57 protein-coding genes and 1 pseudogene are annotated in these 54301 nt (G+C 57.4%); 26 read left to right on the top strand and 32 right to left on the bottom strand.

Annotated features, from left to right (window positions below; genetic code table 11):
• Positions 1-38: 38 nt before the first annotated feature.
• The gene (locus tag ACIY1O_RS02530) at positions 39-254 is read right to left on the bottom strand and encodes a ribbon-helix-helix protein, CopG family (protein ID WP_325440147.1); all 216 of its coding nucleotides are present in this window, start codon (positions 252-254) and stop codon (positions 39-41) included.
• Entirely contained in the window at positions 254-670 is a 417-nt protein-coding gene (locus ACIY1O_RS02525; RefSeq protein WP_397473500.1) for a putative toxin-antitoxin system toxin component, PIN family, read from the bottom strand. The genes ACIY1O_RS02530 and ACIY1O_RS02525 overlap by 1 nt, the downstream gene beginning before the upstream one ends.
• Before the next feature lie 586 nt (positions 671-1256).
• On the opposite strand from ACIY1O_RS02525, the gene ACIY1O_RS02520 reads away from it, so the two are divergent.
• From ACIY1O_RS02520 to ACIY1O_RS02510, 3 genes are all read left to right on the top strand, one after another.
• On the top strand, positions 1257-1679 hold the full coding sequence (locus tag ACIY1O_RS02520; protein ID WP_397473499.1) for an acyl-CoA thioesterase: 423 nt from the start codon (positions 1257-1259) through the stop codon (positions 1677-1679).
• Positions 1680-1847: 168 nt separating this feature from the next.
• The gene (locus ACIY1O_RS02515; protein ID WP_397473498.1) at positions 1848-2249 is read left to right on the top strand and encodes a nuclear transport factor 2 family protein; all 402 of its coding nucleotides are present in this window, start codon (positions 1848-1850) and stop codon (positions 2247-2249) included.
• 150 nt (positions 2250-2399) lie between these two features.
• On the top strand, positions 2400-2684 hold the full coding sequence (locus ACIY1O_RS02510) for a hypothetical protein (RefSeq protein ID WP_397473497.1): 285 nt from the start codon (positions 2400-2402) through the stop codon (positions 2682-2684).
• Between the two features lie 168 nt (positions 2685-2852).
• On the opposite strand, the gene ACIY1O_RS02505 is transcribed toward ACIY1O_RS02510, so the two are convergent.
• From ACIY1O_RS02505 to ACIY1O_RS02495, 3 genes are all read right to left on the bottom strand, one after another.
• Positions 2853-3524 (bottom strand): Vgb family protein, encoded by a 672-nt coding sequence (locus ACIY1O_RS02505; RefSeq protein WP_397473496.1) that lies wholly within the window; start codon positions 3522-3524, stop codon positions 2853-2855.
• Between the two features lie 46 nt (positions 3525-3570).
• Positions 3571-4791, bottom strand: coding sequence for a helix-turn-helix domain-containing protein (locus ACIY1O_RS02500; protein WP_397473634.1), 1221 nt, complete (start codon positions 4789-4791; stop codon positions 3571-3573).
• Positions 4792-5043: 252 nt separating this feature from the next.
• Positions 5044-6369 (bottom strand): tetratricopeptide repeat protein, encoded by a 1326-nt coding sequence (locus ACIY1O_RS02495; RefSeq protein WP_397473495.1) that lies wholly within the window; start codon positions 6367-6369, stop codon positions 5044-5046.
• Positions 6370-6521: 152 nt separating this feature from the next.
• On the opposite strand from ACIY1O_RS02495, the pseudogene ACIY1O_RS02490 reads away from it, so the two are divergent.
• The 7 genes and pseudogenes from ACIY1O_RS02490 to ACIY1O_RS02460 all read left to right on the top strand — a co-directional run.
• Positions 6522-6674, top strand: a pseudogene (locus tag ACIY1O_RS02490) (bifunctional transcriptional activator/DNA repair enzyme protein Ada); the annotation flags it as partial.
• A 307-nt stretch (positions 6675-6981) separates the two neighbouring features.
• Positions 6982-7437, top strand: coding sequence for a MarR family winged helix-turn-helix transcriptional regulator (locus ACIY1O_RS02485; RefSeq protein ID WP_397473494.1), 456 nt, complete (start codon positions 6982-6984; stop codon positions 7435-7437).
• A complete protein-coding gene (locus ACIY1O_RS02480; RefSeq protein ID WP_397473493.1) occupies positions 7430-8428 on the top strand; it encodes an ABC transporter substrate-binding protein in 999 nt (332 codons plus the stop codon). The genes ACIY1O_RS02485 and ACIY1O_RS02480 overlap by 8 nt, the downstream gene beginning before the upstream one ends.
• A gap of 70 nt (positions 8429-8498) precedes the next feature.
• Positions 8499-9530 (top strand): cupin domain-containing protein, encoded by a 1032-nt coding sequence (locus tag ACIY1O_RS02475; protein ID WP_397473492.1) that lies wholly within the window; start codon positions 8499-8501, stop codon positions 9528-9530.
• 11 nt (positions 9531-9541) lie between these two features.
• Positions 9542-11005, top strand: coding sequence for an aldehyde dehydrogenase family protein (locus ACIY1O_RS02470; RefSeq protein ID WP_397473491.1), 1464 nt, complete (start codon positions 9542-9544; stop codon positions 11003-11005).
• A 32-nt stretch (positions 11006-11037) separates the two neighbouring features.
• A complete protein-coding gene (locus tag ACIY1O_RS02465; protein ID WP_397473490.1) occupies positions 11038-11505 on the top strand; it encodes an aromatic-ring-hydroxylating dioxygenase subunit beta in 468 nt (155 codons plus the stop codon).
• A gap of 31 nt (positions 11506-11536) precedes the next feature.
• Complete coding sequence (locus ACIY1O_RS02460; RefSeq protein WP_397473489.1) at positions 11537-12805, top strand: aromatic ring-hydroxylating oxygenase subunit alpha; 1269 nt, start codon at positions 11537-11539, stop codon at positions 12803-12805.
• A 120-nt stretch (positions 12806-12925) separates the two neighbouring features.
• Here ACIY1O_RS02460 and ACIY1O_RS02455 read toward each other — a convergent pair whose 3' ends face one another.
• The 6 genes from ACIY1O_RS02455 to ACIY1O_RS02430 are packed head-to-tail and all read right to left on the bottom strand — an operon-like array spanning position 12926 to position 18509.
• Entirely contained in the window at positions 12926-13894 is a 969-nt protein-coding gene (locus ACIY1O_RS02455; protein WP_397473488.1) for a dihydrodipicolinate synthase family protein, read from the bottom strand.
• Between the two features lie 38 nt (positions 13895-13932).
• A complete protein-coding gene (locus tag ACIY1O_RS02450; protein ID WP_397473487.1) occupies positions 13933-14655 on the bottom strand; it encodes an ABC transporter ATP-binding protein in 723 nt (240 codons plus the stop codon).
• Positions 14652-15407: an ABC transporter ATP-binding protein gene (locus ACIY1O_RS02445; protein ID WP_397473486.1), complete on the bottom strand. Its 756-nt coding sequence runs from the start codon at positions 15405-15407 to the stop codon at positions 14652-14654. Before ACIY1O_RS02445 ends, ACIY1O_RS02450 begins: the two co-directional genes overlap by 4 nt.
• On the bottom strand, positions 15404-16387 hold the full coding sequence (locus tag ACIY1O_RS02440; protein ID WP_397473485.1) for a branched-chain amino acid ABC transporter permease: 984 nt from the start codon (positions 16385-16387) through the stop codon (positions 15404-15406). The genes ACIY1O_RS02445 and ACIY1O_RS02440 overlap by 4 nt, the downstream gene beginning before the upstream one ends.
• A gap of 1 nt (position 16388) precedes the next feature.
• A complete protein-coding gene (locus tag ACIY1O_RS02435; RefSeq protein WP_397473484.1) occupies positions 16389-17309 on the bottom strand; it encodes a branched-chain amino acid ABC transporter permease in 921 nt (306 codons plus the stop codon).
• Between the two features lie 15 nt (positions 17310-17324).
• Positions 17325-18509, bottom strand: a complete 1185-nt coding sequence (locus ACIY1O_RS02430) for an ABC transporter substrate-binding protein (protein ID WP_397473483.1) — start codon at positions 18507-18509, stop codon at positions 17325-17327.
• 288 nt (positions 18510-18797) lie between these two features.
• Here ACIY1O_RS02430 and ACIY1O_RS02425 point away from each other — a divergent pair, with 288 nt between their 5' ends.
• Positions 18798-19382: a MarR family winged helix-turn-helix transcriptional regulator gene (locus tag ACIY1O_RS02425; RefSeq protein WP_397473482.1), complete on the top strand. Its 585-nt coding sequence runs from the start codon at positions 18798-18800 to the stop codon at positions 19380-19382.
• Positions 19383-19400: 18 nt separating this feature from the next.
• Here ACIY1O_RS02425 and ACIY1O_RS02420 read toward each other — a convergent pair whose 3' ends face one another.
• Both ACIY1O_RS02420 and ACIY1O_RS02415 read right to left on the bottom strand, forming a co-directional pair.
• Positions 19401-20186: a phytanoyl-CoA dioxygenase family protein gene (locus tag ACIY1O_RS02420; protein WP_397473481.1), complete on the bottom strand. Its 786-nt coding sequence runs from the start codon at positions 20184-20186 to the stop codon at positions 19401-19403.
• A 15-nt stretch (positions 20187-20201) separates the two neighbouring features.
• Entirely contained in the window at positions 20202-21377 is a 1176-nt protein-coding gene (locus tag ACIY1O_RS02415; protein ID WP_397473480.1) for an ABC transporter substrate-binding protein, read from the bottom strand.
• A gap of 583 nt (positions 21378-21960) precedes the next feature.
• Here ACIY1O_RS02415 and ada point away from each other — a divergent pair.
• Positions 21961-23052 carry a bifunctional DNA-binding transcriptional regulator/O6-methylguanine-DNA methyltransferase Ada gene (ada, locus tag ACIY1O_RS02410; protein ID WP_397473479.1) on the top strand — a complete coding sequence of 364 codons (1092 nt, stop codon included), beginning with the start codon at positions 21961-21963 and terminating at the stop codon, positions 23050-23052.
• A gap of 24 nt (positions 23053-23076) precedes the next feature.
• Here ada and ACIY1O_RS02405 read toward each other — a convergent pair whose 3' ends face one another.
• Positions 23077-23274, bottom strand: coding sequence for a hypothetical protein (locus tag ACIY1O_RS02405; RefSeq protein ID WP_397473478.1), 198 nt, complete (start codon positions 23272-23274; stop codon positions 23077-23079).
• A 111-nt stretch (positions 23275-23385) separates the two neighbouring features.
• Between ACIY1O_RS02405 and ACIY1O_RS02400 the strand changes: the two genes are divergently transcribed.
• Both ACIY1O_RS02400 and ACIY1O_RS02395 read left to right on the top strand, forming a co-directional pair.
• Positions 23386-24456, top strand: coding sequence for a PA0069 family radical SAM protein (locus tag ACIY1O_RS02400; RefSeq protein ID WP_397473477.1), 1071 nt, complete (start codon positions 23386-23388; stop codon positions 24454-24456).
• A gap of 285 nt (positions 24457-24741) precedes the next feature.
• Entirely contained in the window at positions 24742-25557 is an 816-nt protein-coding gene (locus ACIY1O_RS02395; protein WP_397473476.1) for a hypothetical protein, read from the top strand.
• On the opposite strand, the gene ACIY1O_RS02390 is transcribed toward ACIY1O_RS02395, so the two are convergent.
• Positions 25558-26517, bottom strand: coding sequence for an AraC family transcriptional regulator (locus ACIY1O_RS02390; RefSeq protein ID WP_397473475.1), 960 nt, complete (start codon positions 26515-26517; stop codon positions 25558-25560). It lies immediately after the preceding gene.
• Between the two features lie 202 nt (positions 26518-26719).
• On the opposite strand from ACIY1O_RS02390, the gene ACIY1O_RS02385 reads away from it, so the two are divergent.
• Positions 26720-28174 (top strand): aldehyde dehydrogenase family protein, encoded by a 1455-nt coding sequence (locus ACIY1O_RS02385; protein WP_397473474.1) that lies wholly within the window; start codon positions 26720-26722, stop codon positions 28172-28174.
• A gap of 238 nt (positions 28175-28412) precedes the next feature.
• Here ACIY1O_RS02385 and sugE read toward each other — a convergent pair whose 3' ends face one another.
• Together sugE and ACIY1O_RS02375 are read right to left on the bottom strand one after the other, a co-directional pair.
• On the bottom strand, positions 28413-28727 hold the full coding sequence (gene sugE / locus ACIY1O_RS02380; RefSeq protein ID WP_397473473.1) for a quaternary ammonium compound efflux SMR transporter SugE: 315 nt from the start codon (positions 28725-28727) through the stop codon (positions 28413-28415).
• Between the two features lie 130 nt (positions 28728-28857).
• Positions 28858-29757 carry a LysR family transcriptional regulator gene (locus ACIY1O_RS02375; RefSeq protein ID WP_397473472.1) on the bottom strand — a complete coding sequence of 300 codons (900 nt, stop codon included), beginning with the start codon at positions 29755-29757 and terminating at the stop codon, positions 28858-28860.
• A gap of 106 nt (positions 29758-29863) precedes the next feature.
• On the opposite strand from ACIY1O_RS02375, the gene ACIY1O_RS02370 reads away from it, so the two are divergent.
• Positions 29864-30568, top strand: a complete 705-nt coding sequence (locus ACIY1O_RS02370; protein WP_397473471.1) for a pirin family protein — start codon at positions 29864-29866, stop codon at positions 30566-30568.
• Here ACIY1O_RS02370 and ACIY1O_RS02365 read toward each other — a convergent pair.
• The gene (locus ACIY1O_RS02365) at positions 30565-31026 is read right to left on the bottom strand and encodes a hemerythrin domain-containing protein (protein WP_397473470.1); all 462 of its coding nucleotides are present in this window, start codon (positions 31024-31026) and stop codon (positions 30565-30567) included. The genes ACIY1O_RS02370 and ACIY1O_RS02365 overlap by 4 nt on opposite strands.
• A gap of 159 nt (positions 31027-31185) precedes the next feature.
• Here ACIY1O_RS02365 and serA point away from each other — a divergent pair, with 159 nt between their 5' ends.
• Complete coding sequence (gene serA / locus ACIY1O_RS02360; protein WP_397473633.1) at positions 31186-32430, top strand: phosphoglycerate dehydrogenase; 1245 nt, start codon at positions 31186-31188, stop codon at positions 32428-32430.
• A gap of 24 nt (positions 32431-32454) precedes the next feature.
• Here the strand turns inward: serA and ACIY1O_RS02355 are convergent, their stop codons facing one another.
• Genes ACIY1O_RS02355 through ACIY1O_RS02345 form a run of 3 tightly spaced genes read right to left on the bottom strand, consistent with a single transcriptional unit; the run spans position 32455 to position 34506 of the window.
• On the bottom strand, positions 32455-32901 hold the full coding sequence (locus tag ACIY1O_RS02355; protein ID WP_397473469.1) for an RrF2 family transcriptional regulator: 447 nt from the start codon (positions 32899-32901) through the stop codon (positions 32455-32457).
• Positions 32898-34106, bottom strand: coding sequence for an NnrS family protein (locus ACIY1O_RS02350; RefSeq protein ID WP_397473468.1), 1209 nt, complete (start codon positions 34104-34106; stop codon positions 32898-32900). Before ACIY1O_RS02350 ends, ACIY1O_RS02355 begins: the two co-directional genes overlap by 4 nt.
• Positions 34099-34506: a group III truncated hemoglobin gene (locus tag ACIY1O_RS02345; protein ID WP_397473467.1), complete on the bottom strand. Its 408-nt coding sequence runs from the start codon at positions 34504-34506 to the stop codon at positions 34099-34101. Before ACIY1O_RS02345 ends, ACIY1O_RS02350 begins: the two co-directional genes overlap by 8 nt.
• A 319-nt stretch (positions 34507-34825) precedes the next feature.
• Between ACIY1O_RS02345 and ACIY1O_RS02340 the strand changes: the two genes are divergently transcribed.
• Together ACIY1O_RS02340 and ACIY1O_RS02335 are read left to right on the top strand one after the other, a co-directional pair.
• A complete protein-coding gene (locus tag ACIY1O_RS02340; protein WP_397473466.1) occupies positions 34826-35863 on the top strand; it encodes a glycosyltransferase family 2 protein in 1038 nt (345 codons plus the stop codon).
• Positions 35864-35999: 136 nt separating this feature from the next.
• Positions 36000-37547 (top strand): ArnT family glycosyltransferase, encoded by a 1548-nt coding sequence (locus ACIY1O_RS02335; RefSeq protein ID WP_397473465.1) that lies wholly within the window; start codon positions 36000-36002, stop codon positions 37545-37547.
• Positions 37548-37607: 60 nt separating this feature from the next.
• Here the strand turns inward: ACIY1O_RS02335 and ACIY1O_RS02330 are convergent, their stop codons facing one another.
• A complete protein-coding gene (locus ACIY1O_RS02330) occupies positions 37608-37997 on the bottom strand; it encodes a GtrA family protein (protein ID WP_397473464.1) in 390 nt (129 codons plus the stop codon).
• A gap of 26 nt (positions 37998-38023) precedes the next feature.
• Here ACIY1O_RS02330 and ACIY1O_RS02325 point away from each other — a divergent pair, with 26 nt between their 5' ends.
• From ACIY1O_RS02325 to ACIY1O_RS02315, 3 genes are all read left to right on the top strand, one after another.
• Complete coding sequence (locus tag ACIY1O_RS02325; RefSeq protein ID WP_397473463.1) at positions 38024-38875, top strand: ChbG/HpnK family deacetylase; 852 nt, start codon at positions 38024-38026, stop codon at positions 38873-38875.
• A 15-nt stretch (positions 38876-38890) separates the two neighbouring features.
• Positions 38891-39232 carry a protein tyrosine phosphatase family protein gene (locus tag ACIY1O_RS02320; protein ID WP_397473462.1) on the top strand — a complete coding sequence of 114 codons (342 nt, stop codon included), beginning with the start codon at positions 38891-38893 and terminating at the stop codon, positions 39230-39232.
• A gap of 142 nt (positions 39233-39374) precedes the next feature.
• Positions 39375-39839 (top strand): universal stress protein, encoded by a 465-nt coding sequence (locus tag ACIY1O_RS02315; RefSeq protein WP_397473461.1) that lies wholly within the window; start codon positions 39375-39377, stop codon positions 39837-39839.
• 80 nt (positions 39840-39919) lie between these two features.
• On the opposite strand, the gene ACIY1O_RS02310 is transcribed toward ACIY1O_RS02315, so the two are convergent.
• Genes ACIY1O_RS02310 through ACIY1O_RS02290 form a run of 5 tightly spaced genes read right to left on the bottom strand, consistent with a single transcriptional unit; the run spans position 39920 to position 46050 of the window.
• Complete coding sequence (locus ACIY1O_RS02310) at positions 39920-40174, bottom strand: formate dehydrogenase subunit delta (protein ID WP_397473460.1); 255 nt, start codon at positions 40172-40174, stop codon at positions 39920-39922.
• An 8-nt stretch (positions 40175-40182) separates the two neighbouring features.
• Complete coding sequence (gene fdhD, locus ACIY1O_RS02305) at positions 40183-41040, bottom strand: formate dehydrogenase accessory sulfurtransferase FdhD (protein WP_397473459.1); 858 nt, start codon at positions 41038-41040, stop codon at positions 40183-40185.
• A 10-nt stretch (positions 41041-41050) separates the two neighbouring features.
• Positions 41051-43969 carry a formate dehydrogenase subunit alpha gene (gene fdhF / locus ACIY1O_RS02300; protein ID WP_397473458.1) on the bottom strand — a complete coding sequence of 973 codons (2919 nt, stop codon included), beginning with the start codon at positions 43967-43969 and terminating at the stop codon, positions 41051-41053.
• A 15-nt stretch (positions 43970-43984) separates the two neighbouring features.
• The gene (locus ACIY1O_RS02295; protein ID WP_397473457.1) at positions 43985-45556 is read right to left on the bottom strand and encodes a formate dehydrogenase beta subunit; all 1572 of its coding nucleotides are present in this window, start codon (positions 45554-45556) and stop codon (positions 43985-43987) included.
• A complete protein-coding gene (locus ACIY1O_RS02290) occupies positions 45553-46050 on the bottom strand; it encodes a formate dehydrogenase subunit gamma (RefSeq protein WP_397473456.1) in 498 nt (165 codons plus the stop codon). Before ACIY1O_RS02290 ends, ACIY1O_RS02295 begins: the two co-directional genes overlap by 4 nt.
• A 167-nt stretch (positions 46051-46217) precedes the next feature.
• On the opposite strand from ACIY1O_RS02290, the gene ACIY1O_RS02285 reads away from it, so the two are divergent.
• From ACIY1O_RS02285 to mobA, 3 genes are read left to right on the top strand one after another with little or no spacing between them, the layout of a single operon-like run.
• Positions 46218-47327: a substrate-binding domain-containing protein gene (locus ACIY1O_RS02285; RefSeq protein WP_397473455.1), complete on the top strand. Its 1110-nt coding sequence runs from the start codon at positions 46218-46220 to the stop codon at positions 47325-47327.
• A gap of 24 nt (positions 47328-47351) precedes the next feature.
• Positions 47352-48461, top strand: a complete 1110-nt coding sequence (gene moaA / locus ACIY1O_RS02280) for a GTP 3',8-cyclase MoaA (protein ID WP_397473632.1) — start codon at positions 47352-47354, stop codon at positions 48459-48461.
• 31 nt (positions 48462-48492) lie between these two features.
• Entirely contained in the window at positions 48493-49116 is a 624-nt protein-coding gene (gene mobA, locus ACIY1O_RS02275; RefSeq protein WP_397473454.1) for a molybdenum cofactor guanylyltransferase MobA, read from the top strand.
• Here mobA and ACIY1O_RS02270 read toward each other — a convergent pair.
• The 5 genes from ACIY1O_RS02270 to moaC are packed head-to-tail and all read right to left on the bottom strand — an operon-like array spanning position 49113 to position 52064.
• Positions 49113-50318, bottom strand: a complete 1206-nt coding sequence (locus tag ACIY1O_RS02270) for a molybdopterin molybdotransferase MoeA (protein ID WP_397473631.1) — start codon at positions 50316-50318, stop codon at positions 49113-49115. The two genes, mobA and ACIY1O_RS02270, sit on opposite strands and share 4 nt — an antisense overlap.
• A gap of 5 nt (positions 50319-50323) precedes the next feature.
• Positions 50324-50863 carry a molybdenum cofactor biosynthesis protein B gene (gene moaB / locus ACIY1O_RS02265; protein ID WP_397473453.1) on the bottom strand — a complete coding sequence of 180 codons (540 nt, stop codon included), beginning with the start codon at positions 50861-50863 and terminating at the stop codon, positions 50324-50326.
• Positions 50864-50873: 10 nt separating this feature from the next.
• Positions 50874-51332: a molybdenum cofactor biosynthesis protein MoaE gene (locus ACIY1O_RS02260; protein WP_397473452.1), complete on the bottom strand. Its 459-nt coding sequence runs from the start codon at positions 51330-51332 to the stop codon at positions 50874-50876.
• A gap of 2 nt (positions 51333-51334) precedes the next feature.
• The gene (locus tag ACIY1O_RS02255) at positions 51335-51586 is read right to left on the bottom strand and encodes a MoaD/ThiS family protein (protein ID WP_397473451.1); all 252 of its coding nucleotides are present in this window, start codon (positions 51584-51586) and stop codon (positions 51335-51337) included.
• Positions 51567-52064 carry a cyclic pyranopterin monophosphate synthase MoaC gene (gene moaC / locus ACIY1O_RS02250; RefSeq protein WP_397473450.1) on the bottom strand — a complete coding sequence of 166 codons (498 nt, stop codon included), beginning with the start codon at positions 52062-52064 and terminating at the stop codon, positions 51567-51569. Before moaC ends, ACIY1O_RS02255 begins: the two co-directional genes overlap by 20 nt.
• A gap of 351 nt (positions 52065-52415) precedes the next feature.
• Here moaC and ACIY1O_RS02245 point away from each other — a divergent pair, with 351 nt between their 5' ends.
• Positions 52416-54176: an arylsulfatase gene (locus ACIY1O_RS02245; RefSeq protein ID WP_397473449.1), complete on the top strand. Its 1761-nt coding sequence runs from the start codon at positions 52416-52418 to the stop codon at positions 54174-54176.
• Positions 54177-54301: the final 125 nt, after the last annotated feature.

Genomic DNA, 54301 nt, shown 5'->3' with positions numbered 1-54301 from the left:
TTCCGCTTAATTGCTTGGGTTTTTGGCTAGCTTATGCCTTACTTTGTGCCGTCCAGCCGATCAAGAATCGTAAGGGCTTTCTCGCGATCAGCACCGGCTGCTAGCGTCTTGAAACGCATTTCCACGTCGAATGCCGCGATGGCCTGGGCGCTCATTTCTTCGACCAGCTTGTTGACGCTAAGGCCGCGCGATTGCGCCAAGGTCTTCAGGCGCTGAGCGGTATCGTCCGGCAAACGTATGGTTAGTGTGCTCATCACAGATTCTCCAAACACTGTGCGGGTGTCAGTACCCGCAGCTCTTTCCAGGTCAGCTCTCCGCGTGCCACATCGCGGACATTGTGCGTAATAATGGCCTGTGCTCCACCGGCAATGGCCAGTTCAATAAGGTGATTATCGCCTTCGTCGGGTAGGTTTGGCCGCCAGCCGTAATAGACCGGTACCCAGCGCCCGGCTTGGGCCAGCGCGGCCAGAATCTCTCGACGCTCCTGGGCGGTGGTTATGTCCGTCCAGACGGGGCGACTAAGCAGGTCTTCGTACTCCAGCCATAAGGCATTGCCAAATAGCGGCAAATACTTGCCACGCAGAATACGACGCAGTACTTCACGTGCGGCGCCACCTTCCGATCGAAGGGCGGAGACAAATACGTTGGTATCCAGGACAATCACTGTCATGTTTGATAGCATATATGACAGCATCCTGCTTCGCAAGTTCCATATCCGCTATGCGAGTTCGGCAGCTTGAGGAGCGTACGTTCCGCTGTCTTGTGGTGCTCGACGCGTCGGATCAAACGCCACCCTAATCCAAATCGCCGAAATCGCTCTGAAGCGCGAGTGTCTGTTGACTGGCATTTCGGTTAGATGGTGCTTTGAGTTGCGCAACGGCTCCCCTCGAGCGGATGATGCACGCAAAAAAAGGCGGTATTTTCGGCGTATATTTTTTGGCCACTTTATGCTTGATTTTGTGGTGTTAGGCCAAGATATGCTTTATCGATGTTTGGCATCGGGCTCAATGAACCCAGAAAAAGCAGGTTTCTGACGGGATTTTGGTCAAGTTATGCTTTATTTCTGGTCACTTTATTGTTTACGGCACACGAGTTTTCAAGCATAAAGTGGCCTTTCGGCCAATAATTGCTTGTTTTCCCCTTTTGGCCACATTATGGTTGTCGGCATTTCGTATGTCCGGCTCAAAGTCTGCTAACTTTCGCAGCCGGGCTTGTCCACCAAAGTTGCCGCTATTCATTAGCGTAAGGAAGCCAGCATGTCCCGTCTTCACACCATGCCAATACCAGTGCTGTTCAGACACTGCGACCCAGCCGCCATCGTGTTCTACCCACGCTATGTGGAACTGGTGCACGATGTCGTCGAGCACTGGTTCAACTATGGCTTGGAACTTAGCTACTACACGTTGCACAGTGAACGCGGCTTGGGCATTCCGACGGTCAATCTGCAGGTAGATTTCAAGCAGCCTAGTCGCCTGGGCGATCAACTGACGGGCAAGCTCAAAGTCGTGAAATTGGGAGGTAGCTCTGTTGGACTGAACATCCAGCTGTGCGGCCCTGACGATGTGGTGCGGGTAGTGGCCACCGTCACCATAGTGTTCGTTTCCGTTGAGAAAATCAGTCCCATCGAGATTCCCACCGATTTCCGCGAGCGAATCACCTTGTATCTGGCCAAGGAGTAATCCTCTTAGGGTCCGATTCAAAATATATTTAATTGCATAAATAGTAATTTTATGCATAAAATGGACAGGCTTTAATCTTCTTCTGCTGAGCGTGTCGACCTGGTTGGTTACCAGCACAGGTCACCGGCGGGGATGCAGATTCACCCATACTCTTTGTCAAGGACTTCCATGACTGATCAATCGACTTCCGGCATCGAATCGTTGCTGCTAAAACTCGAAGCCGAACGGTGCGACGCGATGATGCGCGCCGACTTTGAACGCCTTCGCGAGATCCTCCATCCGGGTCTTACCCATGTTCACGCTAAAGGTCAGGTCGATGACTACGAGAGTTATCTCACGACCGGCGGTACCCGGGTGGATTATCACCAAGTCGAACGTTCCGGCTTGAAAGTTCACGTTATGGGTGATGCCGCCTTGATGACCGGTCGCCAACTCCTCGTCGCAGTCCGTAAGGACGGCAGTGGCACGGTAAGAATCGACTCCCAGGTTATGCAGGTTTGGGCCCGTAACGGTGATCGTTGGCAGCAACTCGCGTTTCAGACTACGCCGCTCGAGATGAGCATTACTTAACGTGACCAATGCTGCTGCTAGCCATTGAGTATTCCGGCCTAACGTGACCGGAATCAGCGGTCATCGTCACCGGAATATGCAGTTCTGTTGATCTAATCAAGAACCTTCTCTTGGGATAGGCAGCTTCTGATGCGGTAGTATTCTAGAATCATGACAGATGCAAAAAAATGCCAAGTCGGCCCTCCAGACTGGACCAGCGCGCCCAACGACTGGAACTGGCTCGCGCAGGATGAGGACGGCAAATGGTTTTGGTATGCTGTGCCCCCCCAACCGGGCGTAGCAGGGGGCGTGTGGCGCTCGCCACGCCTGGCGCAAAAGTTTGCCGGGCAAGGCGAGCCCAACGCCAAATGGTATGAAAGCTGCCGCAAACGCGAAGCTTTCGTCGGGCATGATCGCGCTGATGTTGGCTTCGCCCCTGTGCAACGCGATAAATAGCAGCTCTTTTTCACGTGGCTCGGTCGGTGCCGTACCTCGACCCGCTTGGCAATAGCATCCAGTCGCTTGCCTAGCGTCCAAAGCTCAGCGCCTTGGGTGAGCAAGGTCGAGGCAGGCAGTAGCATATCAGCCAGGCCGCATCTCAAGCTTATTTGATTGTCATCACCCTTACGGTTGTTTCAAACGTCGCACAGCGCGGACCTTGCCGCTTGTTCCGCCACCGCAGTAAAAGATGTCGGCGCCGTTGGATTCGAGTCCGCTGACGCTGGTGCCGGGCGCCATTTCCAGCTGTTCAAGCACGGCCCCGCTCTCGGGGTCGATTCGGCGAATAGTGCTCTCGTCTCCTTCCCACGTTCCGTGCCAAAGTTCGCCGTCAATCCAAGTCACCCCGGTGACATAACGGTTGGACTCGATGCTGCGGATGACGGCACCGGTCTCCGGATCAATCTGGTGAATTTTACGGTCACGGTATTGGCCCACCCATAGGCTGCCTTCAGCCCACGTTAGTCCCGAGTCGCTGCCGTGTCCGGGCGCGGGGATGGACGCCACCACCTTGTTGTTGGATGGATCTATTTTGTGGATGCGTTCCTCGGCAATTTGGTAAAGATAAACGCCATCGAAAGCGGTGCCCGCATCGCAGGCTCGGTCGAGCGTGTGGCTGAGCTTGCCACTTCCTGGGTCGAAGGCGATCAGCTTGGCCCCGGTGGCGGCCCACACGCGCCGGCCATCGAAGGTCACGCCGTGTACCTGGTCGGCACCGTCGAAAGGACCATATTCGCGTACGATCTCCGCTGCGTGGTCCATAGTCTGGGGTTGCATTTGATTTGTCTGTTGAGTCATCGCTAGCTCCTTGTTGTGCGCCTCGGATCGGCGCGGCAGTACCACTTTATGCCAACGGCAACAGAGTAGGGAGTAACAATATCGTCGTGAATCTTGTTAGCGGCGCGGACAACCAGCGGCATGTCCGTGCACGCCCAATCGAGCGCACCCGCCCGGTTGCTTCAAGCTCGATAAGCGCGCGCTGGACAGTTCGTTGACTGGTCCCCAGGGCCATCGCCAGCGCAGACGAAGACCAGGCTGCGCCGTCGGAAAGCAGGGCGACCAATGATGCCTGATCGCCATCAATGGGCGGTACCAGCACAGCAACGGCGCGGTTATCAAGCGGCTTGAGCACAAAGCCTTGCGCGCTTGCTTCGATATGCGCCAGTGGTTTGACAAGCGCGCGTAGACGGCCCATTTCAACCCGTAGGCGAGCCTTGTGCGATTCGTCGGGATGGCGGCTGCGGAAGGCTCGGGCGATCAGGGTTTCCCTGTCGACGTCGCCGGGCCAGGCCTCTGCGAGCGCACGCGCCAATGTGAACAATACCGGGCGGCGTGCCAGCGACTGCCACTCGGCGCCAGAGCCAAGACCGCGACGGCAGGCGTCTATGATCAGCGTATCGGAAGCCCAGAGCGCTGCAACGTCGTCGAGGCGTAGTTCTTGCTCGCCGTCGGGAAAGACGCGCCGGGCGGCAGGGCGGCTGAGCACGGTTCGCGCTTCTGCGACCTCGGCCAACAGCGCTGGTACGCCTGCGTTTTCGGCCGCCTCCTGAGCACGGGCAAGCGCCAGACGTGCTGAATTCATGCGAAGTGAGCGCAGTGCGATTTCCGCTGAGCTTAGGTCGGCGATTGTGGCGAGTGATGGCGGAAGGCCACGCGTATCGAGTCGGGCCAGCGCCGTTTCGGCTTCCTCCAGGCGGCCGATCAGCAAGAATCGGCGTATGGCGATAAGACGCGCCTGCAGCGCGTTGGCGTAATCATTGTGCGACTCGAGCGTGGCCAAGGCCGCCGCCAGCGACCGGGGTGAGCCACCGAAGTCGCGCATGGCTAATGCCACCTCGGCCTCGGCGACGATGCAACGGGCTCGCGCCAGCGCTTCGTGGGCGCCGAAGCCCCGGCCGGAACGCTGAAGAAGCTCGCGAGCACGCGCATATTCGCCGAGCTGGGCCATTGCAATACCGCGCAAAGCCAGTGCCGGCGGATCGTCGCGCAGGGCCACCCGCTTTAGGGCGCCAAGCGCGTCGCCGGCGGCGAGCGCGCGCGCAGAGGCAGCAATCAGGGAGTCCATGGGGATAGGATACTGCGACACGCCCGAGCCGTATCCAAAATCGTGAACGCGTTGTCTATGCCAGCTGCAATACCGCTACAGCTTTACTATCCGAGTCTGGTTCAAAATCCGCAACAAGTGATCGCATACGTCATAGCGTTGTTGGGGCCGGCTTACTGGGTAGCATATTTTCTCCATCAGCAGCGCCAGTCGCCGGCCGTCGAACAAAGCGCTCTGGTAGAGGGTTAGGCTTCTACCCAAGAACAATAATCATCAATGAAAGTTTTGCCCTGAGGAAAACTGCAGCAAGCGGTGGTTCATTAAATCGCCGGGCTTGAGTGCGAGCCGCTCATTGGCGAATGCCGCGATGAAGCGTGGCTGCTCGCTTCGCAGGGCGGCTTCGATCAAGGTGAGGTCAATGATGTCGCGTTGAGCGTGGCTGCCGCCAAAGCGGTTGGCGATGTAACGAACGGGGTGCAGTTTCTGAATGGCGGTTGGGTAGTCCTCGTGCCAGAACGCTACGAAGCCCTGTGCAAGTGGCCGTGCTATGTCGTGCGTCCATTCATCGACTTCGGTCATGCGCGCGCGGTCGCGCTGGAATTCATCAATGAGCCGTGTGGCGTCGTCTTCCCGCCCCGCTCCTAGGTAGGCCATCACAGCATGCCAGTCGTTGAAGGTATATGAACGGCCATCGGCATGCTCGTCCCAGCACTGCGCAACTTCATTCCATCGGCCTTTCAGATCGACCCCCGCCAGATGCAGTCGCCAGAGCATGGCCGAAGCGTCGACTAGCTCTAAGGCGATGGTGCTTTGTTCCTTGCGGATATGGGCGTCGTAAATACCCAGGGCCTCATCCAGTGTTCCTAGTTCCATTAGGTATAAAGCGTGGTGCCACCAGTTGTGTACCTTGAAAAAGCTCTGGTCACCCGCCCAATATTGTTTACGCGTCATCATCCAGTCGACGCCTTCCTGGGGACGGTCTTGCATTTCGAACACATGGGCGACGGCATGGTGTGCCCAGGTGTCAAGCGGTTGAAGCTCTACAGCGAGCCGGCCGTGTTCCTCGGCTTTGGCATATTCGCCCATTTCCTCAAGCCCGAAGGCGTACATGCCAAGCAAGATGGAGTATCCCGGCATTTCTGCAGGCCATTGAGGCAATACGCGTGCAATACGGTCGCGCAGATTCCGTGAACAACCGCGATAGAAATCCATAAGGTGGCCGCACTGTAATGCCAATATGTCGTGGGGGTAGCGCATATTGTGCATATCCAGATGCACCGCCGCGTCGGACCACCGGCTGGAAAGCTGCAACTCAAGAGCCTGGACGTGTGAGCTTTCGCGATTATTCAGATGCATGGTTTTCAGCTTTTGGACGATCTCTGAGGCTGCGGCCGACAGGGCGGGCTCTGTGGCTGCGGCGAACAAATGAGCTTTGGCGATATGCGCCATGGCAAAATCGGGCGATTCGCCCAGGGCATTGTCGAGGGCGGATATGGGGTCGCCTTGATAGACATTGAACGCGGCGATGGCCTCATTGAAATATTCGACGGCTCGAGGCGTTGCGCCAGCCACCGTGTTGCCTTGCAGATCGGTAACCATTGATTACCCTCCCAGGGAAATCTTTACCGCAGTAGAACGGAGGGGAAGGCCAATTCGCACCCTACCGTGGGAGGACCTGCCCAGGGTGTAGCTCTAAAATTTTACGCGCTTCTCTTCTCTGTGAGGTGCATTTTTTTGTGCTCGCAAACCAGTACCATGAGTGTCGAAGACTGTGTGGAAGGACGGGACTGACACCCAAGGCCTACGCTGCCGCGAGGCGCGCTCGCAAGCTGGAAGCAGAGTTGAACTCGGCCGGCGGTACCGTGACTGAAGCTATCTACGAGGCGGGCTTCAACTCAAGCAGCTGCAAATTAGGCGCGCTTGCCACCGACGGCAAGGCCTCGATGCGAGGCTGAAACCAATGGTTCGCTTCTTTATTGCCACCCCTTACGCGTTCATCACTCCGGGATCGCCGGCCGGCACTCAATTCGCTCATTTCATCCAAAATTAATTAGGATTCTATTCTTATGGGCGGTGAAAACACTTGGGTAGGTTTGCGCTACCAGGTAGATATTTCATAGAGTAAAAGGGATTTAAAGGGATTGACACTATGCTGACGACCTTATATATTATTAATTAGGTACCTTACTATTAGTCGAGGAGTTGTCCCCCATGTTTGACCCCCTATCGAAAGCAGGTTCGCTGATTCGGCGTCTTCAGCAGATATCTCTTCGGATCTTTAACGAGGGTATCCAGCCCTATGTCTTGACCACAGTTCAATTTGGGACTTTGCAGGTGATTGCCGATCGGCCTGGCATTGATCAGATCTCCTTGGCTCAAGCATCGGATATCGATCGCACAACGGTAATGCGTGTCTTGCATCGTCTGGAAGAGTTCCAACTGGTTTGCCGTAAGCCTTGCCCGCGAGACAAGCGCATCAACCGCGTGTACATCACCGAGCAAGGCCGGGAACTCATCGTCGCCGTTGAGCCTCTGGCGGAAGCCACCCAACATCGTCTCTTGGAACCGCTAGACCCTGAAGACAGAAAGGCATTCATGCAGATGCTGTCCAGATTGGTCCTGACTCACTCTATTCCATCCACCACAACCACTCAAAGCCATGAATGAACTCGAATTAACCGTAGCGTGTTGGGACTATGACCGCGTCCGTCCATTGATAGATGGCAGGGTCAAGCCTGACGGCATCAAACTCAACTTCCTAAGCTTGCCTCCCGAAGATGTTTTTTTTCGCGCTTTTAGACACTTAGAGTTCGATGTCAGCGAGCTGTCGTTATCGACAACGCTCATGACATTCTCGCGGGGCGTGTGTCCTTACACTCCTATTCCCGTATTTCCATCCAGAAGCTTCCGACACTCGTGCATATACGTACGTCGCGGAAGCGGCATCGAAAAACCGTCTGATCTGATCGGGCGCCGTGTGGCGATTTCCGAGTATCAGGTTACTGCCGCCATGGTCGCACGCGGGATTCTCGCCGATGAGTATGGTGTGCATGCGCGCGATGTGCAGTGGGTGCAAGCCGGTCTTGAGCAACCCGGCCGTATCGAGAAGGTGGCCTGGAAGGCTCCGGAAGACGTAAACATCACGAAGATCGCTGATCGTTCCATCATGGAATTATGGGATGCCGGGGAAGTGGACGCCCTCATTACGCCCCGAGCGCCTCGTCGCTTCGACGACGACATTGATGGGACCGGGTCGATTCAACGCCTATTCCCGGATCACGCAACACAAGAGGCGCAGTGGTATCAGAAGACGGGCATCTTCCCCGTGATGCACATGTTGGGTCTGCGCAATGACATCATGGAGCGCCATCCATGGGCGGCGGTCAGTTTGTTGCGCGCTTTTACAAAAGCCAAGGACATTGCACTGGCCGATCTTGGCCAGACGGCTGCGCTCAAGATCTCTTTGCCTTTCTTGCCAGCGTACTTCAAACAAACCCAAAGCCTATTTGGTGAAGACTTCTGGTCGTATGGCGTTCACGCGAACAGAACCACCCTTGAGACGCAGCTGCGCTGGTCCCACGAGCAAGGTCTGTCTCATCGGCACGTAAAGATTGAAGAGCTCTTCCCGGCCTCGTGTCTGGAGGACTTCAAGGTTTAAGCTTTCTAACCCCAAATAAACCCAAGCACACAATGAAAAGACGGGGCGAACCGCTCCGGAAGGAAGACAAATGACAGACACAACATCAGTGCCGGCGCAAGATATTGTTCCGCCAGACTTACGCGCCGCCTGGCAATCCAACCGAATGGTCCCCTTGTGGGAAAGCCCCACCGCGCATAAGTTGGACGTCGCCCGAGAGCAACCGCATGCTTGGCCGTGGTCGGTCACGCAACCCATACTCCGGCGTACCGCTGAAATCCAGTCACCGAAAGCCGTTGAGCGTCGAGTGCTTTCTCTTGTCAGCCCGTTTTCAAAACACCCCGAAGACGAGTTCACCTGCGGCACTGTGTGCGCCACCCTGCAAACCTTGCTTCCCGGCGAGCGGGCCCGACCGCATCGTCATTCAATGAACGCTCTTCGATTCGTGATGGAAGGTTTGGGGGCCGCGACAATCGTAGACGGCAAGGATTGCCCGATGGAGCCCGGCGACCTGGTGCTGACTCCGGGCTGGTGTTGGCACGAACATTACCACGCGGGCGAAGGGCCCACCATCTGGATGGACGTGCTTGATGTCTACCTGCATTTATTTCTTGGCACAGATGACTTTCATCCTGGGCCGGTCCGCGATCAAACACCTCAATACGACGACGTAGCGTTCTCTACCGCCAATATCCTGCCTGGCATTGATGGCCACCAACGGAACTACTCACCGGTATTCAGATACCCTCGGGCCGACGCTTGGAAAGCATTGAAAAATGCGCCCATAGGCGCCGATGGCGGGAAAAAGGTGCGCTATATCAACCCGGTCGATGGCGGCAGTGTCATGAGTACGCTCGACTGCTATTTGATGGCGCCTGTTGTCGGCGCTGCCACGCATCCATACCAGTCTAGCGCCAACACTGTGTGCTGCGTGGTCGGGGGCTCCGGGTACAGCGTTATCGGCGGTAAAAGAATTGACTGGAAAGCCCACGACATCTTCACTGTGCCCCAGAACCTCTGGGCAAGCCATTACACCGACGATCCTGAAACATCGGTCTTCATGGTGACCGACCGCGAGATCTATCGGAAGCTGGGGCTGCTTCAAGAACAATACCAAAACTAAAGAGAGTTTTTATGGGTGCATCAACACAGTTTTCACTGCCTCGTCAGCGTGATCTTTTCTACGGTGGCCGCTGGCACACGCCGTCGGGCGGCTACGCGACGACGCGCAACCCGGCCACTCAAGAAGAATTGGGGATGGCGGCTCAGGCCAATACGCAAGACGTCGACCAAGCGGTTCTGGCGGCGAACCAAGCGTTCAAGTCATGGCGTCGTACGCTTCCAGCCGAACGAGCAACAAGCCTGCGAAAGCTGGCTTCGCGCCTACGCGAAAACGCCGACGAATTGGCTTGGCTCGATTCCGTGAACTGCGGCAATCCAATCCGGGAGATGAAGCGAGACGTACTCAGCGCGGCCGCTCAAATAGACTATTACGCTGGCCTGGTTCATGAGCTGAAGGGCGAAACTTTGCCCATGGGCGAGGACGTCGTCAATTACAGCGTGCGAGAACCTTTCGGGGTGGTGGTGCGAATCGTCGCCTACAACCATCCCCTCATGTTTCTGGCCAGTAAACTTGCCCCCGTCATTGCTGCCGGTAATACAGTCATCATGAAGCCGCCGGTTCAGGCACCGCTGTCCGCGTACCGTCTGGCCGAACTAGCCGAAGATGTCTTCCCGCCAGGGGTGCTAAACATTCTGAGCGGCGATCGTGAATGTGGCGAGGCATTGGTGAAACATCCGCTAGTCAGGCGGGCGACCCTTATCGGCTCGACAGAGACCGGCGTGGCGGTACTGAAGGCGAGCGCCGAGAAGATTATTCCTGTCACTTTGGAATTGGGCGGAAAGAATCCTCTCATTATCTGTCCGGATGCAGATATCGAGAAAGCCACAAAGGGCGCCATCAGCGGGATGAATTTCACATGGGCAGGGCAGTCCTGCGGGTCCACGTCGCGATGCTTCGTGCATCGTAGCGTGTACGACACCTTTCTCAAGGCTCTTCCTTCGCTCATTGCTCAGGCTCACCAATGCGGCATTCCCACAGACCCCGACACGACCATGGGCTGCCTGATCTCTGAAGCTCAGTTCGATAAAGTCCGGAGCTTGATCGAGTCGGCGCGCGAGGAGGGCGCACGGCTGGTGTGTGGAGGCAGCAGGCCTGCGGACCCGGCCCTGAAAAACGGCTGGTTTATCGAACCCACGGTCTTTGCCGACGTCACCCCGGATATGCGCCTGTTCCGCGAGGAAGCTTTTGGCCCTGTGCTGGCTGTAATCCCCTGGGATGACGAAGACGCTTTATTGGAGCAAGTAAACGCGCTGGACTATGGCCTTACTGCTTCTATCTGGTCCACCAACCTTGTACGCGCGCATCGGCTCGCGGCCCGGGTGGAATCAGGCTTCGTCTGGGTCAATAAGGTCGGCGCCCACTTTATCGGCGCCGAATTCGGCGGCTATAAAAAGTCCGGCATTGGCCGCGAAGAAGGCTTATCTGAATTGCTGTCCTACACACAAAATAAAAACGTACACGTCAGCCTGGCCTAGAGTCTGACACTTTTTCTTCATCAGGAGAACGCATGAGCGAGTACATCGTCAAGGCTGAACGTCTTTACGCTACCCACACCCAGACAATCTGCGATAACGAACTGGAAAAATGGCCAGAGCTATATACCGAAGAGTGCCGTTACCGATTGATTTCACGTGTTAACTACGAGCGCGATCTACCTATGTGCGTCATTCTGGCCGAGAGCCGCGGCGCGCTCATGGATCGAGTTACAGCGGTACGCAACACGCTGGTCTACGCGCCTCGTTATGTCACACACTTGGTCACCAACGTGTCTATCGTCAAAGAGGAAGAAAAGCAGCTGCATACGCGCAGCCAATTCGCCGTGTACTTCACGCAAACCGATGGAAACCCTCGACTGCAGCTCGTAGGCCGCAGCTTCGACCGAATCGACATCAGTAATCCCCAATGGCTCTTCGCCGCGCGCGACGTAGTGTTTGACAACGAACTCATTCCAGGCTCGATTGTCCACCCGATCTGATTGCTTGAGAATAAACATACAGGAGAGAGATATGGCGTCCGTCGCTATTGAATTCGAAAAGAGAACGCTTGAATGGCCCACCGAAGATTGCACACGCATTCCCAATTGGGTCTATTCTGATCCCGACAATTACCAACGTGAACTAGAAAAGATATTTTACGGGCCTTTCTGGTCGTTCGTCGGGCTGGACTGCGAAGTGCCCAACCCCGGCGACTACAAACGCGCGATGGTGGGCGAACGTCCTGTGATCATCGTGCGTGACAAAGACAACCAGGTCAACGTCCTATTGAACAGTTGCGCGCATCGTGCCGCCGAAATTTGCCTCGATAAGTTTGGTTCAAATCGCGTTCTGACGTGTCCTTACCACCAGTGGACCTATGACCTGAAAGGCAAGCTGATGGGAGTTCCTTTTCGCAAGGGCGCCAAGGGTATTGGCGGCTACCCCGCAGACTTCGACATGAACGCCAATTCACTTAAGGCGTTGCGTGTCGAAGTCGTGAATGGCGCGGTGTTTGCCACCTTTGATCACAATGCATTGCCCATGAGGGAATATCTTACAGACCGAATCTATGAGAAATTCACTCGTGTCTTCGACGGTAGAAAACTGAAAGTATTGGGATATCAACGACAGCGCCTTCGGGGGAACTGGAAGCTCTATCCCGAAAACCTGAAAGACTCCTATCACGCGACACTGCTTCACGTATTTCTCATCAGTTTTGGTCTTTATCGCATGGATCAGAAGGGCAATCTCTTCAACGATGATAAGACTCGAGCTCATAACGTCGTGGAATCAATCGCGACACCCCGCGACCAGCTCAAGTCTCACGACGAAATGAAGTCATACAAGTCTAACTACGAGTTGAACGACATGCGTCCTGTCACGCCGGTCAAAGAGTTCGGGGATGACATCACGATTCAGAACCTGACGATGTTCCCTTGTTTGACCGTACAGCAACAACAAAATTTGCTGCAATGTCGTAACGTCATTCCCATGGGTCCCAACGAGTTTGAGCTTTCCTGGACGTTTTTCGGCTACGAAGACGATGACGAAGAAATGATCCAAAGACGCACGCGTCTCGCGAACCTGACTGGTGCGGCGGGCTACATCTCGGTTGATGACAACGAAGTCTTTGAGCTTTCCGCCTCAGGCATGCTTGCCAATCCGGACGCCAACTGCGTAGTTGAACTGGGCGGCAGTTCGTCAGATTCACCGCAGGCCGGAGAGATGGTTTCCGAGTCAGCCATTAGAGGGTTCTACGAGCTGTACCGAGAGGTCATGTACGCTCATCCACGCCCGTAATCCGATACACAGCAATCAGCAATACCATCAACCCAGGGGTCAAACGGCTTCTGGGTTTTTCTCATGACGAAAAAAAGTCCGAGCCTGGCTCGGACTTTGCGTGCGCTTTAGAGAGAAAATTTATGCGGAAACGCTATACTCGCGTTCTAAAGACGCCCAGCGGCTTCCACACTCTTCGGCGCCCTGTTTATACGCGTCGGGCAACTCAGTGTACGGAGGACGGGGCGGCCCCGGGTTTATCAGGCCTGCAGCTTCAAATCGCACATGGCCAATTTGAATGCTGTAGTCCATGAAACGAGTGAGCTCACCGCCGGGAAACATGGGCGCCTCGGCCCAGATGAGTTGCTCGGTAATTTTGCGGGCCTTCTCCCAGTTGCCCGCCAGAATTGCGCGCGATGCGGCCACTATTGGTGAAGGAGCGCAAGCAATGCCGCCGGACCAGCACGCTTTGGCCAAATCCGGATACCGCTCTGCAACCGGGCACCACTCTGTTGCCAAGGGCAGAATCCGCATGCGGTCGCCGACCGCTGCCAGGTCTTGCGGAAGCGTCGGACCTCCGACATGCTTGGCTGCAATCACTTGGGGTATGTTCGCAAGGGCCTCATAGGCTTCAGGCGAGATCTTTCCTTTGAACGCCAGCGGGTTGTCGTACACAATCAGGGGGGTATCCGGTAAGGCCTCGGCTAGATCCTGGTAAAACCGCACCAATCCGGCATCGTCCAAAGCCAACCACATTGGTCTGCCAACAAAAAGCCCGTCGGCGCCGACACTTAATAGATCGCGTGCCCGCCGGAGAGTATCTCGAGTGTTAAGGGTGGTGATTCCTGCGAACACCGGCCTGGATCGGGCGTTTGTTTCGACGACACAACGCACGAAGTCCAGGTGCTCGTCCTCCAGCAGCGTGGCGCCTTCTCCAAACGTACCGTTTGTCATCAGAACGTCGACCCCCGCTGCAGTCACGAGTTTGATCATTTTTTCGGTTTCGGAAAGATTGATCGTCTTGGTCGAATTCCAATGGCTTGCATCGGTCGTCGCGGGGGTCGGCACAATGCCCACCACACCAACTATATCTTCATATGTCACTTTCATTCGCTACCCCTTCCTAATCAATTAGCGGCGTTCGGCAACTACACTCCGATGTACTGTTGCACTTGAGACGCCTGTTCTCGTAAAGCGGTTGAGTCGCCCTCCCAGACCACACGTCCTTTTTCCATAACGTAATGTCGATCTGCCAGGCGAGACAGAGGGCCAAGATTCTTATCGATGACCAGCATGACTTGCCCTTGCTCTCGCAGCATTTCGAGACATCGCCAGATTTCTCGCCTGACTAGAGGCGCCAGGCCTTCAGTCGCTTCGTCGAGGACCAGCAGCAGCGGGTTCGTCATAAGCGCCCGGCCGATGGCAAGCATCTGCTGTTCTCCGCCTGACAGGTTCGCGCCGCTGTTGCGTTCACGCTCCTTCAGGCGGGGGAACATGGAATAAACTCGCTCCAGATCCCACGGATCTCGGATTCCATGTCGATTCGAGTAGGCACAAATAAGGTTCTCTTTGACGCTGAGGTTTGGGAAAATGCCGCGGCCTTCCGGTACGAGTCCGATGCCGCATTGGGCAATCCGAAAGTCAGGTAGATCAGAAATGGTCAAACCTTGGAAAACAATGCTTCCCGCACGCAGCGGCAGTTGACCCATGATCGAGCGAATGGTCGTGGTCTTGCCCATGCCATTACGCCCGATCAACGTGATTACTTCGCCAGGATGGATAGTGAACGTCACGTTCCACAGCGCCTGACTACGCCCATACCCGGCGGCGATGCCGTCTACCTTCAACAATGGTTCTGAATCGTTGATCACGATAGCTCCTCCGGCTCTCCTAGATAGGCGTCTCTGACGAGCTGGCTATTCCTTATTTCGTCTGGCAAACCCGTTGCAAGCGGCCGGCCTGTCACCAAAACGGTGACTCTGTCCGCCAGCGCAAACACAGCCTGCATATCGTGCTCGATAAGAAGTATCGTGACTTCGTTCTTGAGCCGAGCCAGTAGACGTGTCATGGACTCCGACTCGGATTGGCTCATACCTGCCAAAGGTTCATCAAGCAGCATGAGTTTCGGCTGTAAGGCTATAGCCATGGCGAGTTCGAGCTGTCTGCGTCCGCCGTGTGCCATTTCGCCAGCCGAGACATTTACTTGGTCTTCAAGATTCACGAGGGCCAGGGCGTCCAGCGCGGGCTGGGCGAGGCTTGAGTCACGCATCGTGTCCTTCCAGGAGCCAAAATGGTTCTTGCTTCGGGCCTGAACCGCCATCATGACGTTCTCAAGAGCTGTCATTTCGTTGAACACAGAGGTGATCTGATAAGACCGCACAAGCCCAGCTTGCGCCCTTCGGGGGGCGCTCCAGCGAGTGATGTCTATACCATCGAACACAATGGAACCTGAGTCTGGAGATATTTCGCCCGAAATCTGATTTACCAGCGTGCTCTTACCCGCGCCATTTGGACCAATAAGCGCATGTAGCTCACCTTCCTGGACGGTAAGTGTCGCGTGATCTGTCGCCACTATTCCGCGGAAGCTCTTGAATAAGCCGGTGATCTCCAACAGTGCACTCATACTCGGTTTCTCCGCTCCGGCAATGAACCGTACAGGCCTTTTTCGACAAGCATGGTTCCAAGAACCACTACGATGCCCAACACCGCCATCCAGTGATCGTTGATGAACGTGGCCATCGGCGTGGGCAATCCAAAGCTTGAGTTCGCGAACACGGCTTCAATCAGCAGAACGACTACAGCACCCACGACCGGCCCCATGACGGTTCCCATCCCGCCTAGAATGACCATCACCATCAGCTCGCCGGAAACGATCCACATCAAATAGGAGGGCGAAGCGAATCTGACCAGGTTGGCAAGCAGGAAGCCGGCAATCACGCATATCAGCGCAGAGATCACGTATGCAGCCAGGCGATAGCGCATCGTGTCGTAACCCAATGACAGCATGCGCGGATGATTCGAATGGCAGCCTCGAATCACTCGTCCAAACCGAGCCTTGACCATACGCGCGGTAAACAGCAGGGTGGCTGCCAGGACTGCAAAGGAAAGGTAATAAAAGACGGTGCTGTTCTCGATATTTAGATTGCCAAATATGCTACGAGCAGCAATCGGCAATCCGTCGTCGCCGCCGTAGTCGTCAAGGGTGACGACCAAGAAGTAAAACATTTGCGCGAAGGCCAAGGTGATCATGATGAATGCCATTCCCTTGGTTCGAAGACAGATGAGGCCCAGCACGCATGCCAGCGCACCGCCAACGGCCAGAGCAATCAGTAACTGGACCCACCCGCTGGCAATACCGTGATGGGCGCAAATTCCCACCGCGTAGGCCCCAAGACCAAGATACAGAGCATGACCGAGGCTGATCATGCCTCCATACCCAAGTGCGATATTGAGTCCCGCAGCGGCCAGTGCCATTATCAGAATGCGGGTGGCGTAAGTGATGAAGTAGCTTTCGCCAATCAAGTGGGCGATGATCGGCAGAACTGCGAACGCAAGCATGAGCGCCCCGCCTACCCACACGCGAAGGTTGATGTGGTTTTTCATATTATCTGTGCTTCACCGGGAACAAGCCTTCGGGCTTGAATGCCAGGACGGCGGCCATGACCAGGTAGATCAATACCGAGGCGATCGCAGCGCTTAATGTCTGGGCCCGCAGAGGCTCCATGAATCCTCTGAGCAGCACGGGCAAGAAGACACGTCCAATGGTGTCTACCAGCCCAACAATAATCGCGCCGTAGAATGCACCACGTACCGATCCGATTCCTCCTGTGACAATGACAACCAATGTCATGATCAGAATGGGCTCGCCCATGCCGGCCTGTACAGACGTGAACGGAGCTGCCATCAGGCCGGCTAATCCGGCCAGGGCAGCGCCCAATCCCACGACTCCCGCATTGAGCCGCCGGATATTGATGCCCAGAGAAGCAATCATGGTTGCGTTTGACGCGCCGGCCCGAATGAGAATGCCTATTCGCGTTCGGTGGATCAGGATGTAAAGCAGCGCACCTACACATAGGCCGGCCACGATGATCGCGAAGCGGTAGACCGGGTAGCGCAAGCCGAAGATTTGCACGGTACCTTGGAGAAACTCTGGAATCGCGGTGGACATGGCACCCGAACCCCAGACCATTCGCACCGCCTCGTTGAAGAACAGAATAAGACCGACGGTGGCCAACACTTGGTACAGGTGATCACGCTTGTATAACCTGCGGAAGATGATCCGCTCCAGGATCAGACCCACCAGTAAAGTGCCGGCCACGCCAATTACGGCAGCCCACAAGAAAGAGCCGGTACTACTTAAGGTGGCGGCTGAGAAATAGGCCCCCAACATGAATAGAGAGCCGTGCATGAGATTTACAAAGCTCATGATGCCCAGCACCAGCGTCAGGCCCGCCGACATCAAAAAAAGCAAAATACCCAACTGCAGTCCGTTCAATAACTGCAATGCAACCAAAGCAAATGACATGGAATCTCCGGTGCATCAAGACATATTGCACTGCGACGCAAACGGATCCACCACCTCCACCAGCGGTGTAGCGATCACCGACTGATTAACCCGGCCTTTGTCGTCTCGTTTGATGCCGATTACGTGGAAGTCTTGAATGGGAAACTGGTTGTTGCCGAATCGGAATTTGCCTCGTACCGACTCGAAATCAGCTTCTTTGAGAGCAGCACGGAAGGCTTCTTTGTCATCAAGCTTGCCATTGACCTTCGCAATAGCCGAGTCGATTAGCAATGCTGCGTCGTAACCTTGGGCGGCCATCATGGTGGGAATGCGACCGTACTTTTTCTCGAAGTTCTCGACGAATGCGCGATTGCTGGCATTGTTCATGTCTGGCGCCCAGATACTGCCCGTGATGAATCCCAAGGCGGCATCGCCCAAGGCCGGAAGGTTTGTGCCATCGAGGGCGCCGTGCGCCATGAGAGGTATGTTGTCGCCGAGCCCCGCCTGGCGATATTGCCGAACAAAATTGATGCCGAGACCACCAGGGTAGAACACGAACACAGCATCTGGTTTCGAGGCGGAAAGCTGCAGCAGTTCGGCTGAGAAATCTTGCTGAGACATCGCCGTGTAGAGCTCGTCAACAATAGTTCCCGAGAAGTTCTCCTTGAAGATGGAAAGGAAGTTTTTGCCAGTGGCATAGTTCGGTCCCATCATGCTGATCCGCTTATAACCTTGCTCTTCGGCGTACTTGGCCAATACCGCGACATGCGGCACCGGTTGCCACGACACGACAAACACATAGGGCGAACACTCGGCGCCGGCCATGGCGTTGCTTGAGCCGTTGGAAGCAACAACAAACACTTCGTTAGCAATGGCGACCTTGCTAGAGGCTACGGCCGTGGGCGTGAAGGTTAGACCAGTGATCAGATCCACGTTCTCGCGCTCGATGAGTTTCTGGGTTACCTGGACAGCTACTTCGGGCTTCAACTGGCTGTCTTCGCGCAAAATCTCCACAGGGTAGCCACCCAGCTTTCCGCCATTTTGTTCGACTAAAAGCATGAGCGCGTCGTATTGGTCTTGTCCTAGAGCTGCCTGGGGGCCCGAAAGCTCGCCTACAAACCCGATTTTGATGGGTTCTTGTGCAGCCGCGCCGGCTGCCGGGCTTAAGGAACAGGTCGCTACCGCCAGGGCGGCTGCGAACTTTTGCAATCTGGAAATCATGTCTCTCTCCACTTTAATTCCTACGCTCAAGGCGATTATTTCATTAGGTTCCTACTATTATTCTTAAGATAAATATTTATGTCAATCTATTTTTGTTTGGAGCTCCTTTATTGAGCCCTGCATCTGCGATGTGGCATAAAATGCCTGAAGCCTCTACAATTGGTGATGCTCACTAGGGGCAACACACCACTTGTAGCGTCGTAGCGCGGTTGATGCACGCCTTGCAATAATGACGCCCTCGGCTTCGTAACTTTAGTTGTTTTTAGTTAGGTACCAATCAAAAAATCTATGGCCGAACAAACAGAATCTTCCACTTTCGATTCCGAGCTCGACGACAGCATGGGTTTTCTCATCGCGGATACCGGACGAGCCGTCAAGCGAGCGCTATACCTTCGCATCGCTCAGCACGACATTAGAGGTGGTCACTGGTACTGCCTAAGAACGCTGTTCCAGCAAGACGGAATAACACAGCGCGAGCTGAGCGAGCGGCTCGGAATCAAAGGCTCATCAACCGTCGAAATGCTGCGTGCAATGGAGTCCGAAAATCTTGTCTATCGTGAACGCGATGCAGAAGACAAACGAAAGGTTCGCGTCTACCTGACCGAACACGCTCGGTCCTTCCAGCCGATACTGGCGCAAATTCTCAAAGAACTACGCGAGCTGATGATCAGCAATATGTCCAAGACAGAAGAGACTCTGCTCAAGCTTCTTCTTCGTCAGTTGCGGCAAACTTTAGAGAACGACAGCAATATGCTGGCGTCGGCCTTATCACGGGGCGATGCCTCGGTAATAGATACAGACTCGGACAGCGATACATGGCTGGGGTCCAAGACCATCCGTTCCGCGAGGAGCCCTGGGTCAACCAAGCGCTGATCGTCAGCGCTTGGTTTGCTACATTGCCTTGATGACTTCGGGAAATTTATCTGTAGTTAGCGGATCACCGAATGCCAAGCGATCGTCATACAGCTTGATATCCATACCGGGGCGCGGCGCATAAACGATATCGTCTCCCGTCCATCTTGTGGACAATGCACGCCTTATCTGTGTGCGCGTGCGATTGCCGCTGGCTCCATGCACAGCCATCCCCTGATGTATTAAACAGTCTCCCGGGTTGAGGTCCCAGCTTAAGAACTCGTACTGGTCGCGCATCGCGTCGAAGTCGGGCACCGGCACACCATGTTGAGCGTCTTTGAAGGGGTCGCCGTTGGTCCCACTGAACGCTGCTGGGCGATACTCTTGCCCCCATAGGTGTGAGCCCTTTATATATTCGAGCCCGCTTGATTCACGAGTTACCGGATCGAGCGCGAGCCAGATCGAACAGACTTGGCGGCCTTGTATGGGCCAGAAAGGCTGGTCATGGTGCCATGGGGTCGGGGTTTCGGTGCCAGGCTCCTTGACGAAGATCTGGTCAAAGTACAAGCGGACGCTGTTGCTGCGCATCAAGCGCTGGGCGATCGCTGCCGCTGGAGACTCGAAGGCGAAATCTCGCATCTCGGGATTAGTCGGCCACAGGACCCAGTCGACGGTGAACTTATCGGGACGGTTCAGGTATTGGCCGATTGCCTTACGCATTCGATTGATCCAATACTCGTCGAAGAGACCTCGCAAGCAAACTGCGCCGTCTGTTTCGTAGCGCTTGATATCTGCTTCAGTAATTCTTTCAAGAGTCGTTTCCATTTTGCATTCTCCTCTTTAGGCCATAGGGCATTGCTTGGCGAATGGGTCGTCGCGATCTTTGAAGGGAGTCGTGAGGATGGAGCGAACTACTCGACCCTTGTCGTCTTTCACAACCTTGAGTACGTGATAGTCCTGAATCGGGAAATGATTGTTATTGAATCGGAAGGCGCCTCGCACTGACGGGAAGTCGGCTTCCTTTAGCGCCTTTCGGACGGCATCTTTATCTTCAAGATTACCGTTGACTTTGGTGATTGCCGAGTCAATCAGTTGTGCAGCGTCATAGCTGTAGGCTGCGAACATGGTCGGAATACGCCCGTATTTCTCTTCGAACGCTTTGACGAAGGCTTTATTTTGAGGGTTGTCTGAATCGGGTGCCCATGGGGCCGCGGTTATAAAGCCCAGAGCTGATTCCTGCAAAGCAGGCAAGTTGGTGCCATCTAAAGCACCTTGTGCCAGTAACGGGGCCTCTTTGCCCAGCCCCGATTGATGATATTGACGTACGAAGTTGATCCCTAAGCCGCCGGGGTAAAAAACGAACACGGCATCTGGCTTGGAAGAAGCGACTTGCAGAAGCTCGGCGGAAAAATCCTGTTGAGCCATGGGTGTGTATAGCTCGTCGGCAATCGTTCCTTTGAAATGACGTTTAAAGATATCAAGGAAGTTTTTACCCGTGACATAGTTAGGCCCTAGCATGCTGACACGCTTGTAACCTTGTTGATCCGCGTACTCGCCTAGGACTCCTACGACGGGCTCGGGCTGAAACGAAGTAATGAAAACGTACGGGGAGCATGCTTCGCCGGCCATGGCGTTGACCGAACCGTTGGAGCCGATCGCGAAGACCTTGTTGTCGTTTGCGACCTTTGCCACGGCTGCCGCGGTTGGCGCAAAAGTCATTCCAGTCAGGAAGCTCACCTTATTATTTTCGATGAGCTTTTGGGCTGCTTGCACTGCGACGTCGGGCTTTAGCTGACTATCTTCGCGGACGACCTCGGCTGGTATGCCTCCTATCTTTCCGTCCTTCTGCTCGAGATAGAGCATGAATGCGTCGTATTGGTCCTGGCCTAGAGGCGCTTGCGGTCCAGATAGCTCACCCACGAACCCGATCCGGATGGGATCTTGGGCTTGCACGGCGAAACAAGAACTGGCGAGTGCGAGCAATACAGCCGCCCGGGTTACAGAGGATGTCTTCATGGTTTGTCTCCGTGTTTTTTATTGGCGTTAGTAGGTAATTTAAGTGCGTGGCACCGCAACAATTACGGTTTTTTAGTGACGTAATTTTAGTTAGGAACCTAGTTTACTTTAAGGTGGATTACCTTGCAAGAGACATTCTTCCGCCAGGCCAAGTTGTCAATTTTTAGCCTGAATTCTTAGTTATCCATTGAATTAATTAATTTTATTTCCATTGAAGCTTAGCGGAAAAGGCACCAGCCAGAGTGCTCACTGGCTTTCTGAATAGAGTTTCAGCGAAATAATAGTTCGGAGCCGATCAATATTTCTAGGGTAGAGATTGGCGATGTGGGATGATCCGGAACAGAAGTCCATAAAGTCGCCGCCCTGTAACGCCAATGCCGTGGGGGTAGCGCATATTGTGCACCTCCAGATGCGTGGCTTTCAGCTTTTGAATGATCTCCAAGGCTGCAGCCGAGAGGGCGGGCGCTGTGGAAGCCTGGCGCCTGATAAGGGAAGGAATAAAATTCAATGGCAAAAAACGGAGTGTCTGCAATTGAAATCAGGCCTAAGCTCTAATCCAAGCCAGAGTTTCGAAATGAAAGCCATGACCATTAATACTACTTATCTATCGCGATACGACACCGACGATGCACGCTGGAATGCGGTGCGCGAGCGCGACGCCGACGCGGATGAGCACTTCATTTACGCCGTGCGTACCACGGGAGTGTATTGCCGACCCAGTTCGTCGGCGCGCCTTCCGAAGCGCGAGAATGTCGAATTCTTTGATTCGGTCGAGGCTGCCGAGGCTGCCGGCTATCGTCCCAGCCGCCGTGCACAAGATGATCGTGCGGCTATCTCCGCCGATCGTGCTGCGCGGGTCGAACAAGCATGCCGCTTGATTGAATCTTCAGAAATCCCGCCTTCGCTTGATGACCTGGCTCGGCAGGTGGGCCTTAGCCCTTATCACTTTCATCGTATCTTCAAAGCCGAGACGGGCCTGACGCCCAAGGCCTACGCCGCCGCCAAGCGTGCTCGCAAGCTGGAGACAGAATTGAATTCCACCGGGGGTACAGTGACTGATGCCATCTATGAGGCGGGCTTTAACTCAAGCAGCCGCTTCTATGAAACTTCCGGGCAATTGCTGGGCATGCGCGCAAAGGAATATCGAGCGGGGGGCAAGGGAATAGTAATCAGGTTCGCTGTGGCCCAATGCTCATTAGGTGCGATTTTGGTCGCGCAAAGCCAACGCGGGATCTGCTCGATCTTGCTGGGCGACGACCCCGACCTTCTGACGCGAGACTTGCAAGACCGCTTCCCCAACGCAGAGCTGATCGGCGCAGACGCAGAGTTTGAGCAATTGGTTGCGCAGGTGATCGGGTTCGTCGAGGCGCCGGGTGTTGGATTGAACCTGCCTTTGGACGTGCAAGGCACAGCCTTTCAACAACGAGTCTGGCAAGCCCTGCGCGAGATTCCCCCTGGCGCCAGGCTTAGCTACACTGAACTGGCCGAGCGCATAGGCGCCCCTACAGCTGTGCGAGCCGTGGCGGGCGCTTGCGCCGCAAACCACATTGCCGTGGCAATTCCGTGCCACCGTGTCGTGCGGCGCGATGGCGGGTTGTCAGGATATCGCTGGGGCGTCGATCGCAAGCGCGAGCTGCTGCGGCGCGAGGCGCAGGCGCTGGACAAGCAAGGCTGAAGGCGCAAGCAAGGCTGTAATGGCTTAATTCAACGCCTCGTTGGCGGCTTCTTCTGGTGTCAGTCCGTTATAGAACTGGTCTGTAAACCACTCGGCCTGTTCCTCGATGTGGTCTTGCGCCTCTCGCAGCGAGGCGCCCGCCGCGACCAGAAACCCTTCGACTTCAATACACCATTCGATCAGCGCCACTTCGTCTGGATCGGGTTTGTGTTTTTTGCCCATATTGCTTCCTTGTTCGTGGCCATACACAACAGCCGGGTTGGCGACGTGCATCGCGATAGTGCTATTATCACCCGTTGTATACTGTTTATTTATACAGCATTAGGGGCCGCCATGCAGCCGATTCCAATCAAGGGCAGGGGCAGCAGTTCGAACAGAACACCTCGCTTCGAACAGTACGAGCGCACGCCGATAGACGATGAATGGCCAGGCATGGCTCAAGAGGCGCCCGTCAAGCTGGCCACGACGGTGTCGCTTGAGGCCGCCAAGTCCATCATTTCACGCAATGAGTCGCCCGATATTCCGTTTGACCAGTCCATCAATCCGTATCGAGGTTGCGAGCATGGCTGCATTTATTGCTACGCGCGGCCTACCCATGCCTATCTGAACCATTCGCCGGGGCTGGATTTCGAGACGAAGCTTTATGCCAAAAGCAATGCGACCGACATATTGCGCAAAGAGTTTTCCAAGCCTTCATACGTGCCCAAGCTGATCGCCCTCGGTACCAACACTGATCCGTACCAGCCCATAGAGCGGCGGCTACGAATTACCGAGTCCATCCTGACGGTGATGGAAGAATTCAACCATCCGGTCGCCATTACGACGAAATCCGCTACTGTGGTGCGCGACATCGACCTGCTTGCACGCATGGCGCGCAAAAATCTGGTCAGGGTGTACTTGTCGATAGGCTCTTTGGATAGAACGCTGGCACGTACGTTAGAGCCGCGCGCCAGCACGCCGGATGCGCGGCTTGAGACATTACGCCGGTTGAGCCGGGCCGGCATCCCCACCGGCGTCATCGTTGCTCCGGTCATTCCTGCACTTACCGACCACGATCTAGAGAAGATTTTGTTCAGCGCCAAAGATGCAGGCGCCCAAGACGCTGCCTATGTGCTGTTGAGATTGCCCCGAGAGGTTGCCGACCTCTTCGAAGTATGGCTGGCCGGGCACTATCCATTTAAGCACGCCCATGTTATGAACCTGGTCCGGCAAATGCGCGACGGCAAGATATATGATTCCGATTTTCGTACGCGCATGAAGGGTGCCGGCGTGTTTGCTCAATTGTTGGAGCAACGCTTCAAAAGGGCCTGCGCCAAAGCCGGCCTGAATCAGACTCGGCACCCGCTTGATGCAACCCTTTTCTGCAGGCCGCCGGAAGATCAGCCTCAGTTGACGCTGTTTTAGTCGGCGCGGAGCCGGATACCCTTACTAGGAAGTAAGCGTTTTGAACGAGATGCCGCAAGCATGTATCAAAATGCACCTTCGTCGGTTATGATCGTTGCGTGCTTGCCGAGGATGGATTGCCGAAAGTTAAGTCTTGAGCGACAGGCGCAAAAAAAGAAAGCGCCTCGAAGGGCGCTTTCGGGTGCTGCATAAGGAAGCCGGGTGTCCGCTCTTCGAAACTAGTTTCTACTAGGCTGCCAACAGATCGCGGCTTTTCACTATCAATTATAAGATCGTGGAGAAGTAATGTCTAGTGACGCAGACTTTGCTGATTTAGTGCGGTTTTTATCGCTCGAGCGGTTGGCAACTTTTCAAGCCATCACCGGATCCATTGGGGAAGCAATTTCACTACATCAGCAGACATTGCGCCTGGGCTCACAACTGATGATGGTGACTGCCGTCATCGAGGTGGCACTGCGTAACGCCGTCTATGAGAAATTGGAAAGTTACTATGGTCAGCCTGACTGGCTCGTTACTCCTCCGGCCGGCTTGGCGTGGCGAAGCTCCGAGGTTAGCAAGATTCAGCTCGCAAAAAAGAGCGCCCGCCGGGACGTATACGCAAAAATGTCCCAGGCGCAGAAACGGCATTTAGACACGCTGGCTTTTCCTAGAGGTGTTCCTGTCGCCGTGGGGAAGGCAGCTGATCTTCGTCGAGTGGCTGCTAGGCAAGAGCAGATTTCTGTCACTATGGGCCAAATTGTTGCGCAATTGACCTTTTTCTTCTGGAAGCGGCTGTATTCCAAAGACTATGCGAACGTGCTTTGGACTCCGCTCAAAACAGTATTTCCAGATAGGAATCTGAAACGCCCTGACGTGGCGAGTCAGCTCGAACATCTGTATCAAAGCCGAAATCGTGTCGCTCATCACGAACCGATATTTGGTCGTCGGTTACAGGAAACACTCGGAGCGATCGAATTCTTTCTGAATTACTTTGATGGTAAAGACGCGAACGGAGTCGCACACATCAGCAAATTACTGGCTGAAGACTTCAAACATTTGAAGGCGTCAGCTTCCGAGCTCGAAAGCCGCATCGCGTCGTTTAAGGTGAGCGGTGGGGGTTAACTAGAGCCACGCGCCTGGATGCTTCAGGCAGGACTGGCGACGCTCGCCGGGAGTCATGTTGAAGCGTCGACGAAAGGCCTTGTTGAAATACGCCTGATCAGAGAACCCCACCGCATAGGCTATCTGCGCCAGGCGCGCATATGTGTTGTTGACGATGAGCCGTTCGGCAGCCTGCAGGCGGGATTCAAGCAGCGTGGCGGTGAACGTTGTGCCTTGCTCGTGGAATACGCTTTGCAGCGTGCGCGGAGCCAGTTTCAAGTGCTGGCTTAAATGATGAAGATCGAGCCCCGAGTTGCCCAGATTCGCTTCGATATAGGCACAGGCTTGGTGGTATAGGGCGGTTCGCATGCTGCTGTGGTCGGCCTGTGGAGCATCGGCGCCATCAATGCCCAGGGCGAGCAAGTCGAGCAGGCAGTTTGAGGCCACGGCGGCCTGCCGGTCCGTCAGCGCGTCGGCATTGTGCAACAGGCTGCCGATGTAGCTTTTCAGCAAGCGGGCGCCAGCGTCGCTGGGCAGGGGGCGTGCGGCGGCATCCTGCAGCCGGCCCGTGCGGGCGGCGACGCCCGAAAGCGGCAGGCGCAGACACGTCATGGCAACGCGGTCTTCGAAATCAAAGACAAATGGCGAGTTGCCCAGGTTGATGCTGATGTCGCCGGGCGCCGCCCATTGTTCGCGCCCGTGCTGCTGCAGGCGGCATTTGCCTTGCTGGTGCAGGTTGATGAAAAGCCAGTCGTGGCGACTGTCGTCGGTATTGCAGACCACGCGGTACGACTGGGCTTGCAGCCGGTTGATGGACAGGCTGCCCAGGCTTCGCGATTGCAATTGTGCCTGGAACGCTTGGGGAGAGTTTCGGGGCTCGGTGCGCACCTTCAGGAAGGCGGATGATATGGCCTCGTTCCAGAAGGATAACGCGCGATTGGATTTCAAGCCGCGAGTACTCCAGGTTTTGACTTGTTCCATGGTGTCCTCGGGGGAGCGCTTGCGCCAATGGACAAAACCGCGGCGCGCCAGTGCAATACAGGGCACAAATAGTGTGCGGATAATCGGGGTGACCGGCAGTATGGCCTGCGTTGCTTCATTCTATCCGTCGGCCGATGTCCGGGCAATACTGGGGGCAGCGCCACGCGTTGTCCACTTTCCCATAACGCCAAGGAGACAGCAGATGAGCACCGACGTCAAAACCTATTATCCCTACATCAATGGCCGCCCCTGGCAATCCGATGGGCAACCCGTTTACGAGGTAAAAAACCCTTTCACGGGTGAATTGATCGGGCGGACGCACCTGGCCACCGCTGCGGACATCGAAGCGGCGCTTGCCAGCGCCGAAGAGGCCCGGAAGCCTTGGGGCAAGACCCTGGCCAGTGAACGTGAAGCCATCTTGCTGAAGGCGGCCGACATCGTCGAACGACGCCGGATGGAAATCGCCCAGGTGCTGATCGAAGAGGGCGGCAACGTATTCGGCAAGGCGATGTTCGAATGCGACTATATGATCAGCGCTTTCCGCATCGCCGCCGGCCAGGCGCGTGACGTGCGCGGCGAGACCATGCCGGCGGATGCGCCCAACCGGCTTTCCATGACAATACGTCAACCGTTGGGTGTCGTCGTGGGCATTGGCCCCTTCAATGCGCCATTGTTGCTGAACGGCAAGAAGCTGGCTCCTGCGCTGGCCGCCGGCAACAGTTTCATTCTCAAGCCTTCTCCGTATACGCCCATTGCGGCGTTGTTGTTTGCGGAAATCCTTGAAGAGGCCGGCTTGCCGCCCGGTGTGCTAAGCGTGATCCCCACCACAGACGAAGCGGTGGGCGAAACCTTGTTCTCGGACCCCCGTGTCAAGCTGATCACCTTTACCGGATCGGCGCGGGTCGGAAGGATATTGTCCGAGCTGGCAGGGCGTTACCAGAAGCGCATCGTGCTGGAACTCGGCGGCAAGAGCCCCATGGTGGTATTGGCGGATGCCGACCTGGATTATGCGGTGCGCTCAGCGGCTTTCGGTATCTTCTTCAACCAGGGTCAGGTTTGCATGGCCAACTCACGCATCATTGTCGAAGCGCCCATCTACGACGCATTCTGCGAAGCTTTCGTGAAAAAGGTGCGTGATGTGCCTTTTGGTGATCCCTCTCAGCCGAACTCGGCGGTTGGGCCGTTGATTGACTGGCGGCAGGCCGCGTTCATTCGGGGCCATATCGACGATGCGGTGTCCAAAGGGGCCGAGCTGCTCGCAGGCGGCGGAGTCGACGGTAATGTAATGCAGCCATCGGTTCTGGTGGGTGTCAAACCGGGTATGGAGGTCTATAACGAAGAAAGCTTCGGGCCTTTGGCCGCCGTTTACAAGGCGCGCGATTTCGAGCATGCGGTGGAACTGGCCAATGACACTTCCTACGGTTTGTCGTCGGGCATCGTAACCAACGACTTGCAGAAGGCCTTTGACTTCGCCCTGCGCGTGGAAGCGGGCTCGGTGCATATCAACGACAATGCTTTTGACGACGACCCCAATGCGCCGTTCGGGGGGTTCAAGGACAGTGGCTATGGCAAAGAGAACGGCCGTTACTCGGTGGCCGACATGACAGAGCTGAAGTGGGTGACAGTGCAACTCGGAGAGCGACAGCTGCCTTTCTAGCGTATTTAGGGGTCTTTGGGGGTTTACGCTGTTCAGGGGTCGATAAGCGAAACTCCCAAGCCTTGGAGCTCTTTGGTGTTGCGATTGATCAGCGTCAAATCATGCTCCGGCGCTGACGAACTTCTTAAAAGCCCACGGCCAGGCCTTGTATGTTGGGTGGAATCTCATGCACTCGGCGCCGGCGAAGGGCTGAGAAGTGGAAACCGCATTGGCGGCACACAGTACCGGACGCCGGGAGTCATGAAGCTATTTTCATCAGGACCAGGCCGCCTATGATCAGGGCGGCAGCAATGACGCGTAGCGCGTGTGCCGGTTCACCCAGTACAAGGATTCCGACCACAAACGCACCCACTGCGCCGATGCCCGTCCAGATGGTGTACGCCGTTCCAAGAGGAAGACTGCGCATTGAAAAAGACAGCAATGCGAAGCTGATGACCATGGCCACGAGTGTGATGATCGACGGCCAAAGCCGGGTGAAACCATGCGACTGCTTCATGTAGAAAGCCCAAACGACTTCCAGTACGCCCGCAAATAATAATGAGATCCAAGCCATGCGGCTCTCCGTTGATGTTAGTGGAGCCGGGCCGTCCCGAATGCAATACAAAGGCGGGGGCGTCCCCGCTGGATGATGATAACCGAGGTTGAGATTAAGCGAAAAGCGGCTTGCATGGAACGGCGTGTTTTCATTTTTCGTCCAATACCTGCTTGAACAATTCTACGAAGGCGCGGGTGCGCTCAGGCAGCAGGCGCCGTCCGGGCATGACGCACCAGGCGGTTACGGCGGGTAGAGACCATTCCGGAAGCACAGGTACAAGCGTGCCATTTTCTACGTGGCTTCGCGCGAACCTTTCAGACAACCCCACGATGCCCATTCCTTCTATCGCAAGCGCCTGTTGAAGGCCCATGGCATTGGAAGAAATTATGGTTTTCGGGATGCCTTCCCAGCGCTCACTGTCGCGTGACAATTGCCAGGGCTGGGCCTCGCCGCTACTGAGGATGACGATCAGGCCGGCGTGCTGGAGCAAGTCGGCCGGTTCACGCGGCATCCCTCCTTTTGCCAGATAGGCGGGGCTTGCATACAGGGCGTTGCGCAGCCTGGCTGCTTGCGTGGCAATAAGAGTATTGTCGTCGGGCAGGCGTCCCGCCATGCGCACGGCCACGTCGAAGCGCTCGGCGATCAGGTCGACGCGCCGTGCCGACAGATCCAGCTCAAGCCGTACCTGCGGGTAGTCTTGATGAAATCGCCGAACAAGGGTCACCACCGAAAGCTCATGAAACTCGGGGGGCAGGGACACTCGCAGCGTACCTTGCGGAACCACCTGCCGGTGCAGCGCCAGCGATTGTGCGGCGTCCGTTTCTTCAACCAGGCGTCGGGCGTGCTCGAGGATGCGCTCGCCGAAATCGGTGATTGTCAGTTTTCGCGTGGTGCGCATCAGTAGCCGTTCACCCAACTGGTTCTCTAACTGCGTGATGCGGCGAGACAGCGTGGACTTTGGCAGCCCGATGCGGTCAGCCGCACGAGAGAAACTGCCCGCATCGATTACGTGGGCAAAAAGAATCAGGTCATTGGCGGTCAGCGACATGGTAGCTCTCTGTTCCATATTTGGAAATATTTTAACCGATTGAGCACCTATTTTTACACTTTATATACTAATAAAATGAAGTATCTAAATTGAAAGGAGTGTTCCCATGCTGAATATCAGAAGAAGCAATGAACGGGGCGCCGCCGAACATGGCTGGCTCAGCTCTCGTCACACATTCTCGTTTGCCGACTATCATGATCCCCGCCACATGGGTGTTGGGCCTCTGCGCGTCATTAACGAAGACCGTGTTCAGCCGGGCAAGGGTTTCGGCACACACGGCCATCGCGACATGGAGATTATTTCTTATGTGTTGGATGGAGAGCTCGAGCACAAGGACAGCATGGGCACGGGGTCGGTCATCCGCTATGGCGATGTACAACGCATGAGCGCGGGCAGCGGCGTCAGGCACAGCGAATTCAATCCCTCCGATTCCAACCCTGTGCATTTTCTGCAGATATGGGTCATGCCGGACAAACAGGGCATAGAACCCAGTTATGAGCAGAAATATTTTGACCCTGAGTCAAAGCGAGGGCAGCTGCGCCTGATTGCATCACCCGACGGGCGGGAAGGCTCGGTGCGCCTACAGCAAGATGCCACGGTGCATGCCGCCATCCTTGAAAGCGGCGATCCGGCTTTAACCCACGATCTGGCTGCCGGACGCATCGGTTACGTGCACGTGGCAAAAGGCGAAGTGTCGGTAAATGGCGAGAAGCTTTCAGCCGGCGACGCCGCGCATATTGCCGGCGAGGCGCAAATGCAACTGGCCGACGCCGAAGGCGCCGAAGTGCTGCTGTTTGATCTGCCGGTTTAGTCGGTTCGGGCTTCGTCGTGGTTGGCTACGCCGCGGCGCACGACGATTGGAACAGCGCCCAATTGTTTTTTTGCAACCCATTGGGCCAGTGAGGCGTCAAGGTAATCGGTATGGCCCGGAAACCAGCGAGCCAGCTCGATCGTCAGGCGGCGGGCCTCTTCGGCGGGGCCGCCGCCTTCGAGATAGGCGGCCACCTCGCGCATCGACGCTAAAACAGCGGCATGCTCATTCGTGTGGCATTCGGTGGCCGGGAAAGCCGTTTTCTGCATCCAGTCTTCTTCTTGGGCGAAGTGGTGCTCGCTGTGGACGATCAGGGCTTTTAGATGGCCCAGCAGGGCGTCGTCTTCGGCTTGCAGCATGGCGCCCACGATGTCGACGAATTCGCGGTGAGTGTCATCCATGGGCTGGAAGCCGACCAAAAAGGCATCCGTCCAGTTCAGTTCATCAGTGGTGATCATGGCGATATCAAGTAGACAACTAAACAGCGGCTAGACGTGTAGCGGCTGGCGTTTTGGCATGCCCGCCAGGTTGCGGGCGCAATGCGCATTAAGCGAAGCTTTATCATAACAAGCTTTACCCCTTGTCGTCGAAGGGCTGTGGGCGACGAAACCGGCGTGATGCGTCACAATATGCATTTGGCCGTTAGCTCTGGAAGGCATATGACTCGTATCGTTTTGTTTGAGAATATCCATGCAAGCGCCCGTGAGGTTTTCGAAGCATCCGGCTTCGACGACATCACGGTGCACAAATCGGCCTTGCCGCCGGAAATGCTGCGCGACGAGCTGCGTGATGCGCAACTGGTCGGCATCCGTTCTCGAACCCATCTCGATAGCGCCTTGCTGGCCGACCTGCCCGATCTGCGCGCCATCGGCTGCTTTTGCATAGGCACAAACCAGGTTGATCTTGAAGCCGCGATGATGCGGGGCATGCCGGTGTTCAATGCGCCGTTTTCAAACACGCGCTCGGTTGCCGAGATGGTGCTGGGCCAGGCTATTTTGCTGCTGCGCCGTATTCCTGAAAAAAACGATCGTGTACACCACGGGTTCTGGGACAAAACCGCCGAAGGCGCTTTCGAAGCGCGCGGCAAGACCCTGGGCATCATTGGTTACGGCAATATTGGGTCGCAAGTGGGCACATTGGCCGAGGCCGTTGGCATGCGGGTGCTGTTCCATGACATCGAAGCCAAATTGCCGCTGGGCAATGCACGCGCCTGCACCACGCTCAAACAACTGTTGGATCAGTCCGATGTCGTTACGCTGCACGTGCCGGGCGGTCGCGGTACCCGCGATATCATCAACGCCGAGGCGCTGGCGGCCATGCGCAAGGGAGCCATATTAATCAACGCCTCGCGCGGCACGGTGGTCGACATCGACGCCCTGCGCGAGGCGCTGCAGGCCGGTCATCTTTCCGGAGCCGCCATCGACGTTTTCCCCACCGAACCCAAAAGTGTCGACGAGCCGCTCGACAGCCCGCTGATCGGCATGCGCAACGTCATCCTGACGCCGCATATTGGTGGCAGCACGCAAGAATCCCAAGAGAATATCGGCAAAGAGGTTGCCGAAAAGCTGGTGCGCTTCATCCAAAGCGGAACCACCAAGGGGGCGGTGAATTTCCCCGAAGTGCCCTACATCGAGCCGGCGGGCGCAGCGCGTATTTTGCATGTGCATCGCAACCTGCCCGGGGCCATGGGTACGCTTAGCAGCCTGATGGCCGAGCATGGCCTGAACATTGCCAGTCAGCAATTGCAGACGCTGGGTCAGATCGGCTATGTGGTAACAGATGTTGAAGGCAAGGTCGACGATGCCGTCATGGCCGACCTGCGCGCGCATCCCATTACCGTACGCTGCGATCTGGTTCCGTAATTCGGGTTTTTATTTTTCGGGTTTTTATTTCGTCCAATTGACTACCTGCTCAAGCGGCGCCTCATCGACAGGCGCCGTGTGCAGGATGTCGGCCAAGGTGTATTCATCAAAGTGGGCCAAAAAGGCCTGAAGGGCGCCGTGCACGATTCCGCTCAGGCCGCACGAGCCCGCGAGAGTGCACTTGTTGTTCGGGCCAAGGCATTCCACCAAGGCCAGATCGGTTTCTGTGTCGCGCAAGACGGCGCCCAGCACGATGTCTTCCGGCGCCTTGGCCAGGCGCATGCCGCCGTTTTTTCCCCTTACTGTCTTGAGCCAGCCGTTCTGGCTGAGGCGGTGCGTGACCTTCATGAGGTGGGGTTCTGAAATGCCGTAGGCACGGGCCACTTCCGAGATCGTGCAAAGGCGATCGGGATGCCGGCCTACGTACATCAGCAGGCGCATGGCGTAGTCGCTGTGTTGGGTGAGTCTCATGGTCGGGGCCTGATCAGCATGGGTACGAATCGCCAAAGGTAAAGTACAAATGCCAGTGACCACGCGACGGCGGAAGCGTGCAGTAAGGCTTGCATTGCGTCGGTGGGCGCTAATGCGATAAGCCTTAGTACTACAGCAAAAATAATCAACCAATAGCTGGCTACCATGCTGCGGTCCAGTTGCAAGGGGCGGCCCAGATGCCCCAATGCCGTGCGGGTGACCATGCCTATGATTAACACCGAGAAGCCGGCCATGCCGATAATGTGCACGTGAACCGCCGAGCGTGCCAGTACTCCGGTACCGATGCCGCCCAGATGCGCGGCGGCGAAGAGCAGGCCGATGCCCAAGGCGGCATAGCCAAGGTAGAGAATCCAGAGTATGGGTTTGTGCAGCACGGCCTGGGGCTTCCAGAGGACGATCTGATACAGGCTGATCAGCCCTGTGATGGCCAGCGCTATCGCCATGGCGGGCGTTAGGCCTGCGAGGCCCAGCGCGATGGCCAGCACACTAAGCACCAATTGAGCTTGCCCGCTACGCGTCAGCATGGGTATGGTCAGACCGGGAATGGCGCGCATGGCAAAGAAGGGTACGACACGCCGCGCTACCAGCAGAACGATGACCGCCATGCAGATCAGGCCCAGTTCAAAGTGCTGCATCAGCACCAGGTAATTGCCTGAAAGTGAACTGCGCAGATATAAACAATTGGCGATGCCCAAACCCAGCACCAGGAAAGGTATGCCGTAGTTGCGGACGCTTTTGCCCTTAAGCATCACTTTAAGCAAGACAACGGCGCTTAAAAGGAAGAACGCTGTTTCGGCAACAGCTGCAATATAGAAGGCCGTGTTGCCGCCCGCCAGGTAGCCAATTCGCGCCACCAGCCAAAGAACGCAGGCGATTGCCAAAGGGACCCCTTTTAACGGATTGACGCCTGTCCAGGTGGCACTGGCGGTCAGAAGAAACCCGACCGCGATGGTGGCAACGAAGCCCCAAAGCATCTCGTGCGCATGCCAGGCGGCGCCTGTCAGGGGACCGGACAGCCATTGCGGCGTGAATATCCAGATGGCAACCGAAAGCAAGGCCCAGGCGCAGCCCGCAATATACAGAGGACGAAAACCCAGTTCGAGAAATGCTTCGAGCTGGGGGCCTTTTTTCACGGGCTCGCCCGGCTCGTGCAAGGAAACCGGAATGGCTTGTGCTTTAGCCATGAAACACCTCGGTAACGGGCTGGTTGGGCTGGTTGTGCATTTGATACCCGAACCACAAACTGCGCGCAATGCGGTGCGCGAACTCTTCGGCGCGCTGTGCGAACGGGCGGTTGGACAGGGTTTGCGTCGTGTCATGAAACAAGGCCAGCCAACGCTGGAAAAGCTCGGCGTTAAGATCGGGAAGGACCACATGCTTGGGCATGGGGGCGCCACTATACGTACCCGTGCCGCGCATCAATGAAGACCAGAAGCTCACCATTTTTTTCAGGTGATGATCCCAGTCGTTGATGTGCGCGTCGAAGATGGGGCCGAGTATGGCGTCACCACGTACGCGGTCATAGAAGCTGTAGACAAGGGTGGAAACTTCTTCTTCGGTGCAGAGTTCGTCTCGAGTGGCCATTCGGGCCTCCGGTAAGGCAGTGGGCGAGTGCGGTAGACGGCGCGGTGATGAATGAGTCGCATAGTCTAGCCATGATCTTAAACATATATATTAAATGTATCTTAATTAAAAGCTGCCGAAGCGTCAATGTTGTTGGGCGGGCAACGTTAAAGCGATTTACGTTACACTTCGTGGTGTGCCGGCTACATACTAACCCTAGGTAGGCGTGATTTTCATTGCATACCCCTAGCTGGTGATTTACATTTCAACATATGTTGTTGAATTCACTATTTAACCTGTTGCTTCCAGTGTAGTTACAAGTAGCGGCCCGCCGGTATACATGCCCCACAAAATCCTTGAACAGCCTTCAACCATAAGTTGTGTTGTGCCTTGCCTGAACGAGGCGGCCAACCTGGGCGTTCTGGTTCCCAGCTTGGTGTCGGCCTTGTCTTCCCTGGCTCCGGCTTTTGAAATCATCGTCATCGACGACGGCAGCACCGACAATACTCCCGAGCTTCTCGATACCTTGTCACGCCAGCATCCTCAGGTGGTGTACGTACAATTGTCGCGCAATTTCGGCAAGGAGGCCGCCCTTAGCGCGGGCCTTGAGGCCGCACGCGGTCAGGTTGTGGTCACGCTAGACGCCGATCTTCAGCATCCCCCTGCACTTATTGCGCCCATGCTCGAGCGCTGGCGGCAGGGCATCGACATGGTCTACGCTGTGCGCACCACGCGCGAAGACGAATCCGTGTTCAAGCGGCTGGGTACGAAGTGCTTCTACCGGCTTATGCGCACTTCGGGCGGGCTTACCGTACCGGAAAACGCCGGCGATTTCCGGCTAATGGACCGCAAGGTGGTTGATGCCTTGCTGCTGTTGCCCGAGCGCAACCGATTCATGAAGGGCCTGTTCGCATGGGTCGGCTTCAAGACCGAGCCTTTTGCCTATACGCCTCCGCAGCGCTTATATGGCGCCACCAGCTTTAAGCCGTTCAAGCTATTCCATTTCGCGCTAGACGGCCTTACCGCGTTTACAACCTGGCCCCTTCGCTTGCTTAGCATGGCGGGCATTGTGTTGTCGCTGCTTTCGTTTGCCTATGGGCTGTTCATCATCGTCAAATATTTCATGTTCGGCGATCCGGTCCAAGGCTGGGCCTCTCTCATTACGGTGGTGTTGTTTTTCGCCGGCATTAACCTCATTTCCATCGGCGTGCTGGGCGAATACATCGCCCGCATATTTGGCGAGGTCAAGAACCGGCCGCTCTATCTGGTGCGCAATCAAAAAGGCCAGGGCCTGGGGCAGCGCATGTCGCTCACCCATCCCGAACTCTTCACCGGCGAGCGGCGGCCGCAGCCCGTCAATCGGGTAATCAATCAATGATCAAGCCGGGCCGTTTCTGTTGCTATCGCGCGACGGCAACGCCGTCCCGCTTCGCCGCGCCCACCCAGGCTGCAGCCCTCTAGTTTCCCCGCTCAACCCTTTTTATATTCCGCCAATGAACTTGACGAGTACGCTGATGCGCGCCCGCCCCACATGGCTTATCGCCCTTATGGCGTTTGCCTGGTTCGCTGCCAGCACCTGGTCTTGGCCCCTGCTGCTTCCTGATGAAGGCCGATACGTGGGCGTCGCCTGGGGCATGCTCAGCCATGGCGAGTGGGGCGTACCGCTATTGAACGGCTTGCCGTTTTTTCATAAGCCACCGCTTTTCTACTGGCTTACCGCAGCGTCTCTATGGACCTTCGGCCCGAACGAGTGGGCGGCGCGGATGGCTTCGGTGCTGGGCGCGACGCTGATGGTCGCGTCTGTTTATTGGTTTCTGAAAGCGCACGCCACCCGTTTGCAGGCCACGATCGCGGCGCTGGTGTTGGCGGTGCAGCCCTTCGTCTTTGGTGCTTCACATTACGCCAACCTCGACATGCTGGTGGCGGGCATCATTACCGCCACCATTGTGCTGGCGGCATCGGCGGCATTGCGTCTCGAGGTAAAAAAGCCTTATCGCCGCGTCTTGGCGCTGGCTTACGTTGCCTTAGCGCTGGGCTTCTTGGCCAAAGGACTAATTGGCATAGTTCTGCCCGCAGGCGTTATTGGCCTATGGCTGCTCGGTCGGCGCCGTTTCGGGGTGTTGCTCGGGCTGATGTGGCTTCCGGGCTTGGCGCTTCTGCTGGCGGTCTCGCTGCCGTGGATGGCGGCGATGCAAGCGCGTTACGAAGGCTTCTTCGATTACTACATTCTTTATCAGCACTTTCATCGTTATCTGGAAGGCGGGTTCAACAACGCGCGTCCCTTCTGGTTCTACTTGCCGGTGCTGATCCTGTTGACCTTGCCGTGGTCCACTCAGTTGTGGCGACTGTTTGAAAAAGGATATTGGGGCAGGGATGAGGGCAGCGCCTTGCGTGGCCTGATGGTCGTCTGGTTTTTGGTCGTTTTCGTGTTTTTTTCGATTCCCAATTCGAAGCTCGCCGGATATGTCCTGCCCTGCTCGCCGCCGGTTGCGTACTTCATTGCCGATATTTTTGGCCGGCGCCTTCAAAACGCCGATCAAAAGGCGGGGCGGCTGCTTGGGGTCTGTACGATGATCTCGGCCGCCATCTGCTTGGCGGCAGTGATGGCCCTGTCGCTGGCTAACCGTCCGTCGGCCAAGACGCTTGCCGCGCGGCTTGACGGCTTGATACAGGCTGAAGATCAAATTGTGATGCTGGACCGCATGCACTATGACCTCAATTTCTATCTTCGTTCGGCGCGTCCGGCCTGGGTAGTGGCCGACTGGAGGGCGGAAGATATACACAGCACGGATAACTGGCGCAAAGAATTGTTCGACGCCGCCCCCTTTGCCCCCGTGCTGGCAAGCCAACTGTTGGTCACGCACGATGACCTGCTGGCGCGCGTCTGCACCCACGCTGCCGGAAACCACTGGCTGGTGGGCCGTGCATCGGCGCTCGGGAGGCTGCCCGAATTCCGGTTGAATGAACCAGAAGTCTCAACGGGCGTCTTCCATGCCTGGCGAATCGGCCCGGATGTACGCGATGCGGTTTGCGTAGCCATACCCCAGGTTGCCTTGGAGTGACCGCGGCACATAACTTGGGCGTCATGAGCGCAACCAAGAGCTCGTTGTGCCGTCGGCGGTTCAGCTCTTAAGGCGGAATGCCCAGAATCGCCCTAGAATGAAAGTTAATGCCGCCAAACCGATTAAGATCATGGCAAGCAGCACGTCGTATCTGATGGCCGTAACATGAAGCAAATACGCGTAAGCCAGTTCGTTGATGCAGAATCCCAGTGCGGACACCGCGAAGAATCGCCGTGCTGCGCGGACCCAGGGGCCGCGTTGATGCCTGAAGGTAAAGTGGTAGTGACCCAGAAACGATACAAAAAAGGCGACCAGCCAGCCGGCAAGGTTCGCCAGCAACGGATCAAGCGCCAGTTCTCGCACGCACAGCACAGCCACCAGCCAGTGTGTAAAGGCCGCGGCGCAGCCGGTGGCGATGAACCAGCTTATCTGCTTGAACAGCTTCAGCATAAGCACTGTTTTTCAGAAGAGGGGTTGTGAACGTAGATAGCCAGACCAAGAGCGTGGTGTTTTGCGCCGACGACTTTGGCATGAACCCGGCCGTCGACACAGGCATCATACGCCTGGCCCGGCAGGGACGCCTTAGCGCCGCCAGTTGCCTGACGCAAGGGCCGACATTCTCGGCTCATGCGCTTGAGCTTGCCAAGACGGGCGTGCAGCTTGGTTTGCACTTGAACTTCACCGAACCGCTCGGGCGTGCCTGCATGCGAACCTCGTCGGACAAAACGCAGGAATTGTACCTGCCCTTGCCCCAGTTGATCCGTCGCGCCTATTTGCGCCGGCTCGACCGCAATACGCTGCGAGCGCAGATCCAGAACCAGCTTGACAGTTTCGAGGAGGTATTCAATCGGCCTCCCCATTTTGTCGATGGTCACCAGCACATTCATCAACTGCCCGTTATCCGCGACGTCCTGCTCGACACACTTTTGCAGCGCTATCGCAATATTAGGCCGCCATGGCTGCGCGGTACGCATGCCATACCTCTGAGGGGCCCGGCGGCGGCGTATCGCACCAAGGCGCTGATCATCCAGGCGCTTGGCGCTGGTGTGCTGGCGCGCGGCGCCCGCAAGGCAGGGTTCAGCTTGAATGCAAGGTTCGCGGGAGTGTATGATTTTCAAGGCGGCGAGACCGCTTATCGCGACTTGCTTGCGGCGTGGTTGCGCCAGATCGGCGACAGGGATGTATTCATGTGTCATCCGGCCGCCCACGTCGACAAGGCCGACCCTCTTGGCCCGCAACGTCTTGCTGAATTCAATGTGCTTTCCGGAGACGAGATGGGGCGTTGGCTGCAAGAACATAAAATCCAGCCCTTGCTGGACGCGTTTTAATTTTGGAGAAACATTGTGGCTACTCCCATCAACCCCTTAAGCGCCGACTTTGCCGTGGCGCCTCAGCTTACGCCCGAAGATATGCGCGCCGTCGCCGAGGCAGGGTATAAAAGCGTCATCATCAATCGGCCCGACTACGAAGGTGGTGTCGAGCAGCCCACTTCGGCCGATGTTATTGCCGCGGCCCAAGCCGCCGGGCTGCGGGTGGAATATCAGCCCGTTGTCAGCGGCGCCATGACGCAGCAAGACGTCGAGCGCTTTGGGCAATTGCTCGATACACTGCCTGCACCGGTATTGGCCTACTGCCGCAGCGGTACGCGTTGTACCCATTTGTATCAGGCATCGAAAGGCCGTTAGCCGTGTCCGATGCCGACGCACGATCATGCGGGCTATTGATCAGACGCAAACATCCGCGTTTTCACCGGTATGTTTTTAGTTGGGTTATGGCTAGGATAGAGGCATAGCTAATGGAAGCATCCTTCAATCCACGGGAACCGCAATGTTTAAAAAGATATTAATCCCCACCGATGGTTCGTCACTCGCAGCCCAGGCTGCCAACAAAGGCGTTTGCCTGGCGCGCCAAATAGGTGCTGAAGTCGTCGCCTTGTATGTTACGCAGCCTTTTGCTGCAACGGTCGGCTTCGATGGAATGGCCGCCGCTTATGCCATTACCGACGAAGACTACGAAAAAACAGCGGCTCAGCAAGCGCAAAAATATCTGCAGGCGGTTCTCGATCGCGCATCCACGGCGGGCGTAACGGCTACATCTCAAACTGTGTCCAGCTTTAATGTGGCCGATGGAATCGTGCAAGCGTCCACCGACAACAATTGCGATCTGATCTTCATCGGCAGCCACGGCCGCACGGGCTTATCGCGCCTGCTGCTGGGCAGCGTTACAGTCAAGGTGCTGGGCCTGGCTCGCACGGCGGTGCTGGTCTATCGTGTCAAAGACCCAGTCGAATAGTGTGCGGTTGATTAGTACACGGGCGGCTAAATAGCCGCCCTTTTTTATATGCCCAAGGTGATATTCAGCGGCCGGTGTCTTCAGTGGACTTTGGGAGCGAGAAGTTCGCGGTGGCTGACGATGGCTTGCTTGACGATATCGCTAAGCTGGGCTTCTTGGCCGCGGCCATCGGGGTGTTCCGCCAAAAAATCCAGCATGGCGGTACGCATGCGGGGTTCCCAAAATTTTTTGATGTGGTCGGCGATGCCGTCCAGTCCTTCCTGGCGATCTGGCATGGCCTCGAAGAAGTCGCCGATGCTATTGGCCATCTTTATGAGGTGGTCGATGTTGTTCAAGGCTATACCTATATTGATTCGTAAGGGATCAGGAATTCGGGGTGCGAGTAAACGGTGAACACATCCTTGCGCGCGAAGCCGGCCAGCAGCACGTTAAGCTCGTTGGCCATTTGCACCGCGTAGGAAGTGGGCGCCGACACCGCCACTACGGCCGACATGCCCGCCGCCGCTGCTTTTTGCACCATTTCGAAACTGGCGCGGCTTGAGATGACGGCGAAGCCATCAGAAGTATCCTGGCCTTTTTGCAGCAAATGGCCAATGAGCTTGTCCAGCGCATTGTGGCGCCCGACGTCTTCGCGTACCGCTTGTATCTCGCCTTGCATATTTGCCCAGCCGGCGGCGTGTGTTGCGCCGGTTTCCAGATGCAGCGGCTGCAGTTCGCGCAACGCCTCGGTGGCGGCGGCAATAGCTTGCGCCTTGAGGAAGGCGGGCCGTTCGGGTAGCGCAGGCAGCGTACGCTGCACTTCGTCCAGGCTTTCGAGACCGCACAGGCCGCAGCCCGTGCGCCCCGCCAGGTTGCGGCGACGAAGCTTGAGTTGATTCAAGCAGGCGCCGGCGATGGTTAGCTGAACCACGATGCCTTTGTCGCGTGCCTCGAGCTCGACGTCGTAGATGTCGCGAGCCGAGCGCACGATTCCCTCGGTATACGAAAACCCGTAAGCGAAGTCTTCGAGGTTGCAGGGCGTGGCCAGCACTGTCGCATGCGCGATTCCGTTGTATTCGAGCGCAATGGGTATTTCGCGTGCGAGCTGGTCGGGCTCGGGTGCATAGGACACCCCGGGCCGTTGCCTATGCACAGTATGAGCCGCATGCCCCGCCTGTTCATCCGGCGGGGCCGCGTCCAGTTTCGGATGAGCGGATTGCATGGCTGACAGTCTACAGTTGTTCGACTGTTGCGTTTTCGTGTTTTATGCCGGCCCCGCCTTCGGCAGGGCTTTCACCTTCGCGTAAACGGTCGCGCAGCAGCTTTTGCTGCACGTCGCTGAAACGCGACCATCCCGCCTGCCAGTCGGAGGGCTGGGTGACCAGCCTTGCCTGCACCGCCGTTACCTTATATTCGGGACAGTTGGTGGCCCAGTCGGAGTTGTCGGTGGTTACCACGTTGGCGCCCGACTCGGGGAAGTGGAAGGTGGTATAGACCACGCCCGGCTGCACCCTTTCGGTGATGTCGGCGCGCAGCACGGTTTCGCCGACCCGGCTTTGCACGGCCACCCAGTCGCCTTGCGAAATACCGCGATCTTCGGCGTCTTGAGGGTGGATCTCGAGTACGTCTTCGTTGTGCCACAGGCTATTGGCAGTGCGCCGTGTCTGGGCGCCCACGTTGTATTGAGACAGAATGCGGCCGGTGGTAAGAAGCAAGGGATACTTGCGCGTGCTGCGCTCGTCGCTGGGCACGTATTTGGTGACCATGAACCTGCCCTTGCCGCGCACGAACTCATCGACGTGCATGGTGGGAGTGCCGTCGGGGGCTTCTTCGTTGCAGGGCCACTGCACGCTGCCGCCCAGTTCGTCGATCTTGTCGAACGACACGCCGTGGAAGGTGGGGGTAAGGCGAGCGATTTCGTCCATGATCTCGCTGGGATGCTTGTAATGCATGGGATAGCCCATGGCCGTGGCTAGTGAGCAGGTGGCTTCCCAGTCGCCCATGCCGCCCAGGGGTTCCATGACCTTGCGTACGCGCGACACGCGGCGTTCGGCGTTGGTGAAGGTGCCGTCTTTTTCAAGGAAGCTGGAACCGGGCAGGAAAACGTGGGCGTATTTGGCGGTTTCGTTCAGGAAGATGTCTTGGACAATAACGCATTCCATGGCCGAAAGCGCCGCCGCCACATGTTGCGTGTTGGGATCGGATTGGGCGATATCTTCGCCTTGGCAATACAGGCCCTTGAATGAACCGCTAAGGGCTGCGTCGAACATGTTGGGAATGCGCAGGCCGGGCTCGGCTTGCAGGGTTACGCCCCAGTCGCGCTCGAAATCGCCGCGTACGGCATCGTCGCTTACGTGGCGATAGCCGGGCAGCTCGTGCGGGAAAGAGCCCATGTCGCAAGACCCTTGCACGTTGTTCTGGCCGCGCAACGGGTTGACGCCCACGCCTTCGCGGCCAAGGTTGCCGGTGGCCATGGCAAGGTTGGCGATGGCCATCACGGTAGTCGAGCCTTGGCTGTGCTCGGTAACGCCCAGGCCATAGTAGATTGAGCCATTGCCTTGGGTGGCGAACAGACGTGCCGCGCCGCGTACGTCGGCGGCGGGCACGCCGGTAATTTCAGCCGTGGCTTCGGGCGAGTTTTCAGGTTGCGAGACGAAATCACGCCATTGTTCGAAGGCCGGCAGTTCGCAGCGTTCGGCAACGAAGGCTTCGTCGATCAGGCCTTCGGTGGCAATGACGTGCGCCATGGCGGTAAGCAGCGCCGTGTTGGTGCCGGGAAGCACCGGAAGGTGGTAGTCGGCCTTGACGTGGGGTGAGTCGACCAGTTCGATGCTGCGCGGGTCGATCACGATAAGCTTGGCGCCTTCGCGCAGGCGACGCTTGAGTCGCGATGCGAATACCGGATGAGCCGCGCTGGGGTTGGCGCCCATGATAATGATCACATCGGTGAACATGACCGAATCGAACGTTTGGGTGCCGGCCGACTCGCCCATGGTGGTCTTGAGGCCGTAGCCCGTGGGCGAGTGGCAGACGCGCGCGCAGGTATCGACGTTATTGGTTCCGAAGGCGGCACGCACCAGCTTTTGCACCAGATAGGTTTCTTCGTTGGTGCAACGTGATGATGTAAGCCCGCCGATGGAGTTCTGGCCGTATTTGGCCTGGATGCGCTTGAGTTCTGAAGCGGCGTGCCCGATGGCTTCATCCCAACTGACTTCGCGCCAGGGGTCTTGAATGCTGGCCCGGATCATGGGCTTGGTGATGCGATCTTGGTGGGTGGCATAGCCCCAGGCGAAACGGCCTTTAACGCAAGAGTGACCGCGGTTGGCCTGGCCGTCTTTCCAGGGAACCATGCGCACGACCTGGTCGCCTTTCATTTCGGCCTTGAAGGCGCAACCCACACCGCAGTAGGCACAGGTGGTGATGACGGAATGCTCGGGCTGGCCCATCTCGACGACCGTTTTTTCGATCAGGGTGGAGGTGGGGCAGGCCTGTACGCAGGCCCCGCAGGAAACGCAGTCGCTGTCCAGGAAAGAGTCGTTCTGCCCCGCAGCGACGCGCGAGTCGAAGCCGCGGCCGACAATGGTAAGTGCGAATGTGCCCTGAACCTCGTCGCAGGCGCGCACACAGCGGCTGCATACTATGCACTTGGACGGGTCATAATCGAAATACGGATTGGAGCTATCGGTAGCGTCATCGAGGTGATTGGCGCCTTCGAAGCCATAGCGCACGTTGCGCAGGCCGACAACGCCGGCCATGTCTTGCAGCTCGCAATCGCCGTTGGCCGGACAGGTGAGGCAGTCGAGCGGGTGGTCGGAGATGTAGAGCTCCATGACGTTGCGGCGCAGATCATGGAGCTTGGGCGTTTCGGTACGGATGACCATGCCGGGCTCGACAGGCGTGGTGCACGAGGCTGGATAGCCGCGCCGACCTTCGATCTCGACCAGGCAAAGCCGGCACGAGCCAAAGGCCTCGAGGCTGTCGGTAGCGCACAGCTTGGGAATGTTGATGCCGGCGATGGCGGCCGCCCGCATTACCGAAGTGCCCTCGGGCACGGTGCACTCGACGCCGTCGATGGTAAGGGCGACGGTTTCGGTATTGAGTGACGGCGGGGTGCCGAAGTCACGTTCGCGTTGGACGATGGTTTCTAGCATGTTGGGCTCCGGATGTCAGACGGCGCTGGCGGCCGGTTGTGAAGACTCGGATGGGCCGAAATCTTCTGGGAAATGTTCGAGCGCGGACAAGACCGGGTATGGGGTCATTCCGCCCAGGGCGCACAGCGAGCCGCCCAGCATGGTGTCGCACAGGTCGCGCAGCAGATGCACCTGCTGCTCGCGTTGTTCGCCCGACCGAATTTTTGCAATAACCTCGACGCCGCGTGTAGAGCCGATGCGACAGGGCGTGCACTTGCCGCACGATTCGATGGCACAGAATTCCATGGCGTATTGAGCCATTTTAGACATGTCGACGGTGTCGTCAAATGCCACCAGGCCCCCGTGGCCGACCATGGCCGAGATGCCGATATAGGCTTCGTAGTCGATGGGGGTGTCCCATTGGGACTCGGGCAGATAGGCGCCCAGCGGCCCGCCGACCTGTACGGCTCGCAGGGGCCGGCCGGATGCGCTTCCGCCGCCGTAGTCGTACAGCAATTCGCGCAAGGTAAGGCCGAAGGCGCGTTCGACCAGGCCGCCTTGCTTGATGTTGCCCGCAAGCTGGAAGGGCAGGGTGCCCTTGGAGCGGCCCATGCCGTAGTCGCGGTAATAGGCGCCGCCTTTGGCCATGATGATGGGTACGGTGGCCAGCGAGATGACGTTGTTGATGACGGTGGGCTGGCCGAACAGGCCCTTTATGGCGGGCAGCGGCGGTTTGGGGCGTACCTCGCCGCGTTTGCCCTCGAGGCTTTCAAGCATGGAGGTTTCTTCGCCGCAGATGTAGGCGCCGGCGCCGACGCGCACTTCCATGTCGAAGGCCCGCCCGGTGCCGGCGATATCGTGGCCCAGCCACCCGGCAGCGCGTGCGTTGTCGATGGCCGCGTTCAGCGTGGCGATCGCATCGGGGTATTCGGAACGCACGTAGATATAGCCGTACGTGGCGCCCACCGCCAGGCCGGCGATGGTCATGCCCTCGATGAGGGTGTAGGGGTCGCCTTCCATGATCATGCGATCAGAGAAAGTGCCTGAATCGCCTTCATCGGCGTTACAGGCAATGTACTTTTGCTCGGCCGGCGTGGTAAGCACCGTCTTCCATTTGATGCCGGTGGGGAAGGCCGCACCGCCGCGGCCGCGCAGGCCCGACTCGGTGACTTCATCGACGATGGCTTCGGGGCTCATGGAGGCGGCCCGCTTGAGCCCGGCAAGGCCGCCGTGCGCCTGGTAGTCGCTGAGGCTGAGCGGGTCGGTGATGCCCACGCGCGCAAAGGTAAGGCGTTGCTGGTTCTTGAGATAGGGAATTTCTTCGGTTGGGCCGTGGCCCAGCGCGTGCAAACCGCCTTGCAACCAGTTGGCATCGAACAGGCCCGGAACGTCTTGGGCTTCAACAGGGCCGTAGGCAACCCGGCCTTGCGGGGTTTGGACCTCGACCATGGGTTCCAGCCAGAGCAGGCCGCGTGAACCGTTGCGCACGATGTGGACGGCCTGGCCACGCGCCGACGCTTCCCGCTCGATGGCTTGGACAACATCATTGGCCCCGACCGCCAGCGCGGCCGAGTCGCGCGGTACAAAGATTTTGACGGTATTGCTCATGGCCGGGCTCCTTCGCCAAGAAGCTGGTCCAGCTTGGCGGGCGTGACGCGGGCGTGGGGGCGGCCATTGACCATGACGGCGGGAGACTGCGCACAGAGGCCCAGGCAGTAGACGGGCTCGAGCGATACCTGGCCGTCGACGCTGGTGCCATGAAAGCCGCAACCCAGCTTTTCTTGGGCATGGGCGGCGAGTTGCTCGCCGCCCATGGCCTGACAGGACTCGGCACGACAGACTTCGAGCACAAGGCCGGCAGGTGGAGTCTGCCGAAAATGGGGGTAAAAGCTGATGACGCCGTGCACTTCGGCCCGCGATAGTTGCAGCGCTTTGGCGATGACGGGCACGGCAGACTCGGGGATATGGCCCAGCGCGTGCTGGACGTCGTGCAAGATGGGCAATAAATTGCCCTTTTGCCCGGCATGTCGGTGCAGAGCCTGCTGGGTAGATTGCAGCACCGCGTCTTCAGAAAGCGGGGCCTGGTGCGACGGCGTGTTCATTGGGGTCCTTGGCGAAGCTTGGTCTATTGCCACGGCCGGATGCCCGGTTGGGTTGGCCAGCGTGACATATAAAGGTCATGTGCTTTATTATGAGTAGAAATGCATAATAACGGTAGCGTACATATATTAATCTACTAGGTATAAAGCACGCTTTCAATAGGCAAAGAATGACATATAAGTTCCAGGCTCGCCTTAATTCAGAGTGGGTGCTCGAAAAGCCCAGCGGGGCGGTTTTTGCCCTTGGGGAAATTCTGCGGCTGCTGGCCGCCATCGATGCCGTCGGCCACATCGCCGGCGCCTGCCGCTCTTGCCAGATTTCATACCGGCATGCCTGGGGGTTGCTGCGCAATGCCGAGAAAGAGTTCGGCATGCCTTTGCTTGAAACCAGCCGCCGCCAGGGCAGCAAGCTCACCGATTTCGCTCGCCATCTTCTGTGGGCCAATCGCCGTATGGATGCCCGTCTCACGCCCATGCTTGAAAGCATGGCGTCCGAGCTTCAAGAAGAACTCGAGGGTCTATACCCGGAAAGCCGGCCCCGCCTTCGTCTGCACGCCAGCCATGGCTTTGCGGTCGAGGGCTTGATGCAGATGGCCAACGACCAAGAGCTTTCTCCGATCGAGCTGCGCTATCGCACGGCGCTTGAAGCCTTGGCCTCTCTTAATCGGGGCGAGTGCGATCTGGCGGGGTTTCAGGTGCCGGCGGGCGAATTTGAGCAGCCCATCTTGCGCCATTACAGTGATTGGCTCGACGATGACAAGCATTGCCTCATCTATCTGTCTCAGCGTGAAACGGGCATGTTCGTTCAGCCCGGCAACCCCAAACAGGTGCACACGGTGGCCGATCTGGTCAAACCGGGCGTCCGTTTCGTCAATAGGCAGGTGGGCTCCAGCACCCGTTTGCTGGTCGGGTTGATGCTCGAGCGTCTGGGCATAGACACCCGGCGCATCCAGGGCTTTGACAGCAGCGAGTTCACCCATATGGCCATTGCCGCCCATATCGCCAGCGGCATGGCCGATGTCGGCATAGGCGTCGAGACGGCCGCCTGGCGATGCGGGCTCGATTTCATACCCTTGGCTAAAGAGCGCTACTTCTTTGCTGTACAACGCGATTCCCTCGACAGCACGCTTATGCAGCAGCTGCTGGGCCTGCTGGGCAGCAAGCCGTATCACGACTATGTGGGCCAGCTTGTCGGCTACGATGCCGCCGATATCGGCAAGGTATTCAGCTTGCAGCAGGCGTTTGGCCCGGCATTGAGCCGCGCGGCCTCCCGTGTCTAAGCAAAAACGATTACCATGAACACCGTGAGCAAAGTAATTTATCTGAACCCGGAACCTTCGGGTCATCCGCTTGAGTCGAACGATGCTCCTTTCAAAGGAGGGGCGCTGCTCGACTTGCGCCGGCGGCCGCTGCAAGATCTTCGCATCTCGGTCACCGACCGATGCAATTTTCGATGTACTTACTGCATGCCGCGCGAAGTCTTTGGCAGCGACTACGAATTCATGCCCCACGCGTCGTTGCTTAGCTTCGAAGAAATTGCGCGTGTGGCCGGCATTGCGGTGGGTCTGGGGGTACGCAAGATACGCCTTACCGGCGGCGAGCCCCTGCTGCGCAAGCACCTTGAAAACCTCGTCGCTCTGCTGGCCCGGTTGCGTACGCCCGAGGGCGAACCGGTTGATCTTACGCTTACCACCAATGGCACCTTGCTGGCTAAAAAAGCCCAGGCACTGAAAGATGCCGGCCTTGAGCGCGTTACCGTCAGCCTTGATGCCCTGGACGACGCCATGTTCGAGCGCATGAGCGACAGCAAAGTCAGCGTGGCCACTGTGCTCGAGGGTATCGAAGAGGCTGCCCGGGTAGGGCTGGCTCCGGTCAAGGTCAATATGGTGGTGCGCAAGGGCCTTAACGATGGGCAAATATTGCCCATGGCCCGGCAATTTCGCAATTCCGGCCATATCTTGCGTTTCATCGAGTACATGGACGTCGGTTCCACTAATGGCTGGAATCTCGACGAGGTGCTTACCGGCAAGCAAATCCTGGATCACATCAACCGCGAATACCCGCTCGAGCCCGTCGACGCACATTATCGCGGCGAAGTGGCCGCGCGTTGGCGCTATGCCGACGGCGGCGGGGAAATCGGTGTCATCACCAGCGTTTCTCGTCCGTTTTGCGGCGATTGCAGCCGGGCGCGGCTGTCTCCCGAAGGGCGCATTTTTCTGTGCCTGTTTGCCGACGCCGGCCATGACCTTCGCTCTTTGCTGCGCGGCGGGGCCGATGACGAGCGCATCCGTAACCGGCTGGCCGCCATCTGGCATGGCCGTGACGACCATTACTCCGAACTGCGCGGTCAAGAAACCGATCATGGCGCCCTGAAACGTCGCGAGAAGGTCGAGATGAGCTACATCGGCGGATGACGCCAACCCAAGCGCTTACTACGGCCTGCCTATGATTAAGCGTGAAGATATCGACGGATTGATATTGGCGGGCGGCCGGTCGCGGCGTATGCGCGCCGAAAGCGGCCCAGAAGTTGACAAGGGGCTGCTCGAACTTGATGGCGCTTTGCTGGTACAGCGGGCGGCAAGGTTTTTGGAGCCTGTCGTCAGCACAGTCTACGTCAGCGCCAATCGCAGTCCGGATATCTATGGCCGGTACGGGCGCTGCATTCCCGATGACCCCATCTTCGGCGGCGACGCCGGCCCTTTGGCCGGGGTGGCCAGCGTCATGGCCGTCTCTCGTCGGCGCTGGCTGTTGGTGTCACCGGTGGACGTTCCACGGCCCCCTTCCGACCTTCCACAGCGGCTTGCCCAGGCGGTGGCCGGCGGCGCACCGCTGGCTTACGCCTTCGCGGGGGGGCGTGCGCATCCGCTCTGCATGTTGGCAAGCCGGGAACTATCAGAAGACCTGCGAGCCTATTTGCTGCGCGGCGGACGCAAAGTGCTCGACTGGCATGAACGCCATGGCGCTGTGCCGGTGGATTTCGGCGACGACGCTGCGCTGTTCAGCAACATCAATACGCCCGCCGATTGGCAGGCGGCGGGCGGCAAGCCCGCAGTCGATGGAAAGGCTTAAGCCAGCCAGTGGGCCCAGCTATAAAAGGGTACCAGGTCGCCGGCGCCAAATTGCTTGCCGGCCGGAATGCGCGCCAGTCCGTCGGACCACGGCAAAGAGCTGACCACGCCCGAGCCCTGTCGGTCGAACACGCTTAGTCGGGTGTCGCCGTTGCTGTTTCGGTCGGCCCGGACGCGAATGAATTCGTCGCGAATGTCATTGAAGGGCGCTTGGGAGTCCAGCCTGGCATATTCGACGGGCGGCAAGCATTGTTCGCGGCCTTGCATCCGGCGTACCACCGGAGAGACCAGCAAGGCGAACACGGCAAAGGCCGACACCGGGTTCCCCGGGAGGCAGACGATGGGCTTGCCCTGCGCATGAGCGAGTGCGACCGGCTTGCCTGGCTTCATTCTGACGCGCCACAGATCAAGCGTGCCGCCCGCCTTTTCAATGGCGGGCTTGATCAGGTCTTTTTCACCGACCGAGACGCCTCCTACGCTAATGATGAGGTCGCAGTCGGCGATCAGCTTGCTTAAGGCCTGCTGGGTGGCTTCAAGCGTGTCCGGCGCATGCAGGACATGGGTCGCTTCGGCGCCCAGGCCTTCGATGAGGGCCGCAAGCATGGGGCCGTTGGAGTTGTAGATTTGCGCTGCCTGCAAGGGTTTGCCGGGCTCGATCAGTTCATCGCCGGTGGTCAGGACACCGACCTTAAGGCGTTGGAAGACAGGCGCCTGCGCATGGCCCTGGGTGGCCAGCAGGGCGACCTGAGCAGCGCCGATATGGTCGCCCGCCGAAAGCAGTACGCTGCCCTGGCGGATGTCTTCACCGCGCTTGCGAATATTTTTACCCAGCGCCGGCAGTTCATTGATGGTTAAAACGTTGTCGGTTTCAGTGCAATCTTCTTGCATGATCACCGTGTCGGCGCCTTCCGGAATGACACTGCCGGTAAACAGGCGAATGCATTGGCCGGATAGCAGTGGCTGTGGCTGTTCGCCCGCGAAGCATCTTTGCTGCACCGGCAAGCCGCGTCCAGGTTGGTAGTCGGCAAACCGAATCGCATAGCCGTCCATGGCGCTGTTGTCCGCCGGAGGCATGTCCAAATCGGCCTTCAGGGTACGCGCCAGTATGCGGCCTTGCGCCTTGTGCAAAGGAACATCATCAATGTGCTCGAGGGGTTTGCCGGCTTCGAGGAGCTGGGCCTGGGCGACGTCAAAATCTAGCATATCGTTCAAAAAGGAAGCGTATCGGCAATATTTGCGTAATGTGTGGCGAAGTTGCACGGTCGATGCGTGCTGTCGAGCTGTTCCTGGATAATTCCCTTCCACGCGGTCTTGCACGCGTTGGTAGAGCCGGGCACACAGAAAATGAGGGTGTTGTTGGCTACGCCGGCGAAGGCGTCGGATTGCAAGGAAGACGTGCCGATTTCAAGGTAGGAAAGATGCCGGAAAAGCTCGCCGAAACCGGCCAAGGTGGTGTCGAGCAGCGGGGTGATCGCCTCGCCGGTGGCTTTCTGGTGCGAGAAGCCCGTGCCGCCGTTGGTGATGACGACCTGGATTTCAGGGTCGGCGATCCAGTCGCTGAGAATCTTGCGCAGTTCGTATTTGTTGCCTGAGGATAAGCCGCGCCGTATGCAGCGATGTCCGGCCGAGGCAAGGCTTTCAGCCAGATAATCACCGGAAGTGTCGGTTTCTGCAGTACGCGAATCAGAGATGGTCAGCACAGCGCAATTCAGCGCCAGAAGGGGGGAATTCGGATCGGCTTTGCTCATTGTTGTCTCGTTATGGTTGATTCCATTGCTCGGTTTTTTTGGCGTCGGCATTGTCTTGCTGCACCCAGAAGCGCTCGCCGTCGGCAAGGGTTTCACGTTTCCAGAACGGGGCACGGGTCTTGAGCGCATCTATGACGTATTCGCAGGCCAGAAAGGCCTGGCCCCGATGGGCGCCGGCCACAGCCACGAAGACAATCTGGTCTTTCAAGTGAAGCTCGCCATGGCGATGTACGACGACTATTTCGGTAACGTCCCAGCGTGACAGGGCTGTCTCGCGGATTTCTTCAAGCTCGCGTTCGCACATGCCCGGGTAGTGCTCGAGGTATAGGCTTTTTGTGGCTTTGCCAGGGGCATAGTCGCGCACATAGCCCGTAAAGGTGACCAGTGCGCCGGCCTCGCCCGCCGTGCGCTCGCGAAGCCCGGCCACCAAGGCGGCAGAGTCGAAATCCTGGGGTTGCACAACGACCATGGCTAGCCTCCAGTTACCGGCTCGAACACGGCCACTTCGTCGCCCGGCTGGATAATGACGTCGGGCCGCGCGTGAAATTGGTTGACGGCCAGCTTCAGCCGCCGCGTTGGCGCAAGCTGCGGATAGCGTTGCTCGAGCCGGCTCAACCAATCAGTACCGCTGATGGGGCCTTCGATTTCCCAGGATTCCTGGCGCGTTTGGGTCAGCTCGGCTATCTGCGCGAAATATAGAACGTTAATCGCTATGCCACTCACCGCTTTTACCTCCGGATTTATGTTTGAGCCGGACATCCTCGATGACGATGCCCTTGTCGGCGGCCTTGCACATATCGTAGATGGTTAGCGCCGCCACGCTGCACGCGGTCATGGCCTCCATTTCGACTCCGGTTTTGTAGTCGGTGCGGCAGGTGGCCCGGACCGTGACGGCATGGTGTTCGTCTTCGGGGAAGAACTCTACCCCAGCGAAGCTGAGCGGCAGGCTGTGGCATAAAGGAATAAGTTCAGCGCAGCGCTTGGCGGCCAGGACGCCGGCCACGCGTGCCGTGTTGAGGACTTCTCCTTTGCTGTTGTCGCGCGCCGTAAGCAGGCGATAGGCCTCGGGGCTCATTCGAACACGGCATTGAGCCGTGGCGCTGCGCTGGGTTGAGGCTTTGCTGCTGACGTCGACCATGCGGATCTGCCCGCTTTCGTCGAGGTGGCTGAGCGCAGGCTCGGCCGACGGGTTATGGCTCATGTCAATAAGGATAAGACAATAAGAATCGGATTCTTATACTATACGCCATCGCCGCCGAACACCGCGTACGCAGGCCGGCTCGAAACCGGCAATGCCGAAGCAGGGCCAGGTGGGAAAGGGCTCGATTGCCGTGTCCATATGCGATGCGGATTTTGGTGGGCATGCGGGCGTGACGCGTAGCGTACAGATAAAGATGTTAATAAAAGTTTTATAACGCTACAATCCAATACGTCAATTCTCACGTAGCACTCCCTACACCTCGCTCATTACACCTCATTAAGGAGGCGTACCATGTGGAACACGGTGATCAAGGCGGGTCGGCTCGTATGCACCCCCTTCAGCAGTATCCCAATGTGTCTCGCCCTCCTGTTGGCCCTTGGCGCCTGCGGCTCGGGCGGCGGTTCCGACACGGCTCTTGATACGCGTCCCAATATCCTGATGATTGTGATCGACGACGTCGGTTATTCGGATATCGGCGCTTTTGGTTCTGAAATCCGCACTCCCCATATAGATGAACTGGCTCGCGACGGACGGCTGCTTGGCAGCTTTTATTCCGGGGCCGTCTGCGCGCCTTCTAGAGCCATGCTGATATCGGGGGCGGACCATCATCGCGTCGGTGTGGGGATCAATCCCGAGGTTGTCGCCGCGCTTATCGTGCAGGATTTCGCGCCGTTCGGCACACAGTACGGGTTCGACAACCTGCCGGACGAATATCGGGGTTATCTCAGCGATGGCGCGTTGTCGATGCCCGAGCTGTTTCGCGACAGCGGCTATCGCACCATGATGTCCGGAAAATGGCATCTGGCGCAAGAAGTCACCCGCCCCCGCCCGGGCCAGCTCAATCCTTTGCAGCCGCGCCCGGCTTCCTTTCCCGACGCCCGCGGCTTTGAGCAGTCTTTCATGTTGCTGGATTTTGGCGGCTCTCATTTTGCTCCGACGCCCGGCAAGCCAAATCGCTACGATTTGGTCACATACGGCGAGAACGGTAAACTGCTGCGCGCCAATGACCTTCCGCAAGATTATTATTCTTCGGTTTTCTTCACCGACAAACTGCTGGGCTATCTGAAGGCGGACGAAAATACGGAAAAGCGCAAGCCGTTTTTCGCTTATTTATCGTATACCGCAGGCCATTTTCCCTTGCAGGCTCCGCAAGAGGACATCGCCGCTTACGCGGGACATTACGATGACGGCTATCAGGTCATACGCGAAAGGCGCATCCAGCGCCTGAAGGCTCTTGGCCTGATCGCGCCCGATTTTGCGGTATATGAAAGCCCCGATCCACCCGACCCCAACCTGGGCGAAAAGCGCTGGGACCAGCTCGCCGCCGATGAAAAAGCCTACCAGGCCCGGGTCATGGAAATCTATGCGGCCATGCTTACCAATATGGATCGCCAGATAGGCAGGGTGGTCCGGCACTTGAAGGACACGGGCCAGTACGAGAACACGGTGATCCTGCTGCTGTCCGACAACGGCCCCGACGATGGCCGCGAGGCGCCGGAAGGGCCCAACCTGGATAACTCCTATCAAAACCTCGGCAAGCCCGGCTCGGCGGCGGTCTATGGCGCGCGGTGGGCCGAGGTCGGCTCCACGCCATTTCGCATGTGGAAGGGCCGGGCGGGGGCGGAAGGTTCCAACAGTACTCCGGCCATCATCAAGCTGCCCGATGCCTCCAACGCCGGTGTTCCGCTGACGATACCCGTGCACATCACCGATGTGCTGCCCACCCTGTTGCACGCGGCGGGCATTCCCGTTCCCGAAGGCGTTTATCAAGGCAGAGACATCATAGATATAGAAGGGGTATCGCAGTGGGCGGCCTTGCAAGAGCCTTCGCCGCAGCCTGCCTTGCGTCCTCATGGCATGATAGGCGAGGCTCTGGGCATTGCCGCCTATGTGCGGGACGGTCCCTGGAAGCTCAGCCGGCAGCCGGTGGGCGCCAACACTGTAGAGCAAGGTTTCGAGGACATCCCCTGGAACTTGTTCAACATGGACACCGATCGGGGGGAAACCGTGGACCTTGCCGCCAGCCATCCCGACGTCGTCCAGCGGCTTGAAGCCATGTGGCGGGATTACGTCGAGCGCAACAAGGTGCTGTTGCACACCGGCCAACCCTAGGCGCTCAAAGCGCGGCGCGCCATGGTGTAGCCAATGTGTTGGAAGCCTCTTGTTCGAAGTGTTTACGGAGCGCTTTCCAACTTCCATGCAAGGGTTTTCCCGCGCAGCTTCTTCGGAACGTGCTA

It is taken from the genome of Pusillimonas sp. (assembly GCF_044464525.1).
In the GTDB taxonomy this organism is placed as follows: domain Bacteria; phylum Pseudomonadota; class Gammaproteobacteria; order Burkholderiales; family Burkholderiaceae_B; genus Pusillimonas.
This window is presented reverse-complemented; position numbering and strand designations above follow the sequence as displayed.

What these genes read in the sequence shown, in the direction of transcription:
- ACIY1O_RS02365 (WP_397473470.1), bottom strand. Translation starts at nt 31,026, where the DNA reads ATGATCACCACTGATGAACTGAACTGGACGGATGCCTTTTTGGTCGGC.
- ACIY1O_RS02400 (WP_397473477.1), top strand. Translation starts at nt 23,386, where the DNA reads ATGCAGCCGATTCCAATCAAGGGCAGGGGCAGCAGTTCGAACAGAACA.
- moaC (WP_397473450.1), bottom strand. Translation starts at nt 52,064, where the DNA reads ATGAGCCATAACCCGTCGGCCGAGCCTGCGCTCAGCCACCTCGACGAA.
- ACIY1O_RS02270 (WP_397473631.1), bottom strand. Translation starts at nt 50,318, where the DNA reads ATGCTAGATTTTGACGTCGCCCAGGCCCAGCTCCTCGAAGCCGGCAAA.
- ACIY1O_RS02525 (WP_397473500.1), bottom strand. Translation starts at nt 670, where the DNA reads ATGACAGTGATTGTCCTGGATACCAACGTATTTGTCTCCGCCCTTCGA.
- ACIY1O_RS02460 (WP_397473489.1), top strand. Translation starts at nt 11,537, where the DNA reads ATGGCGTCCGTCGCTATTGAATTCGAAAAGAGAACGCTTGAATGGCCC.
- ACIY1O_RS02315 (WP_397473461.1), top strand. Translation starts at nt 39,375, where the DNA reads ATGTTTAAAAAGATATTAATCCCCACCGATGGTTCGTCACTCGCAGCC.
- ACIY1O_RS02475 (WP_397473492.1), top strand. Translation starts at nt 8,499, where the DNA reads ATGACAGACACAACATCAGTGCCGGCGCAAGATATTGTTCCGCCAGAC.
- ACIY1O_RS02405 (WP_397473478.1), bottom strand. Translation starts at nt 23,274, where the DNA reads ATGGGCAAAAAACACAAACCCGATCCAGACGAAGTGGCGCTGATCGAA.
- ACIY1O_RS02245 (WP_397473449.1), top strand. Translation starts at nt 52,416, where the DNA reads ATGTGTCTCGCCCTCCTGTTGGCCCTTGGCGCCTGCGGCTCGGGCGGC.
- ACIY1O_RS02515 (WP_397473498.1), top strand. Translation starts at nt 1,848, where the DNA reads ATGACTGATCAATCGACTTCCGGCATCGAATCGTTGCTGCTAAAACTC.
- fdhD (WP_397473459.1), bottom strand. Translation starts at nt 41,040, where the DNA reads ATGCAATCCGCTCATCCGAAACTGGACGCGGCCCCGCCGGATGAACAG.
- ACIY1O_RS02340 (WP_397473466.1), top strand. Translation starts at nt 34,826, where the DNA reads ATGCCCCACAAAATCCTTGAACAGCCTTCAACCATAAGTTGTGTTGTG.
- ACIY1O_RS02415 (WP_397473480.1), bottom strand. Translation starts at nt 21,377, where the DNA reads ATGAAGACATCCTCTGTAACCCGGGCGGCTGTATTGCTCGCACTCGCC.
- ACIY1O_RS02500 (WP_397473634.1), bottom strand. Translation starts at nt 4,791, where the DNA reads ATGGACTCCCTGATTGCTGCCTCTGCGCGCGCGCTCGCCGCCGGCGAC.
- ACIY1O_RS02285 (WP_397473455.1), top strand. Translation starts at nt 46,218, where the DNA reads ATGACATATAAGTTCCAGGCTCGCCTTAATTCAGAGTGGGTGCTCGAA.
- ACIY1O_RS02420 (WP_397473481.1), bottom strand. Translation starts at nt 20,186, where the DNA reads ATGGAAACGACTCTTGAAAGAATTACTGAAGCAGATATCAAGCGCTAC.
- ACIY1O_RS02345 (WP_397473467.1), bottom strand. Translation starts at nt 34,506, where the DNA reads ATGGCCACTCGAGACGAACTCTGCACCGAAGAAGAAGTTTCCACCCTT.
- ACIY1O_RS02395 (WP_397473476.1), top strand. Translation starts at nt 24,742, where the DNA reads ATGTCTAGTGACGCAGACTTTGCTGATTTAGTGCGGTTTTTATCGCTC.
- ACIY1O_RS02375 (WP_397473472.1), bottom strand. Translation starts at nt 29,757, where the DNA reads ATGTCGCTGACCGCCAATGACCTGATTCTTTTTGCCCACGTAATCGAT.
- ACIY1O_RS02355 (WP_397473469.1), bottom strand. Translation starts at nt 32,901, where the DNA reads ATGAGACTCACCCAACACAGCGACTACGCCATGCGCCTGCTGATGTAC.
- ada (WP_397473479.1), top strand. Translation starts at nt 21,961, where the DNA reads ATGACCATTAATACTACTTATCTATCGCGATACGACACCGACGATGCA.
- fdhF (WP_397473458.1), bottom strand. Translation starts at nt 43,969, where the DNA reads ATGCTAGAAACCATCGTCCAACGCGAACGTGACTTCGGCACCCCGCCG.
- ACIY1O_RS02385 (WP_397473474.1), top strand. Translation starts at nt 26,720, where the DNA reads ATGAGCACCGACGTCAAAACCTATTATCCCTACATCAATGGCCGCCCC.
- ACIY1O_RS02465 (WP_397473490.1), top strand. Translation starts at nt 11,038, where the DNA reads ATGAGCGAGTACATCGTCAAGGCTGAACGTCTTTACGCTACCCACACC.
- sugE (WP_397473473.1), bottom strand. Translation starts at nt 28,727, where the DNA reads ATGGCTTGGATCTCATTATTATTTGCGGGCGTACTGGAAGTCGTTTGG.
- ACIY1O_RS02495 (WP_397473495.1), bottom strand. Translation starts at nt 6,369, where the DNA reads ATGGTTACCGATCTGCAAGGCAACACGGTGGCTGGCGCAACGCCTCGA.
- ACIY1O_RS02455 (WP_397473488.1), bottom strand. Translation starts at nt 13,894, where the DNA reads ATGAAAGTGACATATGAAGATATAGTTGGTGTGGTGGGCATTGTGCCG.
- ACIY1O_RS02480 (WP_397473493.1), top strand. Translation starts at nt 7,430, where the DNA reads ATGAATGAACTCGAATTAACCGTAGCGTGTTGGGACTATGACCGCGTC.
- ACIY1O_RS02390 (WP_397473475.1), bottom strand. Translation starts at nt 26,517, where the DNA reads ATGGAACAAGTCAAAACCTGGAGTACTCGCGGCTTGAAATCCAATCGC.
- ACIY1O_RS02295 (WP_397473457.1), bottom strand. Translation starts at nt 45,556, where the DNA reads ATGAGCAATACCGTCAAAATCTTTGTACCGCGCGACTCGGCCGCGCTG.
- ACIY1O_RS02290 (WP_397473456.1), bottom strand. Translation starts at nt 46,050, where the DNA reads ATGAACACGCCGTCGCACCAGGCCCCGCTTTCTGAAGACGCGGTGCTG.
- ACIY1O_RS02470 (WP_397473491.1), top strand. Translation starts at nt 9,542, where the DNA reads ATGGGTGCATCAACACAGTTTTCACTGCCTCGTCAGCGTGATCTTTTC.
- ACIY1O_RS02445 (WP_397473486.1), bottom strand. Translation starts at nt 15,407, where the DNA reads ATGAGTGCACTGTTGGAGATCACCGGCTTATTCAAGAGCTTCCGCGGA.
- ACIY1O_RS02350 (WP_397473468.1), bottom strand. Translation starts at nt 34,106, where the DNA reads ATGGCTAAAGCACAAGCCATTCCGGTTTCCTTGCACGAGCCGGGCGAG.
- ACIY1O_RS02530 (WP_325440147.1), bottom strand. Translation starts at nt 254, where the DNA reads ATGAGCACACTAACCATACGTTTGCCGGACGATACCGCTCAGCGCCTG.
- ACIY1O_RS02435 (WP_397473484.1), bottom strand. Translation starts at nt 17,309, where the DNA reads ATGTCATTTGCTTTGGTTGCATTGCAGTTATTGAACGGACTGCAGTTG.
- ACIY1O_RS02335 (WP_397473465.1), top strand. Translation starts at nt 36,000, where the DNA reads ATGCGCGCCCGCCCCACATGGCTTATCGCCCTTATGGCGTTTGCCTGG.
- ACIY1O_RS02510 (WP_397473497.1), top strand. Translation starts at nt 2,400, where the DNA reads ATGACAGATGCAAAAAAATGCCAAGTCGGCCCTCCAGACTGGACCAGC.
- ACIY1O_RS02430 (WP_397473483.1), bottom strand. Translation starts at nt 18,509, where the DNA reads ATGATTTCCAGATTGCAAAAGTTCGCAGCCGCCCTGGCGGTAGCGACC.
- ACIY1O_RS02260 (WP_397473452.1), bottom strand. Translation starts at nt 51,332, where the DNA reads ATGGTCGTTGTGCAACCCCAGGATTTCGACTCTGCCGCCTTGGTGGCC.
- ACIY1O_RS02505 (WP_397473496.1), bottom strand. Translation starts at nt 3,524, where the DNA reads ATGACTCAACAGACAAATCAAATGCAACCCCAGACTATGGACCACGCA.
- ACIY1O_RS02485 (WP_397473494.1), top strand. Translation starts at nt 6,982, where the DNA reads ATGTTTGACCCCCTATCGAAAGCAGGTTCGCTGATTCGGCGTCTTCAG.
- ACIY1O_RS02330 (WP_397473464.1), bottom strand. Translation starts at nt 37,997, where the DNA reads ATGCTGAAGCTGTTCAAGCAGATAAGCTGGTTCATCGCCACCGGCTGC.
- ACIY1O_RS02370 (WP_397473471.1), top strand. Translation starts at nt 29,864, where the DNA reads ATGCTGAATATCAGAAGAAGCAATGAACGGGGCGCCGCCGAACATGGC.
- ACIY1O_RS02425 (WP_397473482.1), top strand. Translation starts at nt 18,798, where the DNA reads ATGGCCGAACAAACAGAATCTTCCACTTTCGATTCCGAGCTCGACGAC.
- serA (WP_397473633.1), top strand. Translation starts at nt 31,186, where the DNA reads ATGCGTCACAATATGCATTTGGCCGTTAGCTCTGGAAGGCATATGACT.
- moaB (WP_397473453.1), bottom strand. Translation starts at nt 50,863, where the DNA reads ATGAGCAAAGCCGATCCGAATTCCCCCCTTCTGGCGCTGAATTGCGCT.
- mobA (WP_397473454.1), top strand. Translation starts at nt 48,493, where the DNA reads ATGATTAAGCGTGAAGATATCGACGGATTGATATTGGCGGGCGGCCGG.
- ACIY1O_RS02440 (WP_397473485.1), bottom strand. Translation starts at nt 16,387, where the DNA reads ATGAAAAACCACATCAACCTTCGCGTGTGGGTAGGCGGGGCGCTCATG.
- ACIY1O_RS02520 (WP_397473499.1), top strand. Translation starts at nt 1,257, where the DNA reads ATGTCCCGTCTTCACACCATGCCAATACCAGTGCTGTTCAGACACTGC.